We start from the raw sequence: 56,247 nt of genomic DNA, 5'->3' as shown, positions 1-56,247 counted from the left end.
GCTTCTCGTTGCCAGTTGAAGACGAGCGAAGTCGGCAACACCACCAGTACCGGCAGATCGAGCCGGCCAGCCTGTTTTTCGGTCAGCAGATGGGCCAGCGTTTGCGCGGTTTTGCCCAGGCCCATGTCATCAGCCAGAATACCGGCCAGATCGTGGCGGCGCAGATGCTGCAGCCAGGCCAGCCCTTCGCGCTGATAATCACGCAGCGTCAGGCCGAAGCCGGTGGGTTCGCTGATGGCCTGCACAGCATCGATACCGCGCAATTTGTCCTGCCAGTGCGCCAGTGCAGCCAGGCCACCGGTTTCCCAGCCATCGGCAAGCGTTTGCCCGACGCGTTTGGCATCGAGTGGAGAAATGCTGAGCGTGTCCTGGCCCGCCGGCAGGCTGTCGAACAGGTCGATCATGGTCTGTGCCAGCGGCTTGATCCGGCTGCTGGCTACCCGGATGCGGCTGCCATCGGGCGTGAGCAGGATGACGGGTTCCTGATCATCGATCTGGGTCAAGGCGGTTTTATCCAGCCAGCGCGCATCGCGCCGGAACAATGCACTCAGCAGCGGCGCCAGTTCGATCTTCTGGCCATCCACCTCGATACCGAGCGAAAGATCAAACCAGCCATTTTCGGATTCGGTGATTTCGGCATGCCATTCGCTGATTTCCAGAATGCGGTGGCGAAAATCCGGCGGGCATGCAATCTGCCAGCCAGCGGCTTGCAGGGTGGCAGCGGTCTTGCCGAAAAATTGTTGCCAGTCTTCTTCGCAGCTCAGGCCGTGTGCGCCGGCTGGCAGTGGTTGCTCGGCGTTCAGGAAGTGAACGCGCGCAGGGCGAAAGCCGGCCTTTTGCAGGGCTTTCATCGCGGCTTCTTCGGCTTGCTGATCGCGCTTGACACTGACATGACGCTGGTTGCGATCTGCCAGAATGGTGCCGGTCTTGTCGGGCGGAATATCGACTTCGCCATAGCGAAAGCAGGGCAGCGCATAGTCGAATTGCACGCCGCGAAACGCTGCAGGATAACTGCGATAGTTGGGCATGCCCCAGGCCGCGTGGGTGGCCAGTTGCAGTACTGGCTGCAAAGGAACATCAATCCGCGGCAGGCTGGCATCCGTGCCCGATCGCGGCCGGGGCAGGTCGGGTGCTAGCGTCTGCAGCGAGGCAGCGACCAGGGGCAACTCGACTTCGGTCAGCGGCGGCAATTCCAGCAATGCCGCCACCAGGTGTTGGCCAGCCGCATCGAATGGCAAGCCCACCGGCCCGGTTTCACCCCGGGCCGCATCGATGTAATACGGTTGCGGCAAGGGCAGGAGATGGCTGGCGGGTGGCTCGCACTGCAATCCGGCGCGCAGACCGGATTCTTCCGGCAGCCAGCTGATCTGGCCCGGTCGTGCCTGAGCTGGATGTAGCGGGCGCAGATTGCCATGGTTGGCATCCCCGAGCCAGCAGCGGCCGGTGGCCAGAATCGCCTCGAATAATTGCTGTCCCGCCTCATCCTGCAATCGAAGCGGGCCGTAATGTTCCTGCTTGCGCTCGATTTGACGCATCCGGCGAAAAATCGGCAGATCGTCCTCGCACACGAAGGCGGGTGGCTTGAGCAGCGCCTGTTCATGGTTGACCCATTCCTTGGGCTGGCCGCGCAACTGGCCGGATTCATTCAATGCCGCCTTGACCATGACCAGTTCGGGAATACCACGCGCCTGGCCGGGCATGATCACGTACAGAATGCTTTCCTGCCGGGCTGACGGTTTGCGGGGTTTGCTTGCCGGCATGGCAATGCGGGTCGGCAGGTGTTCAAGCCAATCGAGGATTTGCTGACGCGGTTTGGCGGCGATACCGCGTTGTTGCGCGGCCAGCAGCAAGGCGACGGCATGTTTGCAAAAGCTGCCGACCGGACAGGTGCAGCGCACACTGCGAAAGAACAGCGGCTGGCCATCGCGCTGCACACTGCTGAGCGTGATCTGGGTGTGATATGGCTGATGCGCATTGCCCTGCACCTTGCCGCGCAGGATCAATCCGTCGAGATCAACCGTACTGACCTGATCAATATAGGCTTGTCCCCGCGCAATGGTCTCGGCGCGGAAAAAACGCGCCAGCACCTCCGGGGTGATCTGGCGCAGCAGGCTCTGGGCATCCATTCAGACAATCTGTGTTGGGTAGGTGGACTCAGGGTTTGCGTTTGGCCGCCGGTTTGCTGGCAGCTTTGCCGGCACCCGGTCCGGGTTTGCGTGGTGGCAGCTTGCTGCCGACCGGACGCGCCAAGGCCTTGCCGCCAGCAGGTGTCGCTTCCGGTTTGCGCGTGCCTTCGCCACGCAAGCCGGTGCCGGCTGGCTGGAACCATGGCACCAGATGGTGCTTGCCGTTGCCGATCAGGTCGCGCCGTCCCATGCGCTGCAGTGCCTCGCGCAGCATCGGCCAGTTTTCCGGATCGTGGTAGCGCAGGAAAGCCTTGTGCAGCCGGCGCGTACTGCCTTTCTTGGGCGTGAACACGTCTTCCGAGTCGCGGCCGACTTTCTTGAGCGGATTCTTGCCGCTGTGGTACATGGTCGAAGCAAGCGCCATCGGGCTGGGCAGGAAGTTCTGCACCTGATCGATACGGAATCCGTTGCGCTTGAGCCAGACAGCCAGCTCCAGCATGTCTTCATCGGTGGTGCCCGGATGCGCGGCGATGAAGTACGGGATCAGGTACTGTTCCTTGCCGGCTTCCTTCGAGAACCGGTCGAACAGTGCCTTGAACTTGTCGTAGGTGCCGATACCCGGCTTCATCATCTTCGAGAGCGGGCCTTCGGCGATGTGTTCCGGCGCAATCTTCAGGTAGCCGCCGACGTGATGGGTGACGAGTTCCTTTACATATTCCGGCGATTCGGCAGCCAGGTCATAGCGCACACCCGAGCCGATCAGGATCTTCTTCACACCCTTCAAGGCACGCGCCTTGCGATAGAGCTGGATCAGCGGTGCGTGGTCGGTGTTGAGGTTTTCGCAGATGCCGGGGAATACGCACGAGAAGCGCCGGCACGACGATTCGATCTTCGGGTCCTTGCAGTGCAGGCGGTACATGTTCGCCGTCGGCCCGCCGATATCGGAAATCACGCCGGTAAAGCCGGGTACGGTATCGCGGATGGTTTCAATCTCGCGCAGGATCGATTCCTCGCTGCGGTTCTGGATGATGCGGCCTTCGTGCTCGGTGATCGAGCAGAACGAGCAGCCGCCGAAGCAGCCACGCATGATGTTGACCGAGAAGCGGATCATCTCGTAGGCCGGAATCTTCTGGCCGGCATAGGCCGGATGCGGTACGCGCTTGTACGGCAGATCGAATACGCCGTCCATTTCCGGTGTTGTGAGCGGGATCGGTGGCGGGTTGAGCCACACATCGCGCTCACCGTGGCGCTGCACCATCGCCCGCGCATTGCCGGGGTTGGTTTCCATGTGCAGGATGCGCGAGGCATGCGCGTACAGCACGCGATCATTGCAGACCTGCTCGAAGCTTGGCAGGCGGATTACGGTCTTGTTGCGGTCGAGCTTGGGCCGGCGCACGATCTGGATGGTCTGAACAGCAGGCGCACCCTCGGCTGCCGCTGGTGCATTGGCGGCCGGCTCCATGGCATACGGGTCCGGATGCGCTTCAACGCGACCGGGAGTATCAACCTCAGTCGAATCCATCAGCGCCCAGCCTTCTGGCCAGGACTTCAGCATGAACGCGGTGCCGCGTACGTCGGTGATCTCGCTCACCGGCTCCTTCTTCGCCAGACGGTGCGCAACCTCGACCAGCGCACGTTCGGCATTGCCGTAGAGCAGCAGGTCGGCCTTGGAATCGACCAGCACCGAGCGGCGGACTTTCTCGCTCCAGTAATCGTAGTGCGCAATGCGGCGCAGGCTGGCCTCGATGCCGCCAATGATGATCGGCACTTCGGGAAACGCTTCGCGGCAGCGCTGCGAATACACCACCACGGCACGGTCCGGGCGCTTGCCCGGTTCGGCGTTGGGCGTATAGGCATCATCCGAGCGGATCTTGCGATCGGACGTGTAGCGGTTGATCATCGAATCCATGTTGCCGGCCGTCACGCCCCAGAACAGGTTCGGTTTACCCAGCTGCTTGAAATCGTCGGCGGATTTCCAGTCCGGCTGGCAGATGATGCCAACGCGGAAACCCTGCGATTCCAGCATGCGCCCGATCACCGCCATGCCAAAACTCGGATGATCGACATAGGCATCACCCGTTACCAGGATGACATCGCAGCTATCCCAGCCGAGCTGGTCCATTTCTGCCCGGCTCATGGGCAGGAAAGGGGCGGTGCCGAAGCGGGCGGCCCAGTATTTGCGATAGCTGAAGATGTTCTTGGCGGCTTGCATGGAGGGGGTCACAAAAGACAAGGGCGCGATTATAGCGCCCTTGTTTCAGGTTTGCAGGTAAATGCTGCCGAATGGCTTGAGGAATCAATACCTTATCGTTGGAGTGGTTTCAAACCAGTTCCAGCAGTTCGGCGGTATCGCGCAGTACGCGGTCGGCATCGATGCTGTGCGGATCGGCATAGCCGTGTGGCACCAGATAGACCGGGCAGCCGGCATTGCGCGCAGTCAGCGCATCGTTGATGGAATCGCCGATCATCAGCAACTCGGCCGGTGTAATGCCAAGCTTGTCACAGACATGCAGCAACGGCGCAGCGGAAGGTTTCTTTTCCGGCAGCGTATCGCCGCACACCATAAGGGTGAAAAGATCGGCCGCGCCCAGTTCCTGCATCAGTGGATGGGTGTAGCGCTCGGCCTTGTTGGTGACCAGTGCCAGCGGGATATTGCGCGCCTTAAGCGCACGCAGCACCGGTTCCACGCCTTCGTAGAAGCGGGTGTTGACGGTGAGGTTGGCGCGGTAATGCTCATCAAACAGCGCAAGCGCCCGATTCTGCTCGTCCGAACCGGTATAGACAGCAGCCTTGTCGTTGGCAATGGCACGCGAGACCATGATTTCCACCCCGTCGCCGACAAAGGGTTCCACCTGCTCGGAAGGCAGCGGTTGCAGGCCCAGGCCCGCGCGCGCGGCATTGGCAGCGGCGGCGAGGTCCGGAATTGAATCCATCAGGGTGCCATCGAGGTCGAAGGCAATCGCTTTGATCATGTTATTGCTCCACTTGGGCGAGTTCAGAACGCATGGCATCGATGATAGCCTTGTAATCGGGCTTGCCGAATATGGCAGAGCCAGCGACGAAAGTATCGATGCCGGCTTCGGCAATTTCGCGGATATTGTCGATTTTTACTCCGCCATCGATTTCCAGCCAGATTTCACGCCCGGTCTGTGCGGTGTAGGCATCGATGCGCGCGCGCGCATCGCGGGCCTTGGCCAGGGTCGACGGGATGAAAGTTTGACCGCCGTAGCCCGGGTTGACCGACATCAGCAGGATCATGTCGACCTTGTCCATCACGTAGTCCAGATAATGCAGCGGTGTAGCCGGATTGAATACGAGACCTGCCTTGCAGCCGCTGTCACGGATCAGACCCAGGCTGCGGTCGATGTGCTCGGAGGCTTCCGGATGAAAGGTGATGATATTGGCGCCAGCCTTGGCAAAATCGGGGATGATGCGATCCACGGGCTTCACCATCAGGTGCACGTCGATCGGCGCAGTCGTGTGCGGACGGATCGCATCGCAGACCAGTGGCCCAATGGTCAGGTTCGGCACAAAGTGGTTGTCCATCACATCGAAATGGATGATGTCCGCGCCGGCTGCAATCACGTTGCGCACTTCTTCACCCAGTCGGGCAAAATCGGCAGAAAGCAGGCTGGGGGCGATACGGAAGGTCGGCATGGGAAAATTCCGGCTTGAGGAATAAGAAAACGTGCCCATTTTAGCGGAATCCCGCGATCAAACAGAATACGAGTAATTACGATGAGCAAGCCGTTACCTTACCGGATCGATATCGAGGCGCAGGCATTCTATGTTCCGGAGCAATCCGATGAAGAAGAAAACCATTATGTCTTCAGCTATCTGATCCGCATCAGCAACAAGGGCGAGCAGCCCGCGCAACTGATCTCGCGCCACTGGATCATTCGCGATCTGGACAATAACGTGCATGAAGTGGAAGGCGAGGGCGTGCTGGGTGAGCAGCCGGTGATCGCGCCGGGGCAAACGTACGAGTACATGAGCGGTACTTCGCTGGAAAGCCCGGTGGGCACCATGCATGGTACTTATCAGATGCGCAGTGAGGATGGCACAGAGTTTGATGCGCTGATTCCGGAATTCCTGCTGTCTGTGCCGCGGACCTTGCATTGATGGCTGAATCGAACAAGTCCAACGATTGGAAAACACTGGGTTTCCTGCTGCCATATCTGTGGCAGTACAAGAACCGGGTGATTGCCGCGCTGGCATTGCTGGTGGCAGCCAAGATTGCCAATGTGGCCGTGCCGCTGGTGCTCAAGGATATCGTCGATGTGCTCGATGGCAGCAAGGCGCCGCTGGTGCTGCCGCTGGCGCTGATTTTGTCCTATGGGGTATTGCGGCTGGCATCCGCCGTGTTTGGCGAAGCGCGCGATGCGATCTTTGCCAAGGTGGCGCAGGGATCGATCCGGCGCGTGGCCTTGCAGGTCTTCGAGCATCTGCACGCGCTCAGTCTGCGTTTTCATCTGGCGCGCCAGACCGGTGGCGTGAGTCGCGACATCGACCGTGGCTCGAAAGGGATTTCTTTCCTGCTGTCGTTTTCGCTGTTCAATATCCTGCCCACGCTGGTCGAAATCGTATTGGTGGCCGGTCTGCTGTTGCAGCGCTATCACTGGTCGTTCGCGGCGATCACGTTTGGCACGATCCTGATCTACATCGTATTCACGCTTGGCATTACCGAATGGCGCATGGCGTTCCGTCGCGCCATGAACGAGATGGAATCGAAGGCCAATACCCGCGCGATCGACAGCCTGCTCAATTTCGAGACTGTGAAATATTTCGGCAACGAGCGCTGGGAATCCGGCCGTTACGATGAAAGCCTGGCCGAGTGGGAGGATGCTGCAGTCAAGAGCCAGGTGACGCTGTCAATTCTGAACGCGGGGCAGGCGATCATCATCGCGATTGGCGTGACCTTGCTGGTGTGGCTGGCGGCCGATGGCGTGGTGCGCGGCACGATGACGCTCGGCGATCTGGTGCTGGTCAACGCCTTCCTGCTGCAGCTCTATACCCCGCTCAACTTCCTGGGATTCATCTATCGCGAAATCAAGCATTCGCTGGCGGACATGGAAAAGATGTTCAGCCTGCTGGAGGTGAATGCCGAGGTGAAGGATGCGACTGACGCAAATACGCTCAAAACGGATGCTGCGGAGATTCGCTTTGAAGCGGTCGATTTTGCTTATGACAGCAATCGGCCCATCCTGCACGATGTCAGCTTTGCGATTCCGGCTGGCAAGACGGTAGCGGTGGTTGGTTCTAGCGGCGCCGGAAAATCCACGCTTTCACGCTTGCTGTACCGTTTTTACGATGTGAATGCCGGTCGAATCACCGTCAACGGTACCGACCTGCGCGATCTGAGCCAGACCAGCCTGCGCGCGCATATCGGCATCGTGCCACAGGATACCGTGCTGTTTAACGACAACATCTATTACAACATCGCCTACGGCAGGCCGGATGCCACACGCGAAGAAGTGATCCAGGCCGCGCGCTCGGCGCACATCTACGATTTCATCCAGAGCTTGCCCGAGGGGTTCGAAACGCAAGTCGGTGAGCGCGGATTGAAATTATCCGGTGGCGAAAAGCAACGGGTAGCCATTGCGCGCACCATCCTCAAGAATCCGCCGATCCTGATCTTCGACGAAGCGACTTCAGCGCTGGATTCGCATACCGAGCGGGCGATCCAGACCGAGCTCAAGGAGATTTCGGCCAATCGCACCACGCTGGTGATCGCGCATCGCCTGTCCACGATTGCGGATGCCGACGAGATTCTGGTGATGGCGGGCGGCAGGATCATCGAGCGCGGCACGCATCGAGAACTGCTGGAAGCCGATGGTCAGTATGCGCGGATGTGGGCGCTGCAGCAGTCGGAGTCGGCAGAAAACCCTGATTGAGTAGTGTGCGTAAAATAGGAATCATTTTCGTCTTGGTGTGTCATAAACTGTGTAGATGTCGCGACTAATCTGTTCGAGACAACTTATGGGAGTGCCATGATGCTGATCCGCAAACCGACCGATATTGATCCTTCCGAGATCACGCCGAAATCCGTGTTCCTGAACCGGCGCCAGTTCATGGCGACGACGGTCGGCGGCTTGCTGGTGGCGGCCGATGCCATGGCTGCGCTGAGCGCCAAACCCGGTACGCCGCTCAAGGATGAAAAGACCAACAGCTTCAAGGACGTGACCACCTACAACAACTTCTACGAGTTTGGCGTGGACAAGGATGATCCGGCCAAGCATGCCGGCAGCCTGAAAACCCGGCCCTGGTCCGTCGTGGTGGAAGGGGAGGTCGGCAAAAAGAAGACTTTCGGCATTGAAGAACTGCTCAAACTCGCCCCGCTGGAAGAGCGCATCTATCGCCTGCGCTGTGTGGAGGGCTGGTCGATGGTGATTCCGTGGATCGGTTTTCCGCTCTCGGCCCTGCTCAAGCAGGTGGAACCCACCTCAAAAGCCAAATATGTGGCGTTCGAAACCCTTTATGACCCGAAACAGATGCCGGGTCAGAAATCCATGGTACTGGCTTGGCCTTACCGTGAAGGCTTGCGCATCGATGAGGCCATGAATCCGCTGACGATACTCTCGGTCGGCATGTATGGCGATGTGCTGCCCAACCAGAATGGCGCGCCGATCCGCCTGGTGGTGCCCTGGAAGTACGGGTTCAAGAGCATCAAGTCGATCGTCAAGATCAGCCTGGTCGAGAAACAGCCGCTCACCAGCTGGAGCATGTCGGCCCCGAACGAATACGGTTTCTATTCGAATGTGAACCCGGAAGTTGACCACCCGCGCTGGAGTCAGGCGACCGAGCGGCGAATCGGCGAATTCAGCAAGCGCAAGACACTGATGTTCAATGGCTATGCCGACCAGGTTGCCAGCATGTATGCCGGCATGGATCTGCAAAAGTATTACTGATGCGCGCGATCAAGCCGCTGCTGTTCGTGATCTGCCTTTTGCCACTCGTGCGGGCGGTCTGGATCGTGGCCAGCGGTGCAGCGGTCAACCCGATCGAATTCATACTGCGCTCGACCGGTACGTGGACGCTGGTCTGGCTGCTGGTTACCTTATCCATTACTCCGCTAAGACAGATCACCGGCATCAACAGCTTGATCCGTTATCGGCGCATGCTCGGGCTGTTTTCCTTTTTTTACGTGGTGCTGCATTTCTCGATCTGGGCCGGTCTTGAGCATTTCGGAGATGTGATGGAAATGCTCAAGGATATTTACAAGCGCCCCTTCATCACCGTTGGTTTTTCCGCCTTTCTGATGCTGCTGGCATTGGCGATCACCTCCACCAATGGCTGGATGCGCCGGCTCAAGCGCAACTGGACGCGTCTGCACCGCCTGGTTTATCCGGCCGCCATCCTGGCCGTGTTGCACTACTGGTGGCTGGTCAAACTCGATATCACGCAACCGGCAATCTATGCCGCTGTACTGGCTTTGTTGCTGTCGTGGCGGATCTGGTGGTGGCTGAAGTAATTTTTGATTAATGCATATAAGCAAATGCTGCAAGCTTGTGCGTGGCCACATATACTTGTCCGATTCTAGGCAACGGCATCTTCAGGGTGTTGAGTAATGGATCGGAATGATTTGCTGACAGCAGCGCGGGCTGTTTTCCTGAACGGGTTTACCGCGTATCTGGATGAATGCATGCGTACAGGTGAAGCTGTCCTGTTCCAGCGTGCGGCCGCTGCCTTATCCATTGCCGAGCAAAGTGCGCTGCGGGATGCGCGGGCCGTGTTGTTGAATCAGCCCATCGCGCTCAAACGCCAACTGTCCATGGTGATGGAGCACTTGCTCAATCGTAGTTTCCAGACTGCCTACAGCACATTCCGACCATCTTTCGGAGGAGCCGCCAAGCTCGACAGCCTGTCATTGGTCGATACAGCTGTCCTGGAAGATGCGCTGCATATTGATCAGCTCAGTAAAAAATTACGCCACGCCGTGGAAGACAGCCTGCGCGATCTGAATATCCGCGTGGCACTGCTATTCGAACAGGAGGATATCAAGGAGCGTGAAAACCCTTTCCGTCCTTATCTGTTTGTCCGTTGTGTCGTGACTGCGCTGGAGAATATTGAGATCGACAAGGAAGTTCTGCCCCTGCTGGCGGCGCAACTGGTCGATAGCCTGACCAATCAGGTGGCAGCGATTTATGACCAGCTCAATACACTGCTGGCCGATCACGGTATTGCCGCGCAATTGCACCTCAAGATACGGAAAACCCCCCTCGGACCGGCAACCCGCCAGATCAAGCCGCAGGTGAGTGAGGCGACGGAAAGTGCCGAGGGAGATGATGAAGGTTCCCGCCTGCTGAGTCGGGATCGGATCTGGTCAAGCCCCACACGTGAAGCCAGTACGCGAGCGCGTATTGATCAGCTGCTCGATACGATCCACTTGCCGGTGACTCAAAGTGCACAGGGCATCGCATCCTCCGCCGATGCCGTCCACGTGGTGGCGGCGGGCTTGCAGCAAGCCGGTCAGCACGCTGGCCAGTCGCAGGCCATGCCTGCCTCCAGAAGCTGGCTGACTGAAGCCCAGGCACTGGGTGATGCCCTGCGGCATTTCTTTTCAACGGTTACGTCCGCAGACCGGATGGCCGGCCAGCCATGGCAAGCCATGCCAGCAGATGCAGGCGATTCGGCCTTGCGCAATACCGCCCAGATTTTGCAGAGTGCTGCTACGCCAAGTGATGCCGAGGCGATGCATGGGCGCGATGGCAGCATACGTAACCTGATCATGGAACGGCGCGATGAACTCAGCGCACTGAGCAGTAATCGCGAAGAACAGATGGTGATTGATGTCGTTGCCATGCTGTTCGAATTCATCCTGCGCGATACCCAGGTGCCGGCAGAGGTACGAGCTCAGTTGGGACGATTGCAGTTTTTGGTGCTCAAGGTCGCATTGCAAGACCCGGCGCTGTTTTCGCAAAAAAGCCATCCGGCCCGCATGCTGGTCAACCGTATTGGCTCCATCGTACTGGATCTGCAAAAACTTGATCCGGGTGGCGAGCGTGTAACGGCCGAAATCTGCCGTATCGTGGAAATTCTGCTGGCTGATGAGTCGGGCGAACTGGCGCTGTTCACGCGCTTACTCGACGAGTTCGATGTCTTTGTCGCGGCCGAGCTACGCGCGGCGGATGGGCATATCGATCAGGCAGCACAAGCCCTGGAACGTGCAGAAAACCGTACCTTGCAGTTTGCCCGAATTACTTCACTGATAGCGCAGGCACTCACCCAGGTAAAAGTGGATGATTTTCTGCATGATTTCCTGATCAATGCCTGGGCGCGGGTGGTCGAAAAGGCTGGGCGTTCCGGTGCACACGCTGCCATGCGTTATCGGCAGCTGGTGCCCGATATCGTCTGGAGCGTTGCGCCCAAGGTCAATGAACACGATCGGCGCGAGTTGTTTGGCTTGATTCCCGGTTTGCTTGCCAACTTGCGCGAAGGCATCGGCATGCTGGGGTGGAGTGATGGCGAGCGGCAGAAGGTGCTCGACTGGCTGGTTGACTCGCATCGCCATGCCTTGCGTGCGGGAAATTTACCGGTGCAACCCTTGCCGCGCTCGCTCATCGACGAGATCTTTTTGCCTTTCGTACTCTGGCTGGAGCCGGAACCCGAGGAACATGCTGCGCACATGGCGATGCAGAGCGGGCTGGGGCTGGACAATACCTTGCTGAATGAGGCTATCCGCGAAGCCAATGTCGAACTCAATGTGGTGGACAGGCTGCTTGATGAGCAGCAGAACACGTTGTTTGAACCGGCAGCAGACGATCACAACGCCATGACGCAAACGGATTGGAGCGCTGTCCATGAACGTCTGCGCAGTGGCGTGGCGATCGAGATCATGCTTGATGCCATGCCATCGCGTGCGCGTCTGAACTGGATCGGCTCGGTTGATTCCGGCATGGTGATCAGTATCGATGGCATGCCAACTCCCTCACTGATCAGTCAGAAAACCTTCAGGCGCCTGTTCATGGCCAATCGTATCCGTTTTCTGGAGGATGCTTACCTGTTCGAGCGGGCCGTGCAATCCTTGTTGATATCGGCTGACCAGCTTGATTCCCGGGCTGTCACGGCTTAGAAAGTAAAAAACGGACGCCCGGTGGACGTCCGTTTGATGTGTGAGGCAGTCGGGATCAGGCAGCAGGGGATGCGGCACCGTTGCTCTTGCGTGTGGCAGTTTTCACTGCATCGGCCGTGGCAGTGGTGGCAGCCTTGACCGATGCATCGGTGAAATCGGCAACCTGCTTGGCGGCTTTGGTCAGGCTGTCTACGGCAGCGGCGGTGGCTTGCACGGTAGACTTGACGGCGGCAACGGCGACATCAGTACCGGCAGGTGCCGATTTGACGAAGCGATCCAGGCCGGAAACCACATTCTTGTTGAAGGCGGTAGTACGTTCTTCAACCAGTTGCGAATATTCGTTTTGAGCTTGTGAGGCGATTTCATAAAGGCTGCGCGAATAGGCCATGGCCGCATCCATGCCAGCTTCGGAAATGGCTTGGCGCAAGGCTAGCGCACCTTGGACATCCTTCACACCGGTTGCTGCCTTGGCATTCTTGGCACCTTCTTCCAGCGCGCTTTTGGCGGTTTCTACCTGCAGTTTGATCAGTCGCTCGGCAGAATCAAGAGAGATGCGGGCAAATCGCATCGAGGATTCGATCTGTTCGGTGGCGAAGTCGGCGAATTGTTGTTGCGCATTAGTCATGGTGGATTCTCCTGTAGCGGTAAGAGGTAGGCTGCACATGCACGGTATGGCAAAATGCTGCTGTGCACAAACCTTGAATCCATTCTGGTCTTGACCCTTGCAAAAGTCAATCAAAATTTGTGCGGTGCAACATAAATTTAAATAAACGGTCAAGCAGCGGTCGATATCGATCCCGTGCTATAAATGAAATGTCTTGTCTTGGGCTGATCTCATGAATGCTGAAAAACGTGTTATCAAGAAGTACCCCAACCGCCGTCTCTACGATACTTCCACCAGCAGCTACATCACGCTGGCTGATGTGAAACAACTGGTACTCGATAGCGTGGATATTCAGGTACTGGATGCCCGTACCGGCGAAGACCTCACTCGCAGCGTACTGATGCAGATCATCATGGACGAGGAATCCGGCGCCATGCCGATGTTCTCGCACGATGCTCTTACTCAAATGATCCGTTTCTACGGCAATGCCATGCAGGGACTGATGGGCAATTTCCTGGAAAAGAACATGCAGATGTTCACGGAAATGCAAGGCAAGGTTAACGAGCAGACCCAATCCGTGATGCAGGGTGAAACGCCCAATTTCGCCAATCCTGCACTGTGGGGCGATCTGATGAAGTTCCAGGGCCCTGCCTTGCAGAAGATGATGGGCGATTACCTGGAAAGCGGTGCCAACATGTTTGTGCAGATGCAGCAGCAAATGCAGGAACAGGCCAAGACTGCATTCACCGGCGCTGCGCCGGCTGCACAAGCCTCACCGGAACCGGCTGGCGAGCACGCCGAACCAGAGCCCGAGGTCGAAGCCAAGCCGCGTACCACGGTGCGGAAAAAACCGGCTACCAAGTCTTAACCGCTTGATTTAGAATCGCATCCGCCAGGCTGCAGATCGTGTGATCTGCATGTGTTCTCAAGTCCCGGCAAAGCCGGGGCTGTCATACATCCGTTCGATTTCGCAGCCTTCTTGTTTGATTTCCACCCCTTCCGTCCCCTCATTGAGGGGAGACCTTGCTTAGCAAACGGGGTTTGTCAATAATCCGGCGGGCATGCCTTGGGCATGTCCGTTTTTGTTTTGGGCGAGACTATCGCCACCGGAGAATTTGCATGTCTGCTACACCCAAAGTCGGATTCGTCTCGCTCGGATGTCCGAAAGCCAGTTCGGATTCCGAACAGATCCTCACCCAGTTGCGCGCCGAGGGTTACCTGATTTCCAAAACCTACGATGATGCCGATCTGGTCGTGGTCAATACCTGCGGTTTCATCGACAGCGCCGTGCAGGAATCGCTCGATGCGATCGGCGAGGCCTTGAAGGAAAACGGCAAGGTGATCGTGACTGGCTGCCTGGGCGCGCGCGGCGATATGGTGCAGCAGGCACACCCCAAGGTGCTGGCCGTGACCGGGCCGCATGCCAAGGACGAAGTAATGACGCATGTGCATGAGCACCTGCCCAAGCCGCATGATCCGTTTGTCGATCTGGTGCCGGCCGCTGGTATCCGCCTTACGCCCAAGCACTATGCCTACCTGAAGATTTCCGAGGGCTGTAATCACCGCTGCACGTTCTGCATCATCCCGTCGCTACGCGGCGATCTGGTTTCGCGCCCGGCCAACGATGTGCTGCGCGAAGCCGAATTGCTGGCGCAATCCGGAGTGAAGGAATTATTGGTCATTTCGCAGGACACCAGCGCCTACGGTGTCGATGTGAAATACCGTACTGCTTTCCATAACGGCCGCCCGGTGAAAACGCGCATGACCGAACTGGTGACCGAGCTCGCTAAGCTCGGCCTGTGGGTGCGCCTGCATTATGTTTATCCTTACCCGCATGTCGACGAAGTGATCCCGCTGATGGCAGAAGGCAAGCTGCTGCCGTATCTGGATATTCCGTTCCAGCACGCAAGCCCGCGCATCCTCAAGTTGATGAAGCGCCCGGGTGATGCCGAGAACGTGCTTGCGCGCATCCGCAAGTGGCGCGAGATCTGCCCGGAAATCGTGCTGCGTTCGACCTTTATCGTCGGCTTCCCCGGCGAAACTGAAGCTGAGTTCGAAGAGTTGCTGGCTTTCCTGGAAGAGGCCGAACTCGACCGCGTGGGCTGTTTTGCCTATTCGCCGGTCGATGGTGCCAAGGCCAATGAATTGCCAGATCCGGTACCGGAAGAGGTGAAGGAAGACCGTCGCCGCCGCTTTATGGAAAAACAGGCGCAGATCAGTGCACGCAAACTGCAACGCCGCATCGGCCAGGAAATGACCGTGCTGGTCGATGCTGTAAACCCGGTAATGAAGTTCGGCAAGCCCATGGGCACGCAAGTGGTGGCGCGCAGTTATGCCGATGCGCCGGAAATTGACGGCGTGGTGCGTTTCAAGGCCGGTAGCGGCCGCGTGAATGTGGGCGATCTGGTGCGCGTGCACATTACCGGCACGACTGAACACGATCTCGACGCGGAACTGGCCTGATGCTGGACGATAGCTTCGAGCGGCGTTTTGGCGGCATTGCGCGTCTGTATGGCCGCGTGGCACTGACACGATTCCGTGCCGCGCATGTGTGCGTGATCGGTGTGGGCGGTGTCGGTTCCTGGGCGGCGGAAGCGCTGGCACGTTCGGCTATCGGTCATATCACGCTGATCGATCTGGACGATATCTGCGTTTCCAATACCAACCGGCAACTGCCGGCGCATGACGGCAACTTCGGTCGCATGAAGGTGGCGGTGCTGGCTGAGCGTATTCGTGCGATCAACCCGGATTGCCGCGTGAACACGATCGAGGATTTCATCACGCCGGAAAATTTCGACGAACACCTGAACCATGGTTACGACTACGTGATCGATGCCATCGACAGCGTGAAAACCAAGGCTGCGCTGATTGCTGCCTGCCGTGCGCGCAAACTGCCGGTCATCATGGCCGGTGGTGCGGGCGGGCAGATCGATCCGACGCAGATCAGGGTCGACGATCTGGCGCGCACTACGCAGGATCCGCTCGCGTCCAAGGTTCGCGCCATGCTGCGCCGTGAATACGGCTTTGCGCGTGGGGACAAGAAAATGGGCGTGGATTGCGTGTATTCGACCGAACCGCTGGTCTATCCGCAGTCGGATGGCAGCGTGTGTGCGCAGAAACCGCAGGGCGATGGGCCAACCCGGCTCGATTGCAATGGCGGCTTTGGCGCCTCCGTCTGCGTAACCGGCACTTTCGGCTTTGCCGCTGCCGCGCATGTCCTGAAAAAGCTTGCGGCGCACAAACCGGGCTGATAACCCGGTTTGTCGTGTGCGGTCGGCTTCAGTGGGCTGCTGAGGTATCGGCAACCCGGGTGGGCTTGGGCGCCAGCCAGATCGTCAAGGCAGCAATGATCAGAATGGCGGCGATCACCATGAACAGCTGATTGGTCGCCAGCATCACGCTCTGGCCCTCCAGGATGCGATCGAGTGTGGCGCGAACGCTGTCCATGCCCATGCCGGAATCCAGCAGTCCCCGGGTAGCTTCGCCGGTGGCGTCGATCTGCCCGGCTAGATCGGCATGATTGAGCCGGACCCGGTCTTCCCAGGCAGTATTCACCAGCGAGGTGGCGAAGGCGCCGGAAAGCGTGCGCAGGAAGTTCATCAGGCCCGCAGCCGATGCGGTTTCCGGCTCTTCCACGCTGCTGAGTGCCAACCCTGTCAGTGGCACAAAAAACAGCGGCATGCCCAATCCCATCAGCAACAAGGGCAGGGCGATCTGCCAGTAGGTCATGTCGGTCACGCCGAATGATCGCCACAGCGTAACCAGCCCCAGCCAGGACACGCCGACAAACACCAGCTTGCGCCCATCCATTTTCATGGCCAGTGCCGCTACCAGCGGTGCGGTCATCACCGCCAGTACGCCGCTCCATGCCGTGGTCATGCCGGCCCAGGTGGCCGTATAGCCCATATAGCTTTGCAGCCACAGTGGCGTGAGTACATTGATGCTGAAAAATCCGCCGAAGGCCAGCACCAATGTCAGCAGGCTCATGGTGTAGCCTCGATGCCGGAATACGCGCAGATCCACGATCGGGTGCTTTTCCGTCAATTCCCAGATCAGGAAAGCAAAGAAACCGATCACGGCGACGATGGCCAGGATGCAGATCTCGGTGGATGCAAACCAGTCCTGATTCTTGCCTTCATCCAGCATGATTTGCAGGGCACCGACCCAGATGATCAGCAAACCCAGGCCCACGCCATCGAAGGCGTACTTTTCCAGCGCTTGCTCATAGCGCTTGAGCAGCCCCCAGGCAAACCAGGCACAGGCAATCGCGATGGGTACGTTGATGTAGAAGATCCAGGGCCACGATGCCTGATCGCACAGCCAGCCGCCCAGAATCGGGCCCATGATCGGTGCAATCAGCGTGGTCATCGCCCAGATACCTGTTGCGGCACCGGCTTTTTCCTTGGGAAAGATGCGCAGCAGCAGCGTCTGTGACAGTGGCATCAGCGGGCCGCCAGCCAAACCCTGCAGCACGCGGGCGGCGACCAGGAAGCCCAATGAGTTGGCGAAGCCGCACAAGGCTGAAAAGATGCCAAACAGCAACATCGACGTGACAAAAACCCGGACTGCGCCAAAGCGGGCTGCCAGCCAGCCGGTCAGCGGAACGGTGATGGCTTCGGCCACGGCGTAGGAAGTGATGACCCAAGTGCCCTGGCTGCTGGTCACGCCGAGCCCGCCGGCGATATTGGCCACCGAGACATTGGCAATCGTGGTATCGAGCACGGCAACGAAATTGCCGGCGGCCAGTGTCAAGGCCGCTACCCACAACATCATGCCCGATAGCGGTGCCTCGCCGCTATGCAAGATTTTTTCGGCAGACATGCGTCACCCTCACTCAGCGTCGCGGGTGTCGATCTTGACATGCATCGACAAGCCTACCTGCAGCGGATATTTGGCCAGGTCTTCCTGATTCAGCTCGATGCGCACCGGCAAACGCTGAACCACCTTGATCCAGTTGCCGGTGGCATTCTGGGCCGGAATCAGCGAGAACGCAGAGCCGGTACCGCCCGAGAAACCCACCACCTTGCCGCGATAGGTAACCTTGTCGCCATAAATGTCGGCACTCACTTCGGCGGCCTGACCCGGTTTCACATCCTGCAGTTGCACTTCCTTGAAGTTGGCATCCACGTGCATCTGCTGGACCGGCACAACCGACAGCAGCGGTGTGCCCGCCTGGATGCGCTGGCCGATCTGTACCTGGCGCCGCGCGACCACGCCATCCACAGGCGCGCGGACTTGCGTACGCTCCAGATCGATGCGTGCCTGATCGCGCTTGGCACGTGCCAGTGCCACTTCAGGATTGGTTTCCACGGTGCTGTTGTCGATCAGTACCTGGTTGGCGCGGCGCGAACCAATCGCCACCTCGCGGTTGGCCTCCGCCTGCTTGGCCATGGCCCTGGCCGCTTCGAGCTGGGCTTGTGCGGTGGCGTAGGCATTCTGGGCGCGTGTGAGTTCATCGCCTGATACCGAGCCTGATTTGGCCAGTGCCTGCCGGCGTTCCAGATCAATCTTGGCCCGCTCAAAGTCTGCCTGGGCCGATTCCAGTTGTGCTGCTGCGCGCACCTTGTCCGCTTCCCTTGCTGCAATCTGGGCATCCAGCCCTTCATCGGTGGCCATCAGGCCGCGCACCTTGCGGATGGCCCGGCCATATTCGGCCTCGGCCTGGGCCAGGGCCAACTTGGCATCGGTGTCGTCGATCACCACCAGCACATCACCTTGCTTGACGGCCTGGGTGTCGATGACATTTACCTGCTGGATGGTTCCGCCAACCGATGGTGTGACTTGTGCGACTTCAACGGCGGCATAGGCATTGTCGGTGGAAACGAGATGCGAGCCGATCATGAACCAGTAGGTGCCGAATGAAAGTCCGCTCACGGTAACGGCGGTTCCCAGTGCCATGAAACCGCGACGACGGCGACGGCTGGCATGTTCGTGGGCAGAGTGGTTGGTAGATGTTGTCATGATGAAAATCCTTTTAAAGCGATGAATTTGTCAGGCCGGGGAAGCCACCGCCAAGTGCGCGCACCAGCGCAACATCCAGCGTGAATGCTCGGGATTGCAGGTCGGTCAGGCTGCGCAGATTGGCGAGCAGCGTGTCTTCCGCACTCAATACATCGAGATAGCTTGAAAGTCCGCCGTCGTAACGGTTGTTGGCGATCTGCCAGGCTTCGCGCGCGGCCTTGACAGCTTGGTTGCCGTAATCGAGCTGGCTGGAAAGGCTGCGCTGACTGATGGCGACATCGGCCACATTTTGCAGGGCCTGGGTTACAGTCAGCTCATAGCTGGCCACGGCTTCGGCATAGCTGGCCTGCGTGCCCTTGAGTTGCGATTGCAGACGGCCACCCTGGAAGATTGGCAAGGTAATGGCCGGGCCCAGACTGCCTACGCTGGAACCAGCCTTGAGCAATTGCCCCAGCCCCAGGGATTGCGCACCCAAAAATCCGCTCAGATTGATGTTGGGGTAAAACTCTGCCTTGGCTGCGTCAATGCGCTTGCGGGCGGCTTCGGCACGCAGGCGGGCAGCGGTGATGTCCGGCCGGCGACCGAGCAGGTTCAGCTCCAGCTGTTGCGGCAGACCCACCGGATCATTCAGGTTGATCTGCGGGCGGGCAATCGACAGGCCGCGATCCGGCCCCTGGCCCAGCAGGGCTGCCAATTGGTTGCGTTGCAGTGCCAGTTGCTCTTCGAGCGCCTGCAACTCCAGTTGGGCGGCTGCCAGGCGAGATTCGGCTTGGCGTACGCTGCCCAAGGTCTCCAGCCCGTTATCGAAGCGTTCCTTGAATAGCCTGGCTGTTTTGCTGCGGACTTCGGCTGCGGCCTTGGCGGTGTCATGGGCTGCGTGCAGACGGGCCAGTTCGGCATAGGACGAGGTGATCGAGGTCGTCAGCACCAGCTGAGCTTGGGCCACTTCGGCCTGCGAGGCCAGTTGTTCCGAGATCGCAGCGGCGATAGAGGCACGATTGCGTCCCCAGAAATCCAGCTCCCAGGAAAAATCGAGCGTAGCACGGGCATAACCATGCTCACCCTGCGGCAGCATGCTGCGCGGCGTCAGGTAGTTATAGCTTTGCTTGGTGGTGCTGGCAGAAGCATTGGCAGACAGTTGCGGCGCATTGCGTGATTCGGCCTGACCCACCATGGCATCGGCGTGTTGCAGTCTGGCTTGCGCCATGGCGAGCGTCGGAGAGCCTCGCAGCGCCTCCTGAATCAGGGTGTCGAGCTGTGTATCGCCATAATTTTTCCACCACTCATCGGATGGCCAGTGACGGGAGGGGCCGCTGAAACTTTGGTCAACCGACCAGGCCTGTGCAGGCTTGATGGCCGGCAGTGGCCCGGATTCCGGCAGTTGGGCACAGGCGCTCAACAGTAAAGCGATCGGGACAAGTGTGAGCAGGCTGGATTGTCGTCGCAGCAGGGCAGGGGTCTGAGCCACGGTATAGCATCCTTAAGTGAACTGTACGGTACAGTTTGAATTGACTTTTCAGGTGTGTCAAGCCAAACTGTACCGATAAGTTCATTTATGGAGAGGCGCAATGCGCGTCAAAAGCGAGGCACGTCGCCAGGCGATTCTGGACGTGGCTGCCGAGATTTTTTGTGAGCAGGGATTCGAGCAGACATCGATGTCGGAGATCACCGCGCGGGTAGGGGGATCGAAAGCGACGCTCTACAGTTACTTCCCTTCGAAAGAAGCCCTGTTTGTCGAAGTGATGCAGCGCTTTGGCAAGGCACATATCGATGGTATGTTTGCCGAGCTCGATCCGGATCAGGACCTGCGCGAGAGCCTGTGCAAGTTTGGCGAACAGTTTGTCGCTTTCTTGTCGCAGCCGAAATTCATCGCCGTGCTGCGGGTGGTATATGCCGAATCAGGGCGTTCCGATATCGGCCGACAGTTTTTCGAGCGCGGGCCTGCCGAAGGTAACCGGCGATTGGCCAGCTATTTTGGGCAATGCATGGCCAATGGCCGCTTGCGCAAGGACAACGCGCAAGTCTGTGCCAGCCACTTCACGGCACTGCTGCGTGCCGAAATCATTGATGCATTGCTGATGGATGCATGTGGAGAAGGCCTGCCCTCAGTCAAGGAAAGCGTTGGACGGGCTGTCGAGGTGTTTCTGCGTGCCTATGCTGCCCCAGTCTGAAGTGATTTGGCGGGTGTAGATTTCCCCAGCACGCTCATGCTTTTCCACTTGCCACCGACCATGCGTCGGTAGAACACAATCGCGCGCAGCGTCCAGTCGATGAACATGCCACCCCACACACCCAGCACGCCCCAGCCCAGCACGATGCCGAACACATAGCCCAGCACGATACGGAACAGCCACATGCCGACGATAGTGGCCCACATGGTGAACTTGGCATCGCCGGCGCCCTTGAGCCCGGCCGGAACCACGAACGAAGCGCACCATGCCGGCATGAACAGGCAGTTGAGCAGAATGATATGCGCGGTGAGTTCGATGATTTCGGCATCCGGGGTGAACATCGAGGCAAACAGCCAGGAGAGAGGCAGGGTGATCAGTCCCAGCGCCGTCATGCACAGCGTGCCGAGCTTGAAGATATCGCGGAAGGTACGATCGGCCTCCTCGATGTCGCCACGCCCCATGCTCTGGCCCACCATTGTGGTCAGCGTGGTCTGCAAGGCCAGCCCCGGCAGATTCATATAGGCCACGATCGAGCCGGCAAAGGTATTGGCCGCCATGGCGGCGGTACCCATGCCGGCGATGAAGATCTGGGTGATGATCTTGCCGCCATTGAACGACAGTGATTCCGAGCCGGATGGCATGCTGATGCTGAAAATGGCTTTCAGGATGGTTTTGTCGAAGCGGAAATGGCGCAAATTCTTCAACCGGATCACCGATACGCCGCGCCAGATGATCAGGATGGCCAATACCGTACCAATGCCGCGTGCCAGCGTCAGGCCAATGGCGGCACCCTGTACGCCTTGCCCGGCGATATCGATGGTGAAATGCGCGTTCTTCACATGCAGGCCATAGATCAGAACATAGCCCAGCACGATATTGAACACGTTCATCAGGATATTGACCTTCATGGGCGTGCGGGTATCGCCGGCACCACGCAGGCAGCCCCAGACAACCTGGGTGATTGCCATCAGCGGATAGCCAAGCAGCGTGATGTTCAGATAGATCCGCATGGCCGCCATCACGCTGGGTTCGGCCTTGCCGTACAGCGTTTGCAGGATCCAGTCTCCGAACAGCCAGATCAGGAACGCTGCCACGCAGGAAATCAGCGTATTGGCCGCCAGCGATTGCTTGACTGCTTCATTGGCCATGCGGATATTGCGCTGGCCAATGTATTGCGCCACGACTACCGTTGCGCCGATCGAAAGCGCGGCAAAGAAATTGATGAAGATGACATTGATGGAATCGACCGCGCCAGTGGCTGCACCGGCTTCACGGCTGATGCGGCCCGCCATGATGGTGTTGACGATGCCCATCAGGATAAAGAAGGATTGTTCGGCCAATACCGGCAGCGTCAGCTGCAGTACATCACGCCTGATATGAAAACGCATGAATGCTACCGGTGGGTGGCCGGTTTTCTGGTAAATCAATGGCTTAGACTAGCAATCCACGCGGTTTTCTGCTTGTAGAAAAGCGACAGCGGACGGTTTCCTACTGTAACGGAATGTCCAGTCGTCCGGATTCAGCCAGCTCGCGGATCAAGCGGACGCACTCCACATCCATCTGCCGCCACATTTCCTGCAGGTAGCTGATCAATTGTTCCGCCTCCGCATCCTGCGGGGCAGGGATGTCGTAGGCAAAGCGTACGAACAGGCTGTCCTGATCCGGCTCCTCGATACTCACCAGCAGCTTGCCACCGGCATGATTGGCGCCAGGCTCCGTATCATGCCGCAGGCTCACGCCTTCCTGCAGGTGGATATGTTCGCGCACCTGCATGTTGCCAAAATCGATTTCGCGCAGCAGGACCGTGGCCGTGCGTTCAAGAATGGCAACATTCTCGATGTGCGGGTTGAACAGTTGCGGCGATTCGGCCCGCAACATCAGCCCCTGCCAGAGCTGCGCCCGGCTGAGTACCAGCGTTTGTGGGTTGCCAAGATCGTTGACGGCGACAATGTGTTCGTAATGCATGGATGGGGAACTCGTTATATCAGCGGTGGGGTGTCGATAGGTTGATAGACCGGGCGGCCTTGTTCGCTGACGGATGCATACAGTCGGGCATTGCCCGGTTTCCATGTCAGCGCAGGCGCGATGATACTCCCGGCCGGGGAATTTGCCTTGCGCAGCAGTGTGACGTGCGCACGGAACGGCTTGCTGTCAAACGCGATGGCCTGTGCGGACAAATCAGCGCGCAAAGCCTCCACCCACCCGAGAAACAAGGCTGGCATTTCACTGCAACCGGTCCAGACAATGCCGCCATGGCCAAACGCGCCCAGCGTATCCAGATGCAACTGGCAATCCGGCACGGGATGGCGCTGCAGCACATCCAGAATTGGCGCAATCTGCTCAGACGGCGTATCGCCAAGGAAGGCCAGCGTGAGGTGCAGATTGCCGGCCGGCATGCAGCGCCCGCCCAGTTGGCTGTGCTGCTGGCGGGCAAGCCGGTGCAAGGCCCGGCGGATGCTGACGGGCGGAAAGACGGCGATGAACAGGCGCTGATTTTCTGGCATTTGCGGATGTTACAATTCGCCGGCACGGAGAAAAAGCCCGTCCGCCGGGCAACACGAAAGGATAAGCCATGACAACGATCCACCAGCGCGATCTGATCGACAGCATCGCCGACAGCTTGCAATACATCAGCTATTACCATCCCGCCGATTACATCAAGGCACTCGGTGCCGCATACGAGCGCGAAGAAAGCCCGGCCGCCAAGGATGCGATTGCCCAGATCCTGACCAACAGCCGCATGTGCGCCGAAGGGCACCGCCCGATCTGCCAGGATACCGGCATCGTCACCGTTTTCCTGAAAGTGGGCATGAACGTGCGCTGGGAGGGTTTCTCCGGCAGCCTGGAAGATGCCATCAACGAAGGCGTGCGTCGTGCCTATAACGATCCGGACAACAAGCTGCGCGCCTCGGTGCTGGCCGATCCGGCTGGCGCGCGCAAGAATACCAAGGACAACACGCCCGCCGTGATCAACGTCAGCATCGTTCCGGGCGATACGGTCGAAGTGATTGTGGCGGCCAAGGGTGGCGGCTCGGAGGCCAAATCCAAGTTCGCCATGCTCAACCCCTCCGATTCGATCGTCGACTGGGTATTGAAAACCGTGCCGACCATGGGGGCGGGCTGGTGTCCGCCGGGCATGCTCGGTATCGGCATCGGCGGTACGGCAGAAAAGGCCATGCTGCTAGCCAAGGAAGCGCTGATGGAAGAGATCGATATCCAGGAACTGATCGCGCGCGGCCCGCAAAATCGGGCCGAAGAACTGCGCATCGAACTGTTTGAAAAGGTCAATGCACTGGGTATCGGTGCGCAGGGGCTGGGCGGGCTTGCTACCGTGCTGGATGTGAAAATCAAGGATTACCCGACCCATGCCGCCAATCTGCCGGTAGCGCTGATCCCGAATTGCGCAGCCACACGCCACGCGCATTTCGTGCTGGATGGCAGTGGCCCGGCCAAGCTGGAGCCGCCGAAGCTCGAAGACTGGCCGGATGTGACCTGGAGCGCCTCGCCGGCTTCGCGCCGCGTGAATCTGGCCACGGTGACCAAGGCAGACGTGGCAAGCTGGCAGCCGGGCGAAACACTGCTGCTGTCGGGCAAGCTTTTGACCGGCCGCGATGCGGCGCACAAGCGCATGACCGATATGCTCAATCGCGGCGAGAAGCTGCCGGTGGATTTCACCAACCGCTTCATTTACTACGTCGGCCCGGTTGATCCGGTGCGCGACGAAGTCGTCGGCCCGGCCGGCCCGACTACCGCCACTCGCATGGACAAGTTCACGCGCCAGATGCTGGAACAGACCGGGCTTTTGGGCATGGTCGGCAAGGCCGAGCGTGGCCCGGCAGCCATTGAGGCGATCAAGGATAACGGTGCGGTCTACCTGATGGCCGTGGGGGGCGCGGCCTATCTGGTGGCCAAGGCAATCAAGGCCTGCCGCGTGCTGGCGTTTGAAGATCTGGGCATGGAAGCGATCTACGAGTTCGATGTGGTCGACATGCCGGTGACGGTGGCCGTGGATAGCCAGGGTACTTCGGTGCATGCCATTGCACCTAAGCAGTGGCAGGCAAAGATCGGCAAGATTCCGGTGAGCCCGGTTTGATCATGAATTGATCATCAAAGCAAACAGCCCGGTAAAAAACCGGGCCGTTTGCTTTCATCGGTGTTGAAGCAAGCGTTGTATCAATGCCGGGCCACGGTCTGCCAGGATCTGGCAGCCACGTAAATGGCTGGCATAGTCACTGGCTGACATGTGCCGGAAATAATCTTCATACCAGCCAAACCCCAGGCGCCGATGCTCAATGCGCGGCAGCAGGGAACGCACCAGACCGTCTTCACTGCCGTGCAGCAGCCAGCTTGCATGTTGCCGCGCCGCCTCGCTTGCTGCGTGATCCAGTCGCTTCCACTGGTGATCCACATGGCAGGCATAAAGCTGCTGTAAATCGGCACCATGCGCGAGAGGCCCGTCTGCATAAAGCATGACCAGTGCAATCAGGGCATTTTCTGCGGCTTGCACGCTCTGCGTGTCATGCGCTTGCAGATCGATCAGCGCGCGCAGCCAGCGGGCGACGGCCAGGCTGAATGCCTGCAGATCATGCCGCACATGTTCGCGGGGGCGCAGATGATGCCAAGTCCCCTTGATCTTGCTGCGCAGTTGCCGCCATTCCTTTTCCAGCCGGCTGGCCGGCCTTTTGAGCGTGGAGGCAGGAAGTTCAAGCGGACTATGGCCCTGGTCCGAAAAGAGCATGGCTTGCTGCAGTGTCCCGGGTATATGTCTACCGCGTAGTTTCATGGAAATAGGAGGGGGCAGGTTCAGGAAATAGGGCTATGGCGCCTGTGATAACGAATTGGAATCAGCAGACCCTGCCTGATTTTCTGGTTTACTCTGCAATTTTTCCGCCTGTCGGTCCTCCGACAGCTTGGTCGTAGTTGTTGATCAGATAATCGCTTGCTATGCGTGCCGTACGGGTCAGCATCAGGTTGTCATGCACGCCCAGCGTGAAGGTACCGGACCAGGCTTCCGCACGCTGAAAAAATTCCGGATGGGCGATGAGCTTGTTGGTGTTGCCATCTGTGATCTTCATTTTCATGACCACGGCCGAGCTGCCGGCAATCGGGCCGGCAAATAGGCGGGCTCCTACACCAATAAACTTGATTTGTTCAACAATCGGTTCGATTACCAGCGTGCGGTCATTGTCGCTCTTGCCAGAATTCCATTGCTGAAGATGCGTTTTCAAATTCAGATCCAGGTTTTCCTGAATCTTGACCAGTGCACGCTGGTTGGCGCTGTGATCCGCCATCTCCGTAGTCAGCTTGGCAGGTCGGATTTCGATCCGGGAAAAATTACTGAATTTTTCAGCAGGTGGTGGGTTGGTATTGCTGCTAGCCTTGATCTTTGTGGCGCAGCCACCCATGAGGGCCGAGGCAGCAAGAAAAGCCGTTGCGATGATGATTTTCTTCATGATGGTCCCTTGGAGGTTGGATTGGCGTTGATGTTGATTCAGTATTTTTGCATATCGGTTACAAGAGATTGCTGATTTTTCATGTCTTGTGCTTTCCCCATGCGAATCAGCAATTGATAGCCAATATTGGCAGACCAATTGAAACTATTCTGCAAAACCACCACGGCCTGCCGATGACGGGTGTCTAGGCCAATAAAGCTGGTATATCCCGCTACCATGCCTATTTGATAGGCGATTTTTTGCTGATCAATGTGGTCTATTACCCAGGCAATGGCGGGTGCCTCTTTTTCCATGGGGATGCGAATCTGCAAGGTATCTGACCACGCCGATTCTGTATCGGCTGACTTTTCTATGTAGTCTTTTGCAAATTCGAGGAGGTCGCGGGTGTTGGAATACATAGCCGCCGATCCTTTCATTGCATCGGTAAACTGCCAGTCAGGAACCGGTTGGCCTCTCGGGATGAATTTGGGCTGATCGCCGGCATAACCGTACGCTCTGTTATGTATGTTTTGAGCGTGTTCGAGTCTATACCCTGTATGTGTCAGGTTGAGGGGATGGCTTATTTTTTCCGATAACAATGTTTCCAGTTTCTTTCCGGTTCGCTGCTCGATCGCATATCCCAGCAGCCCATATCCAATGTTGGAGTATTCGGGTGTCACATTTTTTGGGGCTTTGTACGTTGCCAGGTAATCGAGGGTGGCAGCCAGATCCAGATGGCGATAGAAACTGTTTCCGGTAAACAGGTATTCAATGAAATAGCCGAGTGTTTCCAGTGTGTACGGCTGACGGGGCAATCCCGAGGTGTGAGTAGCCAATTGTTCGATGGTTATCTTGCCCGCATCCTGGCTCAGTGGTGTGCCGGGTGGGAGTATTTCCCGCAGGGGCGTGTTCCAGGATAGCTGGCCTTCTTTGATTAACTGGGCCGTCATTAACCCCAGAAAGCCTTTGCTGAGTGATCCGATATTGAACAGCGTGTCGGAATCTACGGCTTGCTGGGTTTCCTTGTTGGATATGCCGTAGTTGTGAAATTTCATTTCTCCATTCTGGAGCAGTACGCCAATTGCCAATCCGGGCGTGTGTTTGCTCTCGATCAGAGGGCCAACCAGGGTTTCAACTTCCGTGGCAATGTCGCGGTTGCTTGCGTAGCGCAATGTCTCCTTTTCGCTGGGATCGATGTGAAAACTGGATAGTGTTCCACATCCCGTTAGAAAGAGGCATAGCAGAAAGCATGGCAGGCGAGATTGCCAAAAAATTGATCTCAGTGACATAAATTATTCATGTGAAAAATATCCCGGTGGCTTTTTAGGGAGATCCGGCAGTAATCAATTATCCGTGCACTTGAAAATCAATGAGGTATTGATCCCGCCAAAAGCGAAATTGTTGCTCATGACATATTCGGTGCTGAAGCTGCGGCCATTGCCGGTGATGTAGTCCAGCGCGGCGCAGCGCGGGTCCACATGTTCGAGGTTGATCGTGGGTGCGAACCAGTCTTCGTTCATCATCATGATGCTGAACCAGGCCTCCAGCGCACCGCAGGCGCCGAGCGTATGGCCCATATAGCTTTTCAGCGAACTGATGGGCATGCGGGAACCGAAGATGCTGTGGGTGGCGTGGCTTTCGGCCACATCGCCATGGTCGGTCGCGGTGCCATGGGCATTCACGTAGCCGATGGCATCGGCAGGCAGCTGGGCATCGGCGAGCGCCAGTTTCATGGCGCCGGCCATGGTGGTGGCATTGGGCTGGGTGACATGCGTGCCATCGCAGTTGGTGCCAAAGCCGACCAGTTCAGCGTAAATCGTCGCACCGCGCGCCTTGGCGTGTTCATATTCTTCCAGGATCAAGGTGCCGGCACCTTCGCCGATCACCAGACCATCGCGTTCGGCATCGAACGGACGTGGGGTGAGTTCCGGCGTGTCGTTGCGCGTGCTGGTGGCAAACAGCGTATCGAACACCGCCACTTCCGAGGCACACAGCTCTTCCGCGCCACCGGCGACCATCACATCGGCGTGACCGTACTTGATTGCCTCGTAGGCATAGCCGATACCCTGGCTGCCCGAGGTGCAGGCGCTGGAGGTGGTATGCACGCGGCCGGTCAGCCCGAAAAATACCGCGATATTCACCGCCGTGGTGTGGCCCATCATGCGGATGTAGCTGGTGGCGTTGATGCCCTCGGTGGTTTTGTCGATCATCATGCGGCCGAAATCGCGGATTGCCGCTGGCGAACCCGCCGACGAGCCATACGAAACCCCGGTACGCCCGCTGCTCAGCACCGGATCATTGAGCAGCCCCGCATCGGCCAGCGCCAGCTCAGAAGCGCGGCAGGCCATCAGTGCGACTTGCCCCATGCTGCGCGTGCGTTTGCGGTTGTAGGTGTCGGCCGGCAGTTCAAAATCCGCCACCGGCGCGCCAAGATTGCTGTTGAGCCCGGCATATTCGGCCCATTGCGGCATGTGCCGGATGGCATTGCGACAGGCACGCAGATTTTGGGAAATCGTGGGCCAGTCGTGGCCCAGCGGGCTGATGCCGGCCATGCCGGTGACAACAACGCGTCTCATACCATACCTCCATTGACCGAGATCACCTGCCGGGTGATGTAGGCCGCATCCTTGCTCATCAGGAAGCTGACCGTGGCAGCCACTTCTTCGGGTTTGCCCATGCGCTTGGCCGGGATGATTTTCAGCGCTTCTTCCAGCACATGCGGCTCGACCATTTCGGTATCGATCAGGCCGGGTGCGACGCAGTTGACGGTAATGTCGCGCTTGGCCAGCTCGATTGCCAGCGCTTTGGTGGCACCGATGATGCCGGCCTTGGCCGCGCTGTAGTTGACTTGGCCACGATTGCCGGCGATGCCGGAAACGGAAGACAGCGTGACGATGCGGCCCGGTTTGCGCGTCTGGATCATCGGCATCACCAGCGGATGCAGCACATTGTAGAAACCGTCGAGATTGGTGCGCAGCACGCCGTCCCATTCGGCGTCAGTCAGCGCCGGAAAGGCATTGTCGGCGGCGATGCCGGCATTGCACACCACACCGTAGGGCGCGCCATGTTCGGCGATATCGGCCTCCAGTGCTGCGCGCGTGGCGGCACGGTCGGCGATATCGAACTGCAGCAGGCGAGTCTTGCAGCCCAGCGTGCGAATTTCCTGGGCTACCGCTTCAGCGTATTCGAGACGGTTGTGATAATGCACGGCCACGTCATAGCCATCGCGTGCCAACCGCAGCGCAATGGCCCGGCCGATTCCCCGGCTGGCGCCGGTGACAAGAATGGTCTTGTTCATGCTTTTTCCAGAAAGTCGTCGAGATTGTCCGGTTGAAATACCGTTAGCGTGGCTTCGGCGTGGATCTGTCCATCGGGCGCGGTGATGCGGCAGGCCACGGCACTGACGCCGTTGTTGCCATCGATTTCGCGCCGCACATGCACCTGCAGTGTCTGGCCTATATAAAACCAGGGCGTATGGCTGGTGTACTGGCGTGTTCCCACCAGAAAACCGATGCGAACCGGCAGCATCTGCTGGCGTGCAGCCCAGCCAGACAGCGCGGCGATGGCCTGCGCCATATATTCGATGCCAACCCAGCCGCCCACTTTTTCGCCATCGCAGAACAGGGCTTCTGGGCGAATGGTGACTTCGGCGCTGACATGTTCCGGGCCGATGTCGAGCACACGATCGAGCAGGATCATCGCCCCGGCATGCGGGATCAGCTCAGAAATCGGAGGATGGGTCATCGGGTCAGTACCAGCGCGATATTGTTGCCGCCAAAGGCAAACGAGTTGCTCAGCACTGCCTCTACTTGCCCTGTCTGGCCCGGAACCACGAATGGCAGTGGTGCCAAGGCAGGATCGGCGTGGCCATCCCAGGCATGTGGCGGCAGGCGGCCGGATTGGTCGGTGAGGGTAAGCCAGCACAGGCCGGCCTCGATGGCACCCGCCGCACCCAGCGTATGGCCGGTGAGTGATTTGGTTGAACTCGCGGGAATGCCCGGCAGCAGCTCGGAAACCGCCCGGCTTTCCATCGCATCGTTTTGCTGCGTGGCAGTGCCGTGCAGGTTGATATAACCAATATCCGATGCCGTGATATTGGCCCGTTCGAGCGCCTTGCCGATTGCGAGCTTGGCACCGGCAGCGGCGGGATCCGGGGCGGAAATATGGTGACCGTCCGAGCTTTCTCCCCAGCCTGCGAGGCAAACCGGACCCGGCTCGCGGCTCACAATGAAGAGCGCTGCACCCTCGCCGATATTGATGCCGCGCCGGTTGGCGGAAAACGGCCTGCAGTTGTCGTCGTCAATGGATTCGAGCGCGGCAAAGCCCGCCACGGTAAAGCGGCACAGCGTATCCACACCACCCGCCAGCACCACGTCTGCCAGACCCGCCTGCAACAATCGTGCTGCGCTGGCCAGCGCCTTGGCACTGGACGTGCAGGCAGTGGAAATGACGTACGCCGGGCCGGTCAGGCCGAGTTCCGCTGCCAGGAACGCAGCCGGGCTGCCAAGCTCCTGCTGGGCATAATGGAAGCTATCCGGAAAGCGGCCTTGTTGCATGTGGATGCCGACTGCATCCTCGGCTTCCGCCATGCCGGTGGTGCTGGTGCCGATCACGATGGCGATCCGGTGCGCCGGCCATCTGGCCTTGAGCGCTTCCACTTGCGGCCGGATTTGCTGCAGGGCATGTGCCAGCAGCGCGTTGTTGCGCGAACGCAGCTGTACCGGCAGATGATCGAGCGCGGGCAAATCTGCTCCGACCAGGCCCAAGGTGCGCGGATGGCCGGGGCTGTAGCGCTCGGTCATCTGCATGCCGGGGCTGATGCCGGCAAAGAGCTGTTCGCGCACGCGCGCTGGCTGATCGCCCAGTGCACAGACAATGCCCAGATGGTTCAAATACGTTTTCATGGTTCGCTGGCTGAATCCAGAGTCAGTTGGTAGCCACGGCGCTGGTGCGTCAGGACGCTGCGACCTTGCCATGGCGCGCCGGCATGATACTGCACGCGGATCACGGTTTCTTCGTTCTGCTGCAAACTGCGCTGACGTTGGTCGTCTTCCAGCGTCTGTTCAATACAGCGCCAGCCCGCAGGCAAAGCCTGATTCAGCGCCTCGAGCGGGGCATGGATCAGCAGCAGGTCATTGGCGATCTGCTGTTCCGACAGGCCGGCAGGCAGATGGCCGGCTCCGGCCTGCAGGGTCTGGCCGTCATAATCGAAGCTGTAGACACGCATGCCCATGGCCAGGCCGACGACGCGCAGGCCATCCGGATCAATTTCCAGCATGTTTTCCAGCACATGCGTCTTGTCGTTCCAGGTAATGGCCAGTCGCTGCTGCACCGCTCTTGCCGGCCCCAGCGCAGCCATGTCGAGCTGCAGCAAGGGCAGGTCATGCCATGGGCTGCACGCGGCAAGTAGCCAGGTCATCAGCAACAGAAAGAAGCGCTTTAACGGTTGAATCACGTTAGTTCCTCGCTCGGCAGATCAGCGCCAGCAACCAGACGAACCCCACACCACTCAGCATGGTGAGCCCAAAACTCTGCAAGGCAGGCGTGGCACTCAGCGCGAGCAGGCCGAAGGAAAGCAGGGTGGTGCAGGCTGCCAGGGTGATACCCAGCCGGCCGCGCCGGTCATGCGGGTTTTCCTGCAGGAACACGCCGTAATCGATGCCCATGCCGAGCATCAGCAGCAATCCGACCAGATTGAGCAATTGCAGCGGCTGGCCGATCAGCCCGAATAGTGCCAGTGTCAGCAGGCTGGCAGCAGCAGGGGGCAGCAGAATGCGCCAGCTTTGCCGCCGGTAGCGGGCAAACAAGAGAATCAATGTCGCGGCATAGGCGGCCAGCAGTACCCACGACAGTAATACGCGGTAGCGGCCGAACAGCCGGGAAATTTCCGCCGGTTTGTCGATCCAGCGCACGCCGTTGCCGGCCAGCGCAGCAAGCGATTCGGTCACCGTGGGATCGTTCAGCCCCTTGAGCAGTACCATGCTGCCGACGCCACCATCCGGCCCTTGCCCCAGCCAGAGATGGCGCGAGGCCTCAGCCGCCGGCGAGGTCTGCCACTGCGCATGATCGAGCACGGGTGCCTGTGGCAACTTGGCCCAACCATCAGGCAGATCGAGTTCCCGGGCGAGTTGCGCGCGCGCACCGCGCAGTGCCTCCTGCAAGCCCCGGTCGGCTTGCTGCTGCGCCTGCGAGGGCAACCAGCGGCTGATGGATTCGAACCCGCTCAGTTGCCCGCGCTGTACGAAACCGGCCAGCGCATGGCTCAGGGCTTCTTCGCGCTGTAGCACGGTTTCCACATCCGGGCCGGTCACGATGAACATCTGTGCCGGGCTGGGCAGGCCCAGAATCCGGCTTACCGCAGTCTGCTCGGCCAGCAAGTCAGGGTTCAGGCCGGCCAGTGCCCGGATGTCATCATGGATTCTGAGTCGGGCCATGCCCAGCAGAGTGAGTAGCAGCATGATGAGCCCGGCCACGATCAGCGTGCGTTTTGCCGGTTGCCAGTTGCGTGGGCTGGAAAGATAACGCCTGGCCAGCGCTGCCGGCGCCATGCGGGCTGGCGCCAGCAGCGGGAACCAGAGCATCACGGCCAGCCAGGCGGCAACGATGCCGCTGGCGGCGAAGATGGCCATCTGCATCAGCCCCGGAAACGGAGTCAGGGCTAGGCCGAGATAACCCAGCACGGTGCTGGCCATGGCCAGCAGCATGCCCGGCAGCAGCTTGCGATAGCGTTCCAAAACGGGCGTATCGTCGTTCAGGGCATGGATCAGCGCATGCAGGGCGTAATCCACCGACACACCGACCAGACTGGCGCCGAATACCAGGGTCAGCGTGTGGACGCGCTCGAAACTGGTAAAGGTGATGGTCAGGGCGGCCAGCAGGCCGGTTCCCAATGCGAGCAGAACCAGTACCGGTGCCTGCCAGCCACGCCAGACCAGTACCAGCAGCAACAGGATGCCGATCATGCCGCCAGTACCGATCAGCGAGATTTCCTGTTGCGCCGTCTTGCTGGCGGAAGCCGCATGCAGGATCACACCGGCGCGACGGATTTCAATGCCCGGTTCGCTTGCCTGCACCGTTGCAGCGATGGTTTCCAGCATCGGCACGATACGCTGTTGCAGATCGAGCGAGAACGCGCTGCCATCCAACGCATAGAGCAACACGGCATGGTGCATGCCGCCATCCTCGACCATCAGCATGCCATCCTGCGGGCGCACCCGGGTGCCTGCCGCCAATTCCTGCAGCCAGTGGCCGTAATTGCCGAATGGGTCATCTTTCCATGCCAGCCCGCCTGCGCTGAAGGGGGAAAAGGCCAAGGCCATGGCCTGATCGACTGCGGTCTGCTGCGATATCTCCTTGAGCTGCAGGCGATCTTGCGGCGTGAGCAGGCCATGGCGGTAAGTCAGGTAGAAATCGCGCAGGCCGGCCAGATCCGATGGCTGGGTTTGCGCGCGCAACGGAAGCTCAGTCAGCCGTTTGGCATAATCCTGTGCGGCATGGATGGCGCGTGCGGCGTCGCGGTGGCCGATAAGGATCACGAGCTGGCGCTCGCCACGCTGGTTGAGCCGCCCGAGCGCCGTTTCGGCCAGCGGATCGCGCTCGTCATGCGGCAGCAGGGCGAACAGATCGCTGTCGATACGGCTGACGATACTTCCGCGTTGCAGCCACAGGCTGGCAGCGGCCAGCAGGCACCCCAGCAGAAACAGCCCGGCGGCGAGCCGGTGCCAGGATGCCTTATTCAAATTCTGCGACCTCGGCTGGAGTGAGCGCCTGTGCGGCGGTCATTCGCAGGAATTCGATCCGGGTGGTGTCGCCCGTTTCCGTCTTGAGGAGGATTTCCTCGGCGTGGCTGCTGCCTTTGAGTTCGATGCGCTGAATCATGCGCGCAAGCGCCGGCTCGCGCGGGGTGAGTTGCAGCGCCCAGCCTGGCTGGCCATCGCGCCGGGTCAGCGATCCGGTATGGCTGAAGTGGCGCTCCAGCGTGGCCAGATCGCCGGCAAACAATGCAAACAGCACGCTGCCGATGGTCTTGACCACCGGTTCTTTCTCGGCAGAAAGGCGCGAGAGAATCTGCTGGCCATCCTTCTGCACGATTTCCTGCCGGCTGACGCGCAAGGTGCCGGCAATCGGTTTTTCCGTTTTCCATAGCACGCCGCGGCTCTTGTCGACCAGCATGCGCCCGCTCGATTTGAGCGGCTTTTTCAGTCCGGCCAGTTCGCGCGTCTGCACGAATTCTCCACGCAGTACCGGGGCAGGGTTGAGTTGCTGCTGAATGCGGGCGATCAGCTCATCGGCGAAGGCCCCTGCGCTGGCGAGCAAAAAAAACAGGGCGATCAGGCAGCGTCGCATGGCATGGGCACTCCGAGTTTTTCAAACAGGATGGTGGGCGAGATAAAGCACATCGCCATCTCCGGCAGTTTCACCGCCACCTGCACGGTGTGGCCGCGCGTCAGGCGCTCGCCAGTTGCGCTGTCGCGGATATCGTATTTGATCTTGAGGCGGTTTTCCCACTCGACCAGTTCGGCGCGGATGGTGATGCGCTGCTGGTAAACCAGCGGGCGGATATAGCGCACGGCCATGTCGATCACCGGCCAGGCGTAGCCGGATTCACGCATCTGCGGATAGTCGTAATCAAAACTTTGCAGTAGTGCTGTGCGCGCATGCTCGAAATAACGCGGGTAATTGCCATGCCAGACCACTTCCATCGGATCGAGGTCGTGAAAGGGTACGACCCACTCGACCTCAGCCTTGCGATGATGCATACGGCCTCCAGGTGTTGCGTTGCAGGTCAGTCAGCAACCGGCGCAGCAGGGGTTCGAGCGCGACATCCTCTTCGATGAACGGGATTCTCGATTCCAGATCGGCCAGGAAGGTGGCGGCTTCCATTTGCAGGGGCAACGCGCCTTCCGGGCGCTGGCGGCGCAGGGCAATGCCCTGACGCACGGTGATCAGCATGGCCACCACCACTTGCTCGGTCAGGGTGAGCACGCGCAGGGCATCGCGCGCGGCAATCGTACCCATGCTGACCTTGTCCTGGTTGTGGCACTCGGTCGAGCGCGAGAAAACGGACGCTGGCATCGTGTGCTTGAGCGCTTCTGCGGTCCAGGCTGATACGCTGATCTGCAGCGCCTTCAGGCCATGATTGATCGCCGCACGCGCACCGCTTGCGCCCGACAGGTTGGCCGGCAGGCCATGGTTGAAGCGGGCATCGACCAGCAAGGCCATCTGGCGGTCGAGCAGGTCGGCCACATTGGCGACCAGATTCTTGAGGCTATCCATGGCAAACGCGATGTGGCCGCCATAGAAATGCCCACCATGAAGCACGCGCTCGCCGCTACCATCGATGATCGGGTTGTCGTTAGCGCTGTTGAGCTCATTGGTAACCAGCATGCGCAGCATGGGCAGGGCGTCTTCCAGCACACCGATTACATGCGGCGCGCAGCGCAGCGAGTAGCGATCCTGCAGTCGGTGATCGTTGCGGCTGGCCTGCCCGTCGCCCAGGTCGGCGCGTAGCCGCCCCGCCACGGCTTGCAGGCCGGGGTGGGGTTTCACCGAGAACAGCGTTTCGTCGAAGTGATGCGGATTGCCGCCGCTGGCTACCACTGCCAGCGCGGTGATACGCGTGGCGAGCCTGGATAACTGGTCGGTGCGATCCAGTGCCAGGCAGGCCAGCGCAGTCATTACGGCCGTGCCGTTCATGATGGCAAGACCTTCCTTGGGGCGCAGCCGCAGCGGTGTCAAGCCGCAGGCTTTAAGTGCTTCGTTGGCGGGAATGATTTCGCCGTGAAAGCGGACCTCGCGCTCGCCGCACAGGGCCGCGGCGACATAGGAAAGCGGGGTAAGGTCGCCACTGGCACCGACCGAGCCCTCGGACGGAATCAGCGGCAGGATGTCGTGTTCCAGCAACGCCTGCAATTGTTCGAGCAGCGCCCAGCTTACGCCGGAATATCCCCGGCTGAGCGAGGCCAGCCGGGTCGCCAGGATGGCGCGTGTCGCGGCTTCATCGAAATATTCGCCCAGTCCGCAGCCGTGGTAGGTGTAGAGGTGATGCGGCAGTTCACTCACCAGTTGTGGGGGTATCTCGACTGTGCATGAATCGCCGTAGCCGGTCGTCACGCCGTAGATCACGCCGTCTTCCGCCAGCAGGCGGTCGAGAAAGGCTGCACCGGCATCGATGCGTTGCCGGAATTCCTTGGAGTCATCGAGCACGGCGTGTGCCTCAATGCGGGCGATACGCACAATGTCGTCGGGTGTCAGCGGCGCGAAGCCGAAAACAATTTTGGGTAATGGGGTCATGTCGGATCACGTGGAGCCGGGGTATCGGCCCAGAACGGAAAAAAGTTGAACCATTGCAGCGGCGCTGCTTCGCACTCGGCTTCCAGCAACCGGGCGTACTCGGCTACCAGAAGTTGGGCAGCCTCGGCGCGGTTGCGGCGCGGCAGGCGGATATCGTCAGCCAGCGGGGTGACGCTCAGGTGGTAGCTGTCGCCGCGACGGCTGCCGAAAAGTGCCAGCAAGGGGCAGCGGAAAATACTGGCCATCAGCCAGGGTCCCAGCGGAAAGCGTGCCGGCGCGCCGAGAAAATCGCAGTGCACCACTTCGTTTTCATTGATCACCGGAATGCGGTCGCCGGTGATGACGACAAATTCGCCGCGATCGATACGCTCGGCCAGCATGGCGGCCATCGCGGTATCGATCTCGCCGACCTGGATCAGGTTGAGCGCGGCATCCGGGTTGGCCTCATGCAGCATGGCGTTGAACTGACGCGCATGCGCCGTGTGGACCAGCACGTTGATGCGGATATCGCCACGCGCCCGTGCCAGGAGCCGGCACAGTTCGAAATTGCCGATGTGCGCGGTAACGAAGACTGCACCCTGGCCCTTGGCCAGCAACGCCTGGATATGGGCTTCGCCATCGAGCGTGTGCCGGATGGCATCAAGCGCTTCGGGTCGGGTGATCACCAGCTTTTCCAGCAGGGTTTCGGCAAAGGCGCTGAAGTGCCGGATCACTAGCCGGATCGACGGCGCTGGTGTCTTGCCCTGGCTGTGCGCATGCAGCCTGCGCAGGTAATCCATCGAGGCGTTTCGTGCCACCGGATGGCGCCAGACATGCCAGGCCAGTACCGGCCAGGCGCACAACCGGAACAGGCGCAGGCCACCGAGCCGGTAGATGCCCAGCAGGATGCGCGTGCCGGTCTGCGAGGTAGTTTCGCGCAAGGCGGCCCAATGCATCAGCGCGCCCCTTTGCGCAAGCGCCACAATAACCGTGGCAGGCGCGGCAGCATGCCGAAAAACAGCCGCGTATGCATCAGGCTGATGCGCAGGTTGTCGCGCAACACATCGAAATGCGATACGCCATCGAGCGGGTAGAAAACCCGCACCGGCAGATTGACGATGGGAATGCCGGCCCAATCCAGGCGTACCAGGATTTCAGTATCGAAATCCATGCGCCGACCGATATGCGCATGATTTGCCACCGCCAGGGTTGGCGCCAGAGGGTAAAAGCGGAATCCGCACATCGAATCGCGGATACGCAGCGAGAGTGTGTTGATCCACACCCAGACATGCGTGGCATAGCGTCCGTACAGGCGTGCGCGCGGTACGGAAGCATCGTAGCGGGGATAGCCGCAGATCACGGCCTCGGGCCGGGCCATGCAGGCAGCCACAAAGGCCGGAATGGCATCCGTATCGTGCTGGCCATCGGCATCGACCTGCAGCGCATGGGTGAATCCGTTATCTCTCGCGAGCTGCATGCCGGCCAGCACCGCGCCACCCTTGCCCTGATTCTCCGGCAGCCGCAACAGGGTGATGCGATCGGGCTGGCTGAGCTGCAATGCTTCCAGCGCCTGCCGACAACCCGCATGGCTGCCGTCATCCACCAGCAGGCAATGCAGGCCGTGTGCGAGCACCTGCCGCACCACCATGCCGATGGCGTGTTCGTGGTTGTAGACCGGGATCAGCACACAGAGCTTCATGCGGTTTTTTCACCCAGGCGAATCCTGCCGCTGGCATGCACACCGGCTGCGGACTGGTAGCGGAACTGTACTTGCTGCTTTTCGGGCAGGTAATCCAGTTGCAGATCGACCACCAGCCCGGGCTGCATGATCTTCTGGAACTTGATTGCATCCATGCCCCGGAATTCACCCGGCGTATCCAGCAGGGTGGTGGCGAAATGCACGGCCCAATCGAGCTGCGCCACGCCGGGCAGGATGGGCAGGGTGGGGAAATGGCCGTCAAAACAGGCCAGGTCCGGCGTCAGCTCAAGTTGCAGTTTCAGCCCGGCGCCGATGTTTTCCTGTTGCAAAACTCTTGGCAGGCGCGGCTTCTCGATAAACAGGTCAGCCAGCGCGGCATCGGTGGTTTTTCCCATGTGATTCACCGGTAACTGGTCGACAAAGCGCCAGCGTCGCGGCAGGGCTACACGCTCGAAAGCGCTGGCCAGATGCGCGCGCAGGGCTTGCCCGAGCGCGAATTTGCCGTGACGGGCAAGTTCGTTTTCGCCGGATTCGGACAGCACCACGACGGCGGCCAGTTGGGTGCGCACGCCATCGAGCGGCACGATACGTGCCTCGCTGATTCCAGCGTGTTGCTCCAGATGGCATTGCAGGGCCGTGAGCGATATGCGTTTTTCCTCGATCTTGACGATGCGGTCGCTGCGGCCCTGCAGCACGAATCCGTCAGCGCTCAGCCGGGCAAGGTCGGCAGTGATGAACCAGCCCGCATCGGGCAGGAAGGGCGAACGTACCGCCAGATGCCCGGTGTCCTCCAGACGGATTGCCACGCCTGGCTGCACAGTCCATGCGGCTGCGGGATCGCTGCGCCGGGCAATGCCACCGGTCTCCGAGCTGCCATAGATTTCCGTTACCGGAGCATCCAGGCAGATCCGGGCATCAATCGCGGCCTGCGCAGGCAGTGGCCCGCCCGAGGAAAACACCTGCTGGCAGTGCGACGGCCCGGGCCAGGCAAGTTCGGTCGGCAGGCGTTTGAGGAAGGCCGGGCTGGAGACCAGCACATAATCATCCCGGGCCGAGAGCAGCGCTTCCGGGTAGGCAATCGTGCTTGCCAGTGCGGCCTGCCCGCGAGCCAGCGGCCACAGAATGCAGAACAGCAGGCCGTACAGGTGCTGGTGACTTACGGTGGTGTGGAATTTCCAGTCGTGCCGTAGCCCGGTGCCGAAAACCTGCTCCAGTACCTTCACTTCTGCATCGAGCTGGCGCAGGGATTTGACGAGACTGACCGGCTCTCCGGTCGAGCCGGAAGTGAAGACTTCCACTACGGCTTCGGTCTCGGCGATGGTTCGCAACGGTATCGCTGCATGCTCCGGCACCGGGCCGCTCTGGTCAGCGCCGGGCAAATCGCCGATCAGCAGCGCGCCGCGTGCCTGCAGCCGCTGTGCTGTAGCGGGCGTGGCATCGCCGGGCAGGATGGCGCAACGGCCGGCTTGCCAGATGGCAAGCAGCCAGATGGCAAACAGCACGGGGTCGAGCAGGAACAGCGCGACGGGCGCGGCCGGTTGCTGTCGCAGCCAGCCCGCAGCCCGTGCGATATCTGCCTTGAGCCGATGGGCAATGCCATCATCTCTGGATTCGGTCAGCAACTGGCCGAGCGGGCACGCTTCAGCCATGGATCTTGCTCCTGACACGGCAGCGCACCAGATATTCCCCCGCGAACATCAATCCTGTCAGCAGATAGGAAATGGCGCCGTTGTAGACCGTCCAGATCATGCGCGGCTGTTGCGTGGTCCACAGCGCGATCAGGCCGTTCAAAACGAAGAAAAGGCACCAGGCGATGGTCACCTTGCGCGTGTAGGCAACGGCGGCAGGCGGCAGATCGGGCTCGCGCAGGCGGGCAATACGTTCGATGAGGGTCTGGCGGTCGCGCAGGCTCAGGCCGAACACAATCAGAAAAGCGGCATTGACCAGTACCGGATAAAACAGAACCGGCAGCTCATGACGTGCCACGATCGCTGCCAGACCCAGCAGCGTTGCGCCGACCAAGGCCCAGCGCGGCAGTTGCAGCGCGCTGGCGCCACGCCAGGCAAGCGGGATCAGCAGCAGGCCGGCGGGCCAGAAGGGCCAGCCTTGCAGTTGTGCAATCCAGAACCAGCCCGGGATCAAGAGGCCCGGCAGCAGGGCGAACCAGCCGGGCATTATTGGTAAAGCGCGTGAACGGCGTCGACCACATCCTGCACCGTGCGCACGGCCTTGAAAGCTTCGGGCTGCATGCGCTTGCCGGTGTGCTGCTTCAATTGCACCATCAGATCGACGGCATCGATGCTGTCGATATCGAGGTCTTCATACAGGCGCGCTTCGGGTGTGATGCGGACTGGATCGATCTCGAAGGTTTCGTGCAGGGTCTTGACGATCCAGTCGTGAATTTCCTGTTTTTGCATGGGTGTTCCTGATACTTATTTGGTTCGGTTACTGGCAACAAAACTGGCCAACGCGGCAATCGAGGCAAAATGTTTGCGGGTCTCAGAGGAATCGGCCGACAGGCTCAAGCCATAGCGGCGTTGCAGGGCCACGCCCAGCTCCAGCGCATCGATCGAATCCAGCCCCAGGCCTTCGACAAACAGCGGGGCATCGGTATCGATGTCATCGGGCTGGATATCTTCCAGATTCAGGCTGCTGATCAGCAATGCCTTGATCTCGGTGATCAGGTCACTCACGTTGTGCTACCTCCTTGTAGAAATAGTTTTCCAGATATTCCGTCAGACGGCGCGCCTGCCGGGCGGGCTCATCCGGGCCGGTTATCTCGCAGGCTGGCGGCAAATCGTCCAGCACGGTCAATTCGTATACGGGTTTGCGCGGCGGCACCTTGTACCACGGTTGTCCCTTGGTCAGAAAGGTTTCCGCGCAGCGAATGATAACCGGGGTAATGGCCAGATTGCCGCGGCAGGCGATATTCGCAGCGCCGCGTTGAAACGGGCGTTTTTGTCCGGGCAGGGTGCGTGTGCCTTCGGGGAAAATGATCAGGTTATTACCCTCTTTTATCGAGGCAATGCCGGCTTCGACCATTTCGGGGCCGTTGGCATTGCTGATGAATCCGCTTGCCCGCACTGGCCCCCAGGTAAACGGATTACGCCATAGCGCCGCCTTGACGATGCAGTCGGGGCGCTTGACGGCGGAAATCAGCATCACCACGTCGATCAGCGAAGGATGATTGGCCAGGATCAGCAATCCACCTCGCTGCAATTTTTCACGGCCATGGATGACACAGCCTATGGCACCGGTGATGCACATCAGGGCGACATGAAGCTGAAAACTTCTGTGGATGAGTTCCCTGGCCAAGCCCTGGCGGCGTTGTCTATCCGGAATCAACAGCAGCAAAGGCATGGCAACGCCGGCGATGGCCAGGCCGCCAGCGCCAAACATCACAAAACAGAAACCGGTCGCGAAAATGCGCCAGATTTGACCCGGATTCGGCATGATTCAACCCGTATTTCTTCGCCGCCAGTGCAGGGCGCAGGCATCTGTGCCCCAGGCTGGTTGCTGTGGGTCGATCAAAAACAGGAAAAGGCCAAGCAGTTCCGGCAGTGCAGGCAATGCGGATGTTCCTATTTGCGCGGCAGGCGTGAATTCATCACCGACCACCAGTTCGGCGGCCCAGGCGAACGGCGCCTGAGGTTCATCGGCATACGGTGCGTAGCATTCAGGCAGGATTTCGTCGCAAGCGACGACCAGAACCGATTCTGCGCCATCGGCCAGCAAACCCAGCGCCTCGACCAGAATGGCCTGTGCGGTTGCTGCGCCCCCTGCCAGTGCGGTGACGTTGGCATGGCTTGTCTGGGCAATCGTATGGAGCCCGATCGTGGCGTTGTGCACGGAGAGACTGAACGATTGTGGCGATACGCTGCCTTCTGCAATCAATTCGCGGATCAGCCCCAATGAGCGCTGGGTCTCGCCGTGACGGGAGGCAAAGATGATGGGTGTATCTGCCGCTACATCCTGAGCAACGCTGGCCAGGCTTTCGAGCGCCATGCGACCCAGCCGCAAGGTTCGTCGTTTCAAGAGTGGTGGCAGGTGTGCCGCAGCCGGCGCGGTGTCTCCGGCAGGCAATTGCGGATTTATCCGCCATTCGAGCCAGTCCTGTTGGCTTTCCAGACCCGGAGCCCAGGCTGCCCATTTGCGTACCGAAAAACCGGGCGCGGATCCGTGGATGAAATGCATGGCGCGATGTGTGGGTGATTTACAAAATTTTTCGATTCTAACAGAAACCGGTGCTGCTACTTGCGTGTACCTGCCTCGCGTATTTCTGGTCCTGCTAAGAGCCTGTTCACGATCATTTCACCGCAGCGTTCAGGGCAGTGCCGGATAGAGGCCAAGGCACAAGCCGTGCCGTGGTACGTGTACCACAAGCGGTTTGTAACGCCGGCGGCTGCCGGCAATGGCCGGAACCCGCCGGGCCAGGCAGGAAAATGGCCATCCACTGCGTTGAACGTCTTGGAAATAACCCGTTATTGCCAGCGTCGTTCGCCTTGTGGCCAACCCTTTTCCTGTCTGGCGCTGCGGTGAAAAGATCGTGAACAGGCTCTAAGCGACAAACTTCAGCAAGGAGTGACAAATGCCCAGATTGTCGCGGATATCGGCGAGCTTGAGTCCGGCCTTGTCTGCGCAGGCGATATAGTCGCTGGCCCGGTACATTTTGCTGCAACCACTGGCCATGGTCGTGAAATATGGCGAGGTGTTGATCAGGCAATAGGCGGCCACATCATGCTGCTGCCGATCCCAGAATGTATCCAGCACATATACCGCACCGCCTTCTGCCAGGCAGCTCGCCGCGCGCTTGAAGATGCTGGTGATCATGTCCTTGCTGAAGCACGACAGGAACTGGCTCATCCAGATGGCATTCTGCCCAGCGGGAAAGGCGGCTTCGGTGTCGAGCAAGTCGATGGCGTGCAGGTGTGCCCGTTCCAGCAGGCCGGCCTGACTGAGTGTGTTTCTGGCTTGTTCAAGCTGGATAGGCAGATCAAGCAAGGTCAGCTGTGCTTGGGGTGCAGACTGAAGGCAATGCAATGCCCATTTGCCGGTATTCGCGCCGATATCCATGATCCTCCGGGGCTGGTCTGCCAAGACATGAGGCAGGGCATCAGGAAAGGCGGAGTCCGAATAGTAGTGGTCAAACTCGAACCAGGCGGTGCGCGCCGGCTCGGGCAAGGCCGACAAGCCCTCGTAGATGCTGGACCAGGGGCCGAGGTGTTTCAGCCCGGCGGGTTTGGCCGTTTTCAGGCTTTCTTCCAGATCGTTCAGGCCCAGATAACACACATCCTGGATGTAGTTCATGTTTATCTGGGTGAGGTGATCGCGGGCAATGAAGTAGCCGGTTTTCTCCAGCAGATAGCGTTCATTCTCCAGACGAACCAGACCTGCGCTCAGGCAGGTTTCCATCAACACGCTGACTGCGTATTCGCTGAAATGGTGTCTGGCGGCAAGCTCGGCAATCGATAAGCCTGCATCGGCAGTATCCAGACTGGCCAGCATGCCGCTATCCCTGGCAATGCGCGCGCATTGGAACACCACGGGGCCAAAGGCAATTTTTTGCGCTTCAAAGCGCGCAGTCAGCGCGCCCATGTCTTCGGAGAATCGTTTGCTGTGTAGCGTTTTCATATTCAGAAGAGCCTAATCCGTTTCGCGCGCGGTAAAGCCGGTGACATCCTCGATCTGGCAAGGATTTGCTTGCAGTTTTTCGACCCTGGCATGCGGCGGACCCTTGCCGACCCAGTCTTGCAGTGCATCCACCAGGCTTTCCGGACCTTGGGCGTGGATTTCAACGCTGCCATCGCGCAAATTTCTGACCCAGCCTGAGATGCCAAGCCGCTGCGCTTCGCGGCAGGTGAACCAGCGAAATCCCACACCCTGCACACGGCCGAAAACCTGAATCCGTTTGGCGATCATTGCGTTGCCCATGAAAAAACCGCTGCATTGGATCATGCAGCGGTTTGATGGTGATGGCGATTACTTGACTCGCATTCCAGGTTTCGCACCTTCATCCGGCGTCAGGATGTACAGACCACCATCACCGCCCGCGGCCAGCACCATGCCCTCGCTCATGCCGAACTTCATCTTGCGCGGCGCCAGGTTGGCAACCATCACGGTCATGCGGCCAACCAGGTCTTCCGGCTTGTAGGCCGATTTGATGCCGGCGAATACGTGGCGGGTTTCGCTGCCGATGTCGAGTGTCAGCGATACCAGCTTGTCCGCGCCTTCCACCGCCTTGGCTTCAACGATCTTTGCGACGCGCAGGTCGATCTTCATGAAGTCGTCGATGGTAATTGTCGGTTCAATTGCGGGGATGTCGTATTCAGGCTTGGCTTGTTCAGTCACGGCGGGTTCCAGGCTTTGTTTGTTGGCTTCAACCAGTGCATCGACCTGTTTCGGGTCGATGCGGGTCATCAGGTGTTGATAGGTGTTGATCGTGTGGCCGGTCAGCAGCGTGCTCGCATCACTCCAGACCAGCGGCGCGATGTTGAGGAAGGCTTCAACTTCCGTTGCGAGCTTGGGCAGCACCGGCTTCAGGTAAATGGTCAGCAGGCGGAAGGCATTGATCAGCACCGAGCAGACCTGTTGCAGCTCGGCATCGCGGCCTTCCTGCTTGGCCATTTCCCACGGCTTGTTCTGATCGACATACTGGTTCACTTCATCGGCGAGCGCCATGATGCTGCGGATGGCTTGGCCATATTCGCGCGCCTCGAAGGTCTTGGCGATTTCATCGCTGGCAGCTTGCAGGCGGGCGAGCAGAGGTTGCTCGCCGAGATCGGCTGCCAGTTGGCCGCCGAAACGCTTGGCGATGAAACCGGCGGCACGGCTGGCGATGTTGATGTACTTGCCTACCAGATCGGCATTTACCCGGGCGACGAAGTCTTCCAGATTCAGGTCGATATCTTCGATCTTGCTGTTGAGCTTGGCGGCGTAGTAGTAACGTAGCCATTCGGCGTTCATGCCCTGATCGAGGTAGCTCTTGGCGGTGATGAAGGTGCCGCGGCTCTTGCTCATCTTCTGGCCACCGACAGTCAGATAGCCGTGTGTAAACACGCCGGTCGGTGTGCGCAGGCCGGCGTATTTCAGCGTGGCCGGCCAGAACAGGGCGTGGAAATACAGAATATCCTTGCCGATGAAGTGATACACCTCGGTCTGGGAATCCGCTTGCCAGTATTCGTTGAAATCGAGGCCGTTCTTGGTGCAGTAGTTCTTGAACGAAGCGAGGTAGCCAATCGGCGCGTCGAGCCACACATAGAAGAACTTGCCCGGCGCATCCGGGATTTCAAAGCCGAAGTAGGGCGCATCGCGCGAGATATCCCAGTCGCGCAGATCGCCTTCCAGCCATTCCTGCATCTTGTTGGCGGCTTCCGGTTGCAGCGAGCCCGGTTGCGCGGTCCATTCACGCAGGAAATTCTGGCAATCGCCCAGCTTGAAGAAATAGTGCTCGGAGGATTTCAGCACCGGCTTGGCGCCGGAAACGACCGAGTAAGGGTTCTTGAGTTCAGTCGGGCTGTAGGTCGCGCTGCAGACTTCGCAGGAATCGCCGTACTGATCCTTGGCGCCACATTTCGGGCATTCGCCCTTCACAAAACGATCCGGCAGGAACATGTTCTTTTCCGGATCATAGAGCTGCTCGATGGTGCGGCTGGTGATCTTGCCGTCGGCCTTTAGTGCCGCGTAGATCTGGTAGACCAGTTCCTTGTTCTCGGGCGAGTGCGTGCTGTAGTAGTTGTCGAATGCGACATGGAAACCGGCGAAATCAGCCTGGTGCTCGGCATTGACGCGATCGATCAATTGTTCCGGGGTGATGCCGGCCTTCTCGGCCGAGAGCATCACCGGCGTGCCGTGGGTATCGTCCGCGCAGACATAGTGGCAGGTATTCCCGCGCATCTTCTGCATCCGCACCCAGATATCGGTCTGGATGTATTCGACGAGGTGGCCGAGATGGATCGCGCCGTTGGCGTACGGCAGGGCAGAGGTGACAAGAATCTTGCGGGTCATGGTGGGCAGACTGTTGCGGGAAAAATAAAGGCGTGATTATAGCGCAGCCAAGACTGATAAACTGAAGGCATCTTTTTCTCGGCAAGTATCATGCGCGGTTTGCTTCAATTCGATTGGCTGTACCTGATCGGTACGGCCTCTTTTACCATTTCCGGCTACCTGATCGGTGCGCGCAAGCATTTCGATCTGCTGGGGGTGATGATCCTTGCTCTGCTGACTGCCATCGGCGGCGGGATGATCCGCGATGTCCTGGTTGCGCGCATGCCGCGCATCTTTATCGACGACAGCCCGCTCTACATCATTTTCGCCACGCTTGCGCTGGCCTGGCTGATCAAGCTGCATCGACGCAATAGTGGCATGCTCTACAAGCTGTTTATCGTGGCCGATTCGATCGGCTTGGTGGCATTCAGTCTGGCCGGCGCCCAGGTTGGCATCAATCTGGATCTCAACCTGTTTGGTGTGTGCTTGCTGGCCTTTGTGACGGCGGTCGGTGGCGGGTTGGTGCGCGACATGATGGTGAATGACGTTCCGTTCATCCTGCATGAAGATTTCTACGGCACCGTATCGATTCTGGTGGCGATCATCTGGTACGTGATGACGCATCTGGGCGTGATCGGTGCGCCAGCTATGTGGTGGCTGTTCCTGTGCGGTTTGATGTTGCGTCTGGTCGCGCATTCGCGCGAATTGCGCTTGCCGAAGGTGAAGCAATGATCCTGCCCGTCGATCCCGAAATGCTGGCGACACTGCTGCGCGAGCGGCTCGATACCGATCACAAGCCGCAAGGTGCTGATCGGCCCGATCCAGTGCCGGGTCGTCCGGCTGCAGTACTGGTCGGACTGGTGCCGCGTGCGAGTGGCGTCACGATCTTGCTGACGCGCCGTGCCGCGCATTTGCCTTCGCACCCGGGTCAGATCAGTTTTCCCGGCGGTGCGCATGAACCGCATGATGTGGATGCGGTGGCGACTGCGCTGCGCGAATCGCAGGAGGAAATCGGCCTTGCGCCCGAGCGGGTGCAGGTGCTGGGCAGTCTCGGCTTCTATCAGACTTCCAGCCGGTTTTGCGTGACGCCCATCGTCGGGCTGGTTTGGCCTGAAGCCGGATTGGACCCCGATCCTTCTGAGGTCGAGGAAATTTTCGAATTGCCGGCGGCACAATTGCTCAATCCGGCCTTGTATGAGCGGCGCTGGGTCGAGCGTGGCAGCCTGCGCATCAAATCGCATTTCATCGAATGCGAGGGCAAACTGGTGTGGGGGGCTACGGCCGGCATGCTGATTGGCTTCGCCCGATTGCTGGGAGCGTTGGGCGAGCCGATCGAACGAGATGATCTGACTTACCATCCGTAGATCAGGAAAACGGCCCTGTTTGCCGACCTTCCATGCAACATCCTGTTGCAAAAGGAAATAGTGCCGCGGTAACGAGAAAATCATCCGGACGTGCTAAAATCCGAGGTTTTCCAAAGTACCCGAATCGATCCATGACCCGCGCCATCCGCAATATCGCCATCATCGCCCACGTTGACCATGGCAAAACCACCCTGGTTGACAAACTTCTGCGCCAATCCGGCACTTTCCGCGAAAACCAGCAGGTTGACGAGCGGGTGATGGATTCCAACGATCTGGAAAAAGAGCGCGGCATCACGATTCTGGCCAAGAACACTGCCATCGAATACGAAGGCGTGCATATCAATATCGTCGACACCCCTGGACACGCCGATTTCGGTGGCGAAGTCGAACGCGTGCTCGGCATGGTCGACAGCGTGCTGCTGCTGGTCGATGCCGTTGAAGGCCCGATGCCGCAGACGCGTTTTGTGACCAAGAAAGCGTTGGCACAGGGTCTGCGTCCGATCGTGGTGATCAACAAGATCGACCGTCCGGGCGCTCGTCCGGATTGGGTGATCAACCAGACTTTCGATCTGTTCGTGAATCTGCATGCCACCGACGAGCAGCTGGATTTCCCGATCGTCTATGCCTCCGCCCTGAATGGCTTTGCCACGCTGGATATCGGTACACCATCCGATACCATGCGTCCGCTGTTTGAAACCATCCTCACGCACGTTGCCCCGCCACAGGGTGATCCGGATGCGCCGCTGCAATTGCAGATTGCCCAGCTGGATTACTCGACCTATACCGGTCGTCTTGGCGTTGGCCGTATCCTGAATGGGCGCATCAAACCGGGCCAAATGGTTGCGGTCATGAATCATGAAGAACAAGTCGGCCAGGGCCGCATCAACCAGGTGCTGGGTTTCCAGGGGCTTGAGCGTGTGCCGGTTGAAGAGGCTGAAGCCGGTGACATCATCATCATTTCCGGTATCGATGACATCGGTATCGGCGTCACAATTTCGGACAAGGAAAATCCTATCGGCCTGCCAGTGCTGACGGTGGATGAGCCGACACTGAATATGGATTTCATGGTGAATACCTCGCCGCTGGCCGGTACTGAAGGCAAGTTCGTGACCAGTCGCCAGATCCGTGATCGCCTGACCAAGGAATTGCTGACCAACGTTGCACTGCGTGTTGAAGATACTGACGATACCGATATCTTCCGCGTTTCTGGCCGTGGCGAATTGCACCTGACCATTCTGCTGGAAAACATGCGTCGTGAAGGCTTCGAGCTGGCTGTTGGCAAGCCGCGCGTGGTGTACAAGGAAATCAACGGCGAGAAGTGCGAGCCGTATGAAAATCTGTCCATCGATCTGGAAGATGCTCACCAAGGCGCCGTGATGGAAGAAATCGGCCGCCGTCGTGGCGAGCTGACCAATATGGAATCCGATGGCATGGGCCGTACCCGCCTGGAATACCATATTCCGGCGCGGGGCCTGATCGGCTTTCAGGGTGACTTCATGACCATGACCCGCGGTACCGGCCTGATGAGCCATGTGTTCGATGACTACGCGCCGGTCAAGCCGGATATGCCGGGTCGTCACAACGGCGTGCTGATCTCGCAGGAAAATGGCGACGCAGTAGCCTTTGCCTTGTGGAATCTGGAAGACCGTGGTCGCATGTTCGTGAGCCCGGGCGAGAAGCTGTATGAAGGCATGATCATCGGCATTCACAGCCGCGACAACGATCTGGTGGTGAACCCGATCAAGGGCAAGAAGCTGACCAACGTGCGCGCTTCCGGTACCGATGAAGCCGTGCGTCTGACTACTCCGATCAAGCTCACGCTGGAGTCGGCTGTTGAGTTCATCGACGATGATGAGCTGGTCGAAATTACGCCTAAGACCATTCGTATCCGTAAGCGTCACCTGTCCGAGAATGATCGCCGCCGCGCTTTGCGTGCCGCCGAGTAATCGTCGACAATAAAACTCCCTGACACTCCCCGATGCGTCGGGGAGTTTTTGTTTCTGGGCCGAAAAAATGAATGAAAGCGACAAGGTACGGATCGACAAGTGGCTGTGGGCCGCGCGTTTTTTCAAGACGCGCTCGATGGCTACCGAGGCGATTGATGGTGGTCATGTGCATCTGAATGGCGATCGGATCAAGCCGGCGCGTACCGTCAAGATGGGCGACATGCTGCGCATCCATACCCAGCATGGCGATTTCGAGGTGCAGGTGCGGATGCTGTCGGACAAGCGCGGGCCAGCAGAACAGGCGCGTTTGTTATATGAAGAAACTGCCGAGAGCATCGAAAAGCGGACAAGGGCAGCAGAAGATAAAGCGCTGGCCCCGCAATTCGACCATCCGGATGTGCGCGGACGCCCCACCAAGAAATGGCGGCGCCAGTTGCACTATTTTGAACGCAATAATTCCTGATGGGAGAAGGCAATGGTGCGTGCATCGAGCTTCATGCTGCTGATGTTTGTGCTGGCCGGATGCACCAAACAGGATGCGACTGCCTTTCCCGGCTATATGGAGGCCGAGTACACGCGGGTGGCGGCGCCGATCGCAGGCCGATTGACCCGGCTGGCGGTGAGCAAGGGGCAGGAAGTCAAGGCCGGCGAATCCCTTTTCGTGCTGGAAGCCGACAGCGAGCAGGCAGGCGTTGCAGAGGCGCAATCGCGGCTTGCGCGCAATGAGGCGCAGTTGGCCGATCTGGCCAAAGGCAAGCGCCAGGAAGAAATCGATGTGCTCAAGGCGCAGCAGCTTGCCGTGCAAGCCAGTCTTGTCCTGGCACAGAGTGACCTGAAACGTCAGAGTGCGCTGGCGCGTTCGGGTTTTGTCAGTACGGCCAGCCTGGAAAGCCTGCAGGCGCGAGTCCGCGCAGAGGCAGCCAGGCTGGAAGAAGTCGAAGCACAGTTGCGCGTCGCGCAATTGGCGGCGCGCCGCGATGCCCGGACTGCGGCCAGGGCCGATGTGGCAACCGCCCAGGCGCAGTTGCTGCAAAGCCAGTGGCGGCTCGATCAGAAAGCCGTCACGGCACCTGTCGCTGCATGGGTGGACGATACACTGTACCGGGTTGGCGAATGGGTGCCTGCCGGCAGCCCGGTGGTGAGCCTGCGTGAAGCGTCTGCGCTCAAGATCCGCTTTTTTGTCCCGCAGGCACAATTGCCGCAGTTTGCCGTTGGGACGGCGGTGACAGTGCGCTGTGATGGCTGCCAGCCGTTTGCCGCACGCGTGCAATATGTGGCTCCGAATGCCGAGTTCACGCCCCCGGTGATCTACAGCCGTGAGAGCCGGGCCAAGCTGGTTTTCCTGGTGGAAGCCCGGCCGGATCAGCCAGCCAGCCTCACGCCCGGCTTGCCGGTAGATGTATTGCCGGGTGCCCAGCCGTGACGCACGCTGCCTGGGCGATCGATGTGCGCGGATTGACCAAGCGCTATGGCGATAAAACCGTGGTGGATGATCTTTGCATGCAGGTCAGGCGCGGCGAAGTGTTCGGTTTTCTCGGCCCCAATGGCAGCGGCAAGACCACCACGATCCGCATGATGTGCGGGTTGCTCACGCCCGATGGCGGGGAAGGGCACACACTCGGCTACGATATCCTGCGCGAGGCCGCTGCGATCAAGCGTGAAGTCGGTTACATGACACAACGCTTTGGCCTGTATGAAGACCTCAGCATCCGCGAAAATCTCGATTTCATCGCCCAGATCTACCACATGGACCGCCGCAGGCCGCGAGTCGATGCGGCGCTGGAGCGTCTCGGCCTGGCATCGCGCCAGCACCAGTTGGCCGGCGGACTTTCCGGTGGCTGGAAACAGCGCCTGGCTTTGGCTGCCTGCATGCTGCATGAACCCAAGCTGTTGCTGCTGGATGAGCCGACTGCGGGCGTAGACCCCAAGGCGCGGCGCGATTTCTGGGAAGAAATCCACCAGCTTGCAGCCGAAGGCGTGACGGTGCTGGTTTCCACGCATTACATGGATGAGGCCGAGCGTTGTCATCGTCTTGGCTATATCGCCTATGGCCGGCTGATGGCGCTGGGAACGCCGAAGGAACTCGTGGCTGATAGCGGAGTTGTAACCTGGCGCGTCAGTGGCGAAGGCTTGCACGAGCTGGCGCAGCAGCTGCGTGACCATCCGGGCGTGGATATGGTGACGCGTTTTGGCAATACCCTGCATGTGAGCAGCGAAGATGTCGCGGCGCTGGAAGTGGCGATTGCGCCCTATAAACACAATCCCTTGCAGTCCTGGGTGGTCGGGGAGCCGGAGCTGGAAGACCTGTTCATCCGCCTGATGATCAAGGCGCGGGACAATTTCCGATGATGAGCCCCGCCCGTTTCAGCCTCACCCGCCTGCTGGCGATCGTAAAAAAGGAATTCATCCAGATCCGGCGGGATCGATTGACTTTTGCCATGCTGGTGGGCATTCCCTTGCTGCAATTGACGCTGTTTGGCTATGCCATCAACGGCGATCCCAAACGACTGCCCACCGTCGTGGTGGTGCACGAGCAGAGCCCATTTTCGCGCAGTGTTGTCCAGGCGCTGGCCAATAGTGGTTACTTCGATATTGTCTCGGTCGGCGGGCGCGATGCAGAGGCCAGCGAGTTGCTGCGCCGTGGCGAGGCACAGTTCGCCGTGACCATTCCGGCAGATTTTTCACGCAAGCTGCTTCGTGGTGAGCGGCCGCAATTGCTGATCGAGGCCGATGCCACCGATCCTTCCGCCACCGGCAATGCCATCGCGGCACTGCAGCAGTTGCCTGCCACCATGCTGCAGCATGATCTGAAAGGTGTGGCCGATCAGCAGTTGGCAGGCAAGGCACCGGTTGATCTGATCATTCATCGCCGCTACAACCCGGAAGGCATTTCGCAGTACAACGTGGTGCCCGGCCTGATGGGCGTGATCCTGACCATGACCATGATCATGTCGACCGCGCTTGGGCTGACGCGCGAAACCGAACGCGGCACCATGGAAAATCTGCTGGCCACACCGGTGAGGCCGCTCGAAGTCATGGTGGGCAAGATCGTGCCGTATATCCTGATCGGCCTGACTTCAATGCTACTGATCCTGGCTGCCGCCAAGTGGCTGTTTGCCGTGCCGTTTGTTGGCAGTCTGTGGCTGTTGGCTGGGGTGGTGCTGGTGTTCATTGCGACCAATCTGGTGGTGGGCATCACGGTTTCCAGCGTGGCGCGCAACCAGATGCAGGCGCTGCAGATGACTTTCTTCTTCTTTCTGCCCTCGATGCTGCTGTCCGGCTTCATGTTTCCGTTTCGCGGCATGCCGCAGTGGGCGCAGTTGATCGGTGAAGTTCTCCCGCTCACACACTTCATGCGCATGAGTCGCGGCATCATGCTCAAGGGTAATGGCCTGGTCGAAATCTGGCCCAGCTTGTGGCCTTTGTTGCTCTTTATGCTGGTGATCATGGCTGTTGGCCTGAAACGTTTCCGCAAGACGCTGGATTGATCGGCACATTTTGATTATCTGTCATGTAAAATATCGCCATCAGTTCGGATGGCCGGTCCATTGTGGATGATTGGCCACGACACATCGAACAGGAATCTTATCGTGCTGCCTACCTTGCAACCCAAACGTCTCTATAAACAAATCGCGGACCTGCTTGCCAGCCACATCAAGAGTGGCGAGTTTGCACCCGGTACCTACCTGCCTGCAGAACGTGATCTGGCGCAGCAGCTGGGCGTCAGCCGTTCTTCGGTGCGTGAAGCATTGATTGCGCTTGAAGTCTCCGGCCTGGTCGAGATTCGTGTCGGCAACGGTGTGCTGGTGCTGCCGCACCGGGAAGAGCACCACGGCAGGGGGGTGCTGGATGAAGAGGAAGACAAGGATTACGACAGCCCGTTCCAGTTAATCGGTGCGCGTGCAATGCTGGAAGGCGAAGTGGCGGCCATGGCGGCTAAAAGCGCTACGCCACAGCAGATTGCAGGCATCGAAGAAGCTGTAAACCGCATGGCTGAAATCGTGAACAGTACAAGCCCGCTCGATGAAGAGCGCTTGTCCGCTGCTGATTGGGATTTCCATATGCGAATTGCGGAATCCACCGGCAACTACGTGCTGGCCGAGATGGTCGAGGCGCTGCGCAAGCGGCAGTTTTCACCGATCTTCCGCCGTACGGAAAAGCATTTCAGCAAGCGCGAGCTCAAGGTGCAAACCGTGGAAGATCACCGTGCCGTGCTGGAAGCGATCAAAGCTGGTGATGCGGATGCAGCACGCGAAGCGATGAAAACCCATCAATCCCATGTGATCAAGCGTTTCATGGTCTGAATTGAATAGATTCTGATATCCAAAAAGGGGCTGCGGCCCCTTTTGCTTTTTGCTGATTCGGTGGCCTTGTGCTTTACCGGCCCCGCGCAAAAAAGCTATCCTCGCGCGCAGTGGTCCGGCCATTAAGCCTTTGATCCATTCGGGCCGTCTGAATAGCTACCCGCCTTGCCTGAGCAGGGCGGTTTTTTTGAAGTGTGTGTGGAGGATGAAATGACTTTTCTTGTAGAGGGAAACGGTGTTTCAGTTTCCGGTCGGCAGCGCATGCCGGTGCGTGCGGATGCGCGAGCGACGGATGATCAGGCTGATGCAAACCAGCCGGATTCCGTGGCAGCCGTGCTCAAGGTGTTTGGCATCCTGAATGCATTGGCCGAGCAGCGCACCATGGGTGTATCGGAAATATCGCAACGCCTGGCCATGCCCAAAGCCACGGTGTACCGATTTTTGCAGACCATGAAGTCGCTGGGATATGTCGATCAGGAGCAGGAAAGTGAGCGCTACAGCGTCACCATGCGGCTGTTTGATCTGGGTAGCAAGGCGCTGGAACATCCGGATCTGCTCAAGATCGCCGATAGGGAAATGCGCCTGCTGTCTGTGAATTGCCAGGAAACGCTGCATCTTTCCACGTTGGTCGATACGGATGTGGTTTACCTCCATAAGGTGGATTCTCCTGGCATCGTCAATCTTGGATTCAGGATCGGCCAGCATATCCCTGCCCATTGTTCTGCCGCAGGAAAAGTATTGTTGGCATTCACGCCGCGAGAAATTTCTGATACGCTTCTATCTGGTCTGCAATTCAGACCAGATGGGTTGCTCGCAAAACAGGGATTGTCTGGGTTTCGGCAAATGCTGCAGCAGGTTTGTCAACGGGGTTATGCCCTGGATATCCAGGAATTTGATCAAAATCTGTGCTGTTTGGCGGTTCCAATCTTTGATTATTTGCAGAATGTTGTCGCTGGTCTAAGCATGGCCTTACCAGTCTTCAGATACAATTCGGTTCGCCAGGGAGAGTACGTATCCATGTTGCACCAAACTGCCCGCAACATATCAGGCCAGTTGGGCTGTGCGCATTATCCCTTCTGACGGACCGGAGCTGATCTCTGCTCCGGTTAACTCAAACCGGCGTCGATGCGGCGTCTTATAGAGCAGGGTTTTTTTACGAATGAAGCGAGTTTGCCGAATCGCCCTACTGGGCGAATGCATGATCGAATTGCGTGGCCAGATGTTCGGCCTGATGCAGCAAGCGTTTGGTGGCGATACCCTCAATACGGCTGTGTATCTCTCACGCCTTGCTAGTCATAAAGGGGTGCAGGTTTCCTATGCAACGGATCTGGGTATCGACCCGTTCAGTGATGCCATGGTGCGCGCGTGGGAAGCGGAAGGTATCGATACCAGCCTGATCAAGCGTGAACAGGGCCGCATGCCCGGCCTGTATACCATCCAGGTGGATGAAACGGGCGAACGGACCTTCCACTACTGGCGCGACATGAGTGCGGCCAAGGCCTACTTCAATGCAGATACCAGTCCGCTGGAAGATCAGCTTGATGATATTGATGCCCTGTATTTCAGCGGTATCAGCCTGGCGATTCTGGATGCGGCTGCACGTGATCGACTGTTCAGCGCAGCAATGCGTCTGCGTGAACGTGGCGGCAAGGTGATTTACGACAATAACTACCGGTCGCGCTTGTGGCCGGTGACGGTTGAGGCGCGTGCCTGGTATGCACATGCCTATGAAATGGCCGATATCGCCATGATCACGCTGGATGATGAAATGGCTCTGTTTGGCATCACCGACGAACAGAAAGCGCTGGAACGTGCATTTTCCCTGCCAACGCCCGAGGTCGTGATCAAGCGCGGTGCGGAACCCGCCATCATTCGCGTTGCAGGCAGTGATCCTATGTATGTGCCGGCATTCAAGGTGGAAAAGGTGGTTGATACGACCGCCGCAGGCGATTCATTTGCAGCAGGCTACCTGTCTGCGCGCTTGACAGGTGCCGATCCGGAAGAATCAGCCCGCAGCGGTGCACGCATGGCCTCGGTGGTGATCCAGTATCCGGGTGCGATCATCCCGCGCGAGGCGATGCCCGCTGATCTGCTTTGAAAAAAACGGCCTGACTGATTTTTTGGACCGGGAGCCAAGGCTACCCGGTTTTTTTAAACGCATCGATTCGTTTTAGGAGGAACCCCGATGCAACAACTGAACCGAGAAGCGCTGGCAAGTGGTGCGCTGAACGTTGCTCACGGTCCGCTATCATCAGGCCCGATCAATATTCTGCAGATAGGCGAAGGCAACTTCCTGCGCGGCTTCGTGGACTG

Annotated in this window: 54 protein-coding genes (1 of these 54 only partly in view); 20 read left to right on the top strand and 34 right to left on the bottom strand. The window is 59.2% G+C overall.

Annotation, left to right across the window (positions count from 1 at the left end):
* The 4 genes from AC0KVQ_RS06460 to rpe all read right to left on the bottom strand — a co-directional run.
* On the bottom strand, window positions 1-2,126 hold the 5' portion of the coding sequence (locus AC0KVQ_RS06460) for a DEAD/DEAH box helicase (protein WP_473420325.1). It extends 1,198 nt beyond the left edge of the window; 2,126 of the gene's 3,324 nt are visible here — the first part of the coding sequence; the start codon lies at window positions 2,124-2,126; the stop codon falls past the left edge of the window.
* Window positions 2,127-2,154: 28 nt separating this feature from the next.
* Entirely contained in the window at window positions 2,155-4,338 is a 2,184-nt protein-coding gene (locus AC0KVQ_RS06455; protein WP_473420324.1) for a YgiQ family radical SAM protein, read from the bottom strand.
* 109 nt (window positions 4,339-4,447) lie between these two features.
* Entirely contained in the window at window positions 4,448-5,098 is a 651-nt protein-coding gene (locus AC0KVQ_RS06450) for a phosphoglycolate phosphatase (protein ID WP_473420323.1), read from the bottom strand.
* Window position 5,099: 1 nt separating this feature from the next.
* A complete protein-coding gene (rpe, locus tag AC0KVQ_RS06445; RefSeq protein ID WP_473420322.1) occupies window positions 5,100-5,783 on the bottom strand; it encodes a ribulose-phosphate 3-epimerase in 684 nt (227 codons plus the stop codon).
* Window positions 5,784-5,864: 81 nt separating this feature from the next.
* Between rpe and apaG the strand changes: the two genes are divergently transcribed.
* The 5 genes from apaG (at window position 5,865) to AC0KVQ_RS06420 (ending at window position 12,198) form a co-directional block, all read left to right on the top strand.
* Window positions 5,865-6,248: a Co2+/Mg2+ efflux protein ApaG gene (gene apaG / locus AC0KVQ_RS06440; RefSeq protein WP_473420321.1), complete on the top strand. Its 384-nt coding sequence runs from the start codon at window positions 5,865-5,867 to the stop codon at window positions 6,246-6,248.
* Complete coding sequence (locus AC0KVQ_RS06435; protein WP_473420320.1) at window positions 6,248-8,020, top strand: ABCB family ABC transporter ATP-binding protein/permease; 1,773 nt, start codon at window positions 6,248-6,250, stop codon at window positions 8,018-8,020. Before apaG ends, AC0KVQ_RS06435 begins: the two co-directional genes overlap by 1 nt.
* Window positions 8,021-8,116: 96 nt before the next feature.
* On the top strand, window positions 8,117-9,034 hold the full coding sequence (msrP, locus tag AC0KVQ_RS06430; RefSeq protein ID WP_473420319.1) for a protein-methionine-sulfoxide reductase catalytic subunit MsrP: 918 nt from the start codon (window positions 8,117-8,119) through the stop codon (window positions 9,032-9,034).
* On the top strand, window positions 9,034-9,597 hold the full coding sequence (locus AC0KVQ_RS06425) for a protein-methionine-sulfoxide reductase heme-binding subunit MsrQ (RefSeq protein WP_473420318.1): 564 nt from the start codon (window positions 9,034-9,036) through the stop codon (window positions 9,595-9,597). The genes msrP and AC0KVQ_RS06425 overlap by 1 nt, the downstream gene beginning before the upstream one ends.
* Window positions 9,598-9,693: 96 nt before the next feature.
* Window positions 9,694-12,198, top strand: a complete 2,505-nt coding sequence (locus AC0KVQ_RS06420; protein ID WP_473420317.1) for a DUF1631 family protein — start codon at window positions 9,694-9,696, stop codon at window positions 12,196-12,198.
* A 55-nt stretch (window positions 12,199-12,253) separates the two neighbouring features.
* Here the strand turns inward: AC0KVQ_RS06420 and AC0KVQ_RS06415 are convergent, their stop codons facing one another.
* Window positions 12,254-12,823 (bottom strand): phasin family protein, encoded by a 570-nt coding sequence (locus AC0KVQ_RS06415; RefSeq protein WP_473420316.1) that lies wholly within the window; start codon window positions 12,821-12,823, stop codon window positions 12,254-12,256.
* Window positions 12,824-13,034: 211 nt separating this feature from the next.
* Between AC0KVQ_RS06415 and phaR the strand changes: the two genes are divergently transcribed.
* From phaR to tcdA, 3 genes are all read left to right on the top strand, one after another.
* The gene (gene phaR, locus AC0KVQ_RS06410) at window positions 13,035-13,670 is read left to right on the top strand and encodes a polyhydroxyalkanoate synthesis repressor PhaR (protein ID WP_473420315.1); all 636 of its coding nucleotides are present in this window, start codon (window positions 13,035-13,037) and stop codon (window positions 13,668-13,670) included.
* Between the two features lie 251 nt (window positions 13,671-13,921).
* Complete coding sequence (gene rimO / locus AC0KVQ_RS06405) at window positions 13,922-15,265, top strand: 30S ribosomal protein S12 methylthiotransferase RimO (RefSeq protein WP_473420314.1); 1,344 nt, start codon at window positions 13,922-13,924, stop codon at window positions 15,263-15,265.
* Window positions 15,265-16,053, top strand: coding sequence for a tRNA cyclic N6-threonylcarbamoyladenosine(37) synthase TcdA (gene tcdA / locus AC0KVQ_RS06400; protein WP_473420313.1), 789 nt, complete (start codon window positions 15,265-15,267; stop codon window positions 16,051-16,053). Before rimO ends, tcdA begins: the two co-directional genes overlap by 1 nt.
* A gap of 28 nt (window positions 16,054-16,081) precedes the next feature.
* Here the strand turns inward: tcdA and AC0KVQ_RS06395 are convergent, their stop codons facing one another.
* Genes AC0KVQ_RS06395 through AC0KVQ_RS06385 form a run of 3 tightly spaced genes read right to left on the bottom strand, consistent with a single transcriptional unit; the run spans window position 16,082 to window position 20,231 of the window.
* Window positions 16,082-17,623 (bottom strand): DHA2 family efflux MFS transporter permease subunit, encoded by a 1,542-nt coding sequence (locus AC0KVQ_RS06395; protein WP_473420312.1) that lies wholly within the window; start codon window positions 17,621-17,623, stop codon window positions 16,082-16,084.
* A gap of 9 nt (window positions 17,624-17,632) precedes the next feature.
* On the bottom strand, window positions 17,633-18,763 hold the full coding sequence (locus AC0KVQ_RS06390; RefSeq protein ID WP_473420311.1) for an EmrA/EmrK family multidrug efflux transporter periplasmic adaptor subunit: 1,131 nt from the start codon (window positions 18,761-18,763) through the stop codon (window positions 17,633-17,635).
* Window positions 18,764-18,776: 13 nt separating this feature from the next.
* Window positions 18,777-20,231, bottom strand: coding sequence for an efflux transporter outer membrane subunit (locus AC0KVQ_RS06385; protein WP_473420310.1), 1,455 nt, complete (start codon window positions 20,229-20,231; stop codon window positions 18,777-18,779).
* 100 nt (window positions 20,232-20,331) lie between these two features.
* On the opposite strand from AC0KVQ_RS06385, the gene AC0KVQ_RS06380 reads away from it, so the two are divergent.
* Complete coding sequence (locus AC0KVQ_RS06380; RefSeq protein ID WP_473420309.1) at window positions 20,332-20,934, top strand: TetR/AcrR family transcriptional regulator; 603 nt, start codon at window positions 20,332-20,334, stop codon at window positions 20,932-20,934.
* Here AC0KVQ_RS06380 and AC0KVQ_RS06375 read toward each other — a convergent pair.
* From AC0KVQ_RS06375 to thpR, 3 genes are all read right to left on the bottom strand, one after another.
* On the bottom strand, window positions 20,916-22,322 hold the full coding sequence (locus AC0KVQ_RS06375; RefSeq protein WP_473420308.1) for an MATE family efflux transporter: 1,407 nt from the start codon (window positions 22,320-22,322) through the stop codon (window positions 20,916-20,918). The genes AC0KVQ_RS06380 and AC0KVQ_RS06375 overlap by 19 nt on opposite strands.
* 100 nt (window positions 22,323-22,422) lie before the next feature.
* Entirely contained in the window at window positions 22,423-22,899 is a 477-nt protein-coding gene (locus AC0KVQ_RS06370; RefSeq protein ID WP_473420307.1) for an SRPBCC family protein, read from the bottom strand.
* A gap of 14 nt (window positions 22,900-22,913) precedes the next feature.
* Window positions 22,914-23,438 (bottom strand): RNA 2',3'-cyclic phosphodiesterase, encoded by a 525-nt coding sequence (gene thpR / locus AC0KVQ_RS06365; protein WP_473420306.1) that lies wholly within the window; start codon window positions 23,436-23,438, stop codon window positions 22,914-22,916.
* Between the two features lie 68 nt (window positions 23,439-23,506).
* Between thpR and AC0KVQ_RS06360 the strand changes: the two genes are divergently transcribed.
* Window positions 23,507-25,027, top strand: a complete 1,521-nt coding sequence (locus tag AC0KVQ_RS06360) for a fumarate hydratase (RefSeq protein WP_473420305.1) — start codon at window positions 23,507-23,509, stop codon at window positions 25,025-25,027.
* 54 nt (window positions 25,028-25,081) lie between these two features.
* On the opposite strand, the gene AC0KVQ_RS06355 is transcribed toward AC0KVQ_RS06360, so the two are convergent.
* From AC0KVQ_RS06355 to metG, 23 genes are all read right to left on the bottom strand, one after another.
* Window positions 25,082-25,672, bottom strand: coding sequence for a hypothetical protein (locus tag AC0KVQ_RS06355; protein ID WP_473420304.1), 591 nt, complete (start codon window positions 25,670-25,672; stop codon window positions 25,082-25,084).
* Window positions 25,673-25,805: 133 nt separating this feature from the next.
* Entirely contained in the window at window positions 25,806-26,387 is a 582-nt protein-coding gene (locus AC0KVQ_RS06350) for a hypothetical protein (protein ID WP_473420303.1), read from the bottom strand.
* Window positions 26,388-26,425: 38 nt separating this feature from the next.
* Window positions 26,426-27,538, bottom strand: a complete 1,113-nt coding sequence (locus tag AC0KVQ_RS06345) for a serine hydrolase domain-containing protein (protein WP_473420302.1) — start codon at window positions 27,536-27,538, stop codon at window positions 26,426-26,428.
* Between the two features lie 171 nt (window positions 27,539-27,709).
* The gene (locus AC0KVQ_RS06340; RefSeq protein WP_473420301.1) at window positions 27,710-28,942 is read right to left on the bottom strand and encodes a beta-ketoacyl-ACP synthase; all 1,233 of its coding nucleotides are present in this window, start codon (window positions 28,940-28,942) and stop codon (window positions 27,710-27,712) included.
* A complete protein-coding gene (locus AC0KVQ_RS06335) occupies window positions 28,939-29,664 on the bottom strand; it encodes a 3-ketoacyl-ACP reductase FabG2 (protein ID WP_473420300.1) in 726 nt (241 codons plus the stop codon). The genes AC0KVQ_RS06340 and AC0KVQ_RS06335 overlap by 4 nt, the downstream gene beginning before the upstream one ends.
* On the bottom strand, window positions 29,661-30,110 hold the full coding sequence (locus tag AC0KVQ_RS06330) for a hotdog family protein (protein ID WP_473420299.1): 450 nt from the start codon (window positions 30,108-30,110) through the stop codon (window positions 29,661-29,663). The genes AC0KVQ_RS06335 and AC0KVQ_RS06330 overlap by 4 nt, the downstream gene beginning before the upstream one ends.
* The gene (locus AC0KVQ_RS06325) at window positions 30,107-31,270 is read right to left on the bottom strand and encodes a beta-ketoacyl-ACP synthase (RefSeq protein WP_473420298.1); all 1,164 of its coding nucleotides are present in this window, start codon (window positions 31,268-31,270) and stop codon (window positions 30,107-30,109) included. The genes AC0KVQ_RS06330 and AC0KVQ_RS06325 overlap by 4 nt, the downstream gene beginning before the upstream one ends.
* On the bottom strand, window positions 31,267-31,821 hold the full coding sequence (locus tag AC0KVQ_RS06320) for a DUF3261 domain-containing protein (RefSeq protein WP_473420297.1): 555 nt from the start codon (window positions 31,819-31,821) through the stop codon (window positions 31,267-31,269). The genes AC0KVQ_RS06325 and AC0KVQ_RS06320 overlap by 4 nt, the downstream gene beginning before the upstream one ends.
* 1 nt (window position 31,822) lies before the next feature.
* Complete coding sequence (locus tag AC0KVQ_RS06315; RefSeq protein ID WP_473420296.1) at window positions 31,823-34,105, bottom strand: MMPL family transporter; 2,283 nt, start codon at window positions 34,103-34,105, stop codon at window positions 31,823-31,825.
* Complete coding sequence (locus tag AC0KVQ_RS06310; protein WP_473420295.1) at window positions 34,098-34,712, bottom strand: LolA family protein; 615 nt, start codon at window positions 34,710-34,712, stop codon at window positions 34,098-34,100. The genes AC0KVQ_RS06315 and AC0KVQ_RS06310 overlap by 8 nt, the downstream gene beginning before the upstream one ends.
* A complete protein-coding gene (locus AC0KVQ_RS06305; protein ID WP_473420294.1) occupies window positions 34,697-35,125 on the bottom strand; it encodes an acyl-CoA thioesterase in 429 nt (142 codons plus the stop codon). The genes AC0KVQ_RS06310 and AC0KVQ_RS06305 overlap by 16 nt, the downstream gene beginning before the upstream one ends.
* On the bottom strand, window positions 35,106-36,659 hold the full coding sequence (locus AC0KVQ_RS06300; protein WP_473420293.1) for an HAL/PAL/TAL family ammonia-lyase: 1,554 nt from the start codon (window positions 36,657-36,659) through the stop codon (window positions 35,106-35,108). The genes AC0KVQ_RS06305 and AC0KVQ_RS06300 overlap by 20 nt, the downstream gene beginning before the upstream one ends.
* Window positions 36,656-37,594: an LpxL/LpxP family acyltransferase gene (locus tag AC0KVQ_RS06295; RefSeq protein ID WP_473420292.1), complete on the bottom strand. Its 939-nt coding sequence runs from the start codon at window positions 37,592-37,594 to the stop codon at window positions 36,656-36,658. Before AC0KVQ_RS06295 ends, AC0KVQ_RS06300 begins: the two co-directional genes overlap by 4 nt.
* Entirely contained in the window at window positions 37,594-38,337 is a 744-nt protein-coding gene (locus AC0KVQ_RS06290) for a glycosyltransferase family 2 protein (RefSeq protein ID WP_473420291.1), read from the bottom strand. Before AC0KVQ_RS06290 ends, AC0KVQ_RS06295 begins: the two co-directional genes overlap by 1 nt.
* Entirely contained in the window at window positions 38,334-39,986 is a 1,653-nt protein-coding gene (locus AC0KVQ_RS06285) for an ApeI family dehydratase (RefSeq protein WP_473420290.1), read from the bottom strand. The genes AC0KVQ_RS06290 and AC0KVQ_RS06285 overlap by 4 nt, the downstream gene beginning before the upstream one ends.
* Window positions 39,979-40,512, bottom strand: a complete 534-nt coding sequence (locus tag AC0KVQ_RS06280; RefSeq protein WP_473420289.1) for a COG4648 family protein — start codon at window positions 40,510-40,512, stop codon at window positions 39,979-39,981. The genes AC0KVQ_RS06285 and AC0KVQ_RS06280 overlap by 8 nt, the downstream gene beginning before the upstream one ends.
* A complete protein-coding gene (locus tag AC0KVQ_RS06275) occupies window positions 40,512-40,754 on the bottom strand; it encodes an acyl carrier protein (protein ID WP_473420288.1) in 243 nt (80 codons plus the stop codon). Before AC0KVQ_RS06275 ends, AC0KVQ_RS06280 begins: the two co-directional genes overlap by 1 nt.
* 15 nt (window positions 40,755-40,769) lie before the next feature.
* The gene (locus tag AC0KVQ_RS06270; protein ID WP_473420287.1) at window positions 40,770-41,030 is read right to left on the bottom strand and encodes a phosphopantetheine-binding protein; all 261 of its coding nucleotides are present in this window, start codon (window positions 41,028-41,030) and stop codon (window positions 40,770-40,772) included.
* Entirely contained in the window at window positions 41,023-41,790 is a 768-nt protein-coding gene (locus AC0KVQ_RS06265; protein WP_473420286.1) for a lysophospholipid acyltransferase family protein, read from the bottom strand. Before AC0KVQ_RS06265 ends, AC0KVQ_RS06270 begins: the two co-directional genes overlap by 8 nt.
* A 3-nt stretch (window positions 41,791-41,793) precedes the next feature.
* Window positions 41,794-42,531 carry a beta-ketoacyl synthase chain length factor gene (locus AC0KVQ_RS06260; protein WP_473420285.1) on the bottom strand — a complete coding sequence of 246 codons (738 nt, stop codon included), beginning with the start codon at window positions 42,529-42,531 and terminating at the stop codon, window positions 41,794-41,796.
* 363 nt (window positions 42,532-42,894) lie between these two features.
* Window positions 42,895-43,968: a class I SAM-dependent methyltransferase gene (locus AC0KVQ_RS06255; protein ID WP_473420284.1), complete on the bottom strand. Its 1,074-nt coding sequence runs from the start codon at window positions 43,966-43,968 to the stop codon at window positions 42,895-42,897.
* A gap of 12 nt (window positions 43,969-43,980) precedes the next feature.
* Complete coding sequence (locus tag AC0KVQ_RS06250) at window positions 43,981-44,268, bottom strand: acylphosphatase (protein WP_473420283.1); 288 nt, start codon at window positions 44,266-44,268, stop codon at window positions 43,981-43,983.
* 48 nt (window positions 44,269-44,316) lie between these two features.
* The gene (gene metG, locus AC0KVQ_RS06245; protein ID WP_473420282.1) at window positions 44,317-46,341 is read right to left on the bottom strand and encodes a methionine--tRNA ligase; all 2,025 of its coding nucleotides are present in this window, start codon (window positions 46,339-46,341) and stop codon (window positions 44,317-44,319) included.
* Between the two features lie 90 nt (window positions 46,342-46,431).
* Between metG and AC0KVQ_RS06240 the strand changes: the two genes are divergently transcribed.
* The 10 genes from AC0KVQ_RS06240 to AC0KVQ_RS06195 all read left to right on the top strand — a co-directional run bounded on the left by AC0KVQ_RS06240 (window position 46,432) and on the right by AC0KVQ_RS06195 (window position 56,032).
* Window positions 46,432-47,052 (top strand): trimeric intracellular cation channel family protein, encoded by a 621-nt coding sequence (locus AC0KVQ_RS06240; RefSeq protein WP_473420281.1) that lies wholly within the window; start codon window positions 46,432-46,434, stop codon window positions 47,050-47,052.
* Complete coding sequence (locus AC0KVQ_RS06235) at window positions 47,049-47,684, top strand: CoA pyrophosphatase (protein ID WP_473420280.1); 636 nt, start codon at window positions 47,049-47,051, stop codon at window positions 47,682-47,684. The genes AC0KVQ_RS06240 and AC0KVQ_RS06235 overlap by 4 nt, the downstream gene beginning before the upstream one ends.
* 131 nt (window positions 47,685-47,815) lie before the next feature.
* Window positions 47,816-49,630, top strand: coding sequence for a translational GTPase TypA (gene typA, locus AC0KVQ_RS06230; protein WP_473420279.1), 1,815 nt, complete (start codon window positions 47,816-47,818; stop codon window positions 49,628-49,630).
* 67 nt (window positions 49,631-49,697) lie between these two features.
* Window positions 49,698-50,093 carry an RNA-binding S4 domain-containing protein gene (locus AC0KVQ_RS06225; protein WP_473420278.1) on the top strand — a complete coding sequence of 132 codons (396 nt, stop codon included), beginning with the start codon at window positions 49,698-49,700 and terminating at the stop codon, window positions 50,091-50,093.
* A 12-nt stretch (window positions 50,094-50,105) separates the two neighbouring features.
* Complete coding sequence (locus AC0KVQ_RS06220) at window positions 50,106-51,053, top strand: HlyD family secretion protein (protein WP_473420277.1); 948 nt, start codon at window positions 50,106-50,108, stop codon at window positions 51,051-51,053.
* A complete protein-coding gene (locus tag AC0KVQ_RS06215; RefSeq protein ID WP_473420276.1) occupies window positions 51,050-51,979 on the top strand; it encodes an ABC transporter ATP-binding protein in 930 nt (309 codons plus the stop codon). Before AC0KVQ_RS06220 ends, AC0KVQ_RS06215 begins: the two co-directional genes overlap by 4 nt.
* A complete protein-coding gene (locus tag AC0KVQ_RS06210; RefSeq protein WP_473420275.1) occupies window positions 51,976-53,118 on the top strand; it encodes an ABC transporter permease in 1,143 nt (380 codons plus the stop codon). The genes AC0KVQ_RS06215 and AC0KVQ_RS06210 overlap by 4 nt, the downstream gene beginning before the upstream one ends.
* A 102-nt stretch (window positions 53,119-53,220) precedes the next feature.
* Window positions 53,221-53,934, top strand: coding sequence for a FadR/GntR family transcriptional regulator (locus AC0KVQ_RS06205; protein ID WP_473420274.1), 714 nt, complete (start codon window positions 53,221-53,223; stop codon window positions 53,932-53,934).
* A gap of 210 nt (window positions 53,935-54,144) precedes the next feature.
* A complete protein-coding gene (kdgR, locus tag AC0KVQ_RS06200; RefSeq protein ID WP_473420273.1) occupies window positions 54,145-55,014 on the top strand; it encodes a DNA-binding transcriptional regulator KdgR in 870 nt (289 codons plus the stop codon).
* Window positions 55,015-55,093: 79 nt separating this feature from the next.
* On the top strand, window positions 55,094-56,032 hold the full coding sequence (locus AC0KVQ_RS06195) for a sugar kinase (RefSeq protein ID WP_473420272.1): 939 nt from the start codon (window positions 55,094-55,096) through the stop codon (window positions 56,030-56,032).
* Window positions 56,033-56,247: the final 215 nt, after the last annotated feature.

It is taken from the genome of Formivibrio sp. oc-25, from assembly GCF_055810895.1.
The sequence above is the reverse complement of the archived record's forward strand: the minus strand, read 5'-3'. Positions and strand labels throughout refer to the sequence as shown.

What these genes read in the sequence shown, in the direction of transcription:
- AC0KVQ_RS06240 (WP_473420281.1), top strand. Translation starts at nt 46,432, where the DNA reads ATGCGCGGTTTGCTTCAATTCGATTGGCTGTACCTGATCGGTACGGCC.
- AC0KVQ_RS06260 (WP_473420285.1), bottom strand. Translation starts at nt 42,531, where the DNA reads ATGCATTTCATCCACGGATCCGCGCCCGGTTTTTCGGTACGCAAATGG.
- AC0KVQ_RS06335 (WP_473420300.1), bottom strand. Translation starts at nt 29,664, where the DNA reads ATGAACAAGACCATTCTTGTCACCGGCGCCAGCCGGGGAATCGGCCGG.
- AC0KVQ_RS06250 (WP_473420283.1), bottom strand. Translation starts at nt 44,268, where the DNA reads ATGGGCAACGCAATGATCGCCAAACGGATTCAGGTTTTCGGCCGTGTG.
- AC0KVQ_RS06285 (WP_473420290.1), bottom strand. Translation starts at nt 39,986, where the DNA reads ATGGCTGAAGCGTGCCCGCTCGGCCAGTTGCTGACCGAATCCAGAGAT.
- AC0KVQ_RS06195 (WP_473420272.1), top strand. Translation starts at nt 55,094, where the DNA reads ATGAAGCGAGTTTGCCGAATCGCCCTACTGGGCGAATGCATGATCGAA.
- AC0KVQ_RS06295 (WP_473420292.1), bottom strand. Translation starts at nt 37,594, where the DNA reads ATGCATTGGGCCGCCTTGCGCGAAACTACCTCGCAGACCGGCACGCGC.
- typA (WP_473420279.1), top strand. Translation starts at nt 47,816, where the DNA reads ATGACCCGCGCCATCCGCAATATCGCCATCATCGCCCACGTTGACCAT.
- rimO (WP_473420314.1), top strand. Translation starts at nt 13,922, where the DNA reads ATGTCTGCTACACCCAAAGTCGGATTCGTCTCGCTCGGATGTCCGAAA.
- AC0KVQ_RS06450 (WP_473420323.1), bottom strand. Translation starts at nt 5,098, where the DNA reads ATGATCAAAGCGATTGCCTTCGACCTCGATGGCACCCTGATGGATTCA.
- AC0KVQ_RS06435 (WP_473420320.1), top strand. Translation starts at nt 6,248, where the DNA reads ATGGCTGAATCGAACAAGTCCAACGATTGGAAAACACTGGGTTTCCTG.
- AC0KVQ_RS06360 (WP_473420305.1), top strand. Translation starts at nt 23,507, where the DNA reads ATGACAACGATCCACCAGCGCGATCTGATCGACAGCATCGCCGACAGC.
- AC0KVQ_RS06420 (WP_473420317.1), top strand. Translation starts at nt 9,694, where the DNA reads ATGGATCGGAATGATTTGCTGACAGCAGCGCGGGCTGTTTTCCTGAAC.
- AC0KVQ_RS06380 (WP_473420309.1), top strand. Translation starts at nt 20,332, where the DNA reads ATGCGCGTCAAAAGCGAGGCACGTCGCCAGGCGATTCTGGACGTGGCT.
- AC0KVQ_RS06355 (WP_473420304.1), bottom strand. Translation starts at nt 25,672, where the DNA reads ATGCTCTTTTCGGACCAGGGCCATAGTCCGCTTGAACTTCCTGCCTCC.
- rpe (WP_473420322.1), bottom strand. Translation starts at nt 5,783, where the DNA reads ATGCCGACCTTCCGTATCGCCCCCAGCCTGCTTTCTGCCGATTTTGCC.
- AC0KVQ_RS06375 (WP_473420308.1), bottom strand. Translation starts at nt 22,322, where the DNA reads ATGCGTTTTCATATCAGGCGTGATGTACTGCAGCTGACGCTGCCGGTA.
- kdgR (WP_473420273.1), top strand. Translation starts at nt 54,145, where the DNA reads ATGACTTTTCTTGTAGAGGGAAACGGTGTTTCAGTTTCCGGTCGGCAG.
- AC0KVQ_RS06220 (WP_473420277.1), top strand. Translation starts at nt 50,106, where the DNA reads ATGGTGCGTGCATCGAGCTTCATGCTGCTGATGTTTGTGCTGGCCGGA.
- msrP (WP_473420319.1), top strand. Translation starts at nt 8,117, where the DNA reads ATGATGCTGATCCGCAAACCGACCGATATTGATCCTTCCGAGATCACG.
- AC0KVQ_RS06290 (WP_473420291.1), bottom strand. Translation starts at nt 38,337, where the DNA reads ATGAAGCTCTGTGTGCTGATCCCGGTCTACAACCACGAACACGCCATC.
- AC0KVQ_RS06305 (WP_473420294.1), bottom strand. Translation starts at nt 35,125, where the DNA reads ATGCATCATCGCAAGGCTGAGGTCGAGTGGGTCGTACCCTTTCACGAC.
- AC0KVQ_RS06390 (WP_473420311.1), bottom strand. Translation starts at nt 18,763, where the DNA reads ATGACAACATCTACCAACCACTCTGCCCACGAACATGCCAGCCGTCGC.
- AC0KVQ_RS06350 (WP_473420303.1), bottom strand. Translation starts at nt 26,387, where the DNA reads ATGAAGAAAATCATCATCGCAACGGCTTTTCTTGCTGCCTCGGCCCTC.
- AC0KVQ_RS06310 (WP_473420295.1), bottom strand. Translation starts at nt 34,712, where the DNA reads ATGCGACGCTGCCTGATCGCCCTGTTTTTTTTGCTCGCCAGCGCAGGG.
- phaR (WP_473420315.1), top strand. Translation starts at nt 13,035, where the DNA reads ATGAATGCTGAAAAACGTGTTATCAAGAAGTACCCCAACCGCCGTCTC.
- AC0KVQ_RS06235 (WP_473420280.1), top strand. Translation starts at nt 47,049, where the DNA reads ATGATCCTGCCCGTCGATCCCGAAATGCTGGCGACACTGCTGCGCGAG.
- AC0KVQ_RS06255 (WP_473420284.1), bottom strand. Translation starts at nt 43,968, where the DNA reads ATGAAAACGCTACACAGCAAACGATTCTCCGAAGACATGGGCGCGCTG.
- thpR (WP_473420306.1), bottom strand. Translation starts at nt 23,438, where the DNA reads ATGCCAGAAAATCAGCGCCTGTTCATCGCCGTCTTTCCGCCCGTCAGC.
- AC0KVQ_RS06275 (WP_473420288.1), bottom strand. Translation starts at nt 40,754, where the DNA reads ATGCAAAAACAGGAAATTCACGACTGGATCGTCAAGACCCTGCACGAA.
- AC0KVQ_RS06395 (WP_473420312.1), bottom strand. Translation starts at nt 17,623, where the DNA reads ATGTCTGCCGAAAAAATCTTGCATAGCGGCGAGGCACCGCTATCGGGC.
- AC0KVQ_RS06300 (WP_473420293.1), bottom strand. Translation starts at nt 36,659, where the DNA reads ATGACCCCATTACCCAAAATTGTTTTCGGCTTCGCGCCGCTGACACCC.
- AC0KVQ_RS06280 (WP_473420289.1), bottom strand. Translation starts at nt 40,512, where the DNA reads ATGCCCGGCTGGTTCGCCCTGCTGCCGGGCCTCTTGATCCCGGGCTGG.
- AC0KVQ_RS06210 (WP_473420275.1), top strand. Translation starts at nt 51,976, where the DNA reads ATGATGAGCCCCGCCCGTTTCAGCCTCACCCGCCTGCTGGCGATCGTA.
- AC0KVQ_RS06455 (WP_473420324.1), bottom strand. Translation starts at nt 4,338, where the DNA reads ATGCAAGCCGCCAAGAACATCTTCAGCTATCGCAAATACTGGGCCGCC.
- tcdA (WP_473420313.1), top strand. Translation starts at nt 15,265, where the DNA reads ATGCTGGACGATAGCTTCGAGCGGCGTTTTGGCGGCATTGCGCGTCTG.
- AC0KVQ_RS06425 (WP_473420318.1), top strand. Translation starts at nt 9,034, where the DNA reads ATGCGCGCGATCAAGCCGCTGCTGTTCGTGATCTGCCTTTTGCCACTC.
- apaG (WP_473420321.1), top strand. Translation starts at nt 5,865, where the DNA reads ATGAGCAAGCCGTTACCTTACCGGATCGATATCGAGGCGCAGGCATTC.
- AC0KVQ_RS06225 (WP_473420278.1), top strand. Translation starts at nt 49,698, where the DNA reads ATGAATGAAAGCGACAAGGTACGGATCGACAAGTGGCTGTGGGCCGCG.
- AC0KVQ_RS06325 (WP_473420298.1), bottom strand. Translation starts at nt 31,270, where the DNA reads ATGAAAACGTATTTGAACCATCTGGGCATTGTCTGTGCACTGGGCGAT.
- AC0KVQ_RS06330 (WP_473420299.1), bottom strand. Translation starts at nt 30,110, where the DNA reads ATGACCCATCCTCCGATTTCTGAGCTGATCCCGCATGCCGGGGCGATG.
- AC0KVQ_RS06415 (WP_473420316.1), bottom strand. Translation starts at nt 12,823, where the DNA reads ATGACTAATGCGCAACAACAATTCGCCGACTTCGCCACCGAACAGATC.
- AC0KVQ_RS06370 (WP_473420307.1), bottom strand. Translation starts at nt 22,899, where the DNA reads ATGCATTACGAACACATTGTCGCCGTCAACGATCTTGGCAACCCACAA.
- AC0KVQ_RS06265 (WP_473420286.1), bottom strand. Translation starts at nt 41,790, where the DNA reads ATGCCGAATCCGGGTCAAATCTGGCGCATTTTCGCGACCGGTTTCTGT.
- metG (WP_473420282.1), bottom strand. Translation starts at nt 46,341, where the DNA reads ATGACCCGCAAGATTCTTGTCACCTCTGCCCTGCCGTACGCCAACGGC.
- AC0KVQ_RS06340 (WP_473420301.1), bottom strand. Translation starts at nt 28,942, where the DNA reads ATGAGACGCGTTGTTGTCACCGGCATGGCCGGCATCAGCCCGCTGGGC.